Genomic DNA, 48,497 nt, shown 5'->3' with positions numbered 1-48,497 from the left:
TCGCCGCGGTCGGGCGAGCGGTGTCGACGGCGTAGTTGTTGGAGTCGGTCGTGCCGGTTCCGGCGTTGCCGGCGGCGTCGGCGACGCCTGTGTTGGCGAGGGTGATGACGTTGGTGGTGTCGGTGATGTCCGCGGTAGGGGTGAGGGTCGCGGTCCAGGTGATCCCGCCATCGGCCGAGGAGACGGCGCTGAGGGTTCCATTGGCGATGGTCAGGTCGGCGTTGGTGAAGCCGGTGACCGCCTCGGAGAAGGTGATGGTCACCCCCGAAGTCTCGCCCGCCGCCAGGGCGGTGTCGGCCACGGCGATCGCCGCGGTCGGGCGAGCGGTGTCGACGGCGTAGTTGTTGGAGTCGGTCGTGCCCACACCCGGCGTGCCGATGCTGTCCGTGACACCGGTGTTGTCGACCGTGATGACGTTGGTGGTGTCGGTGATCGCCGCGGTCGGCGTCAGTGTGGCGGTCCAGGTGATCCCGCCGTCGGCCGAGGACACCGCGCTGAGGGTTCCGTTGGCCACCGTTAGGTCGGCGTTGGTGAAGTCGAGTACGGCTTCCGAGAAGGTGAAGGTGACCAGGGATGTCTCCCCGGCAGCCAGAGCCGCGTCAGATACAAGGACGTTCACCGTGGGAGTCGCCATAAGCCTACCTTTATCTCTACTCTATGGGCTCCAGCTCCGAACGGCCGATACACCGGATACATTGGAAGCCTAGAGCGACGTTGTGAATTGCCGAGCACAATCCCGGCTTAGGCCGGAGCCTTACAACAACAGCGTGTCGCGAAAGGCGTTACTGACCCGTGAAGATGCGGGGACGTGAGGCGTGCCGGGACAGGATGCCGCAGGGCAAGCGGGGCTAAGCGAATCGGCCGTGATGGGGCGGCGCTTCTGTTGCGGGGAGTACGGTCCTCACGAAGGTATTAATCAGGTAAGTCCAGCGCGTCGGCTGGCAAGCGGAGCATCCTGCCAATTGGCGGTTAGTTTTAGCACAGCCTGCCCCGCAACGCCCCCTTCGAGACCTAGTTGTAGCGGCGCGCAATAGTGAACGGCTCGACGCGAGATACAAGGCGTGTTTCGACGCATATTAGCTGAGACGTCTGTGCCTACTCGGCGCACATTGTGTGAGACTGAAACCACAATGGTTGAGACCGACGCGCGCTATTTGAGACCGACGCACGGTCGATGAGACGCTTCAGAGCGGCAGGCCCGCGGCGCGCATCTCCTCCATCAACTCCGTCGAGCGGGCGGGATCGAGCCCGCCGCGGAACAACTGCCGGATCTCTGCCGGCTTGGCGTCGAACAATTCCGCGAGAGACTTGAGATCGTAGCCGTGCCGCGTCAACTGCGGCTCTAGATCGTCGGCGCGGCGCGACAAGACGGTCTCGACGATCGCCTTGTCGATCGGCTTCACGCCAGCCTCGAAACCGGCCTCGAACACCCGCACCAGCGAACTGCTGAGCTGCAACGGCGTCTTCAGACGCACCGCAAGCAAAGTGGCGGCTTCCTCTGTGATGACGTCTTCAGGTTGGGCGTCGGAGTGGAGGGAACTCTTGAGGGTCCAGTCGAGAAAGTCACGCTGCCGTTCGCGCAACCCTCCGAACTCGAAAACAGTCGTCCGGTCGCCGACCTCTTCCATGCTGGGCCGCCGCAGGTCATTTTTGAGCTTGGGGTGGCCGACCAGAACGACGGAGAGTTGTCCGCCGCCTTCCACGACGAGTTCGATGAGACGTTTGAGCGCGGTCAGCGTCTTGGGGTGCAAGGCGTGGGCGTCGTCGATGAATAGGGCCACTGGCTTCTTGGCCTTGCGAAACAGTTCCTGAAGGTCGCGCTCACGTCGTTCACTCTGGCGGGAAATGACGACGGCCTTGTCCGACGACAGATCGTAGAACAGTGCGGAGATCAGCAGGGGAACCGTGATCTTCACCTTGTCCACCGTCAGGGACCTGGAGACGATGACCCGCCCTTCACGCTCAAGTTCGGTCCGAAGCTGACGCGATAGCACCGTCTTGCCGGACCCGATGACGGCGGTGAGCGCGATCAGCCGACCGCTCATGATCGCTGTGCGCAGGTCGCGCGAGATCTGAGCGTGGTGATCAGTCTCGAAGAATTCGACATCGACCGGCGATCGTTCGAGGCCGTAATATTCCATCACTTCGGTCAGCATCCGTAGAGCCCTCCTCGGCGCCCTTGGGGAAATCGCTCGCGTATCGCCGCCAAAATCTCCGGCCTAGCCAGCGTCCGGCGAAGCAGGTCATCGACAAAGCGGCGGTCGTCATCGGACAGCTTGGCCAGCGGGAAGCGCACTTCGTCAGCGATGGCCCGCCGGGCCGCCAGAACGCTCGGAAAGGCCAACTCGTGGAAGGGGTCGGGGTCGCGGAACGGTCTGGATGGAAGCGCGGCCGAATCCTGTTGAACGCCGATCATCACCACATCGTCTTCGCCGCTCAGCGCCGAACGCGGGAGCTTGAGCTGCGCCGCCAGCTCTCCGACCTTGTCGGCGCGAACCTCGCGACGACCCTTGCGATGTTTTCGATAGCGATGAAGGGGGATCGGGCCACCGACCGGGGTGTAGGGTCCGAAGCGCTCCTCGCCCTGTTCGACGAATAGCTCCTGATCGAAGAGGCCCCACCAGACGACAACGGTCTCGCCCGCCAGGTCAGGATCGACCTCATAGGTGACGCCGGCCACCGTGATCCGGCAGTCGATGCCGACCGCGCGTCGTTCGGGTTCACGGGCGAAGGTGCAAAACCGCTCCCAAGCGCACATCTGGCGCACGCCATCGGGCGGCAGATTGCCGAGCCAGTCATGAAGGCGGCTGTGCGGCTCGGATCGATGATCGCCGCTGTTGTAGGTGGCGATATAGCGGGCGAGCCAGCGGTTGGCCTCTTCCTCGGTTTCGGGCTGATGGAAGTGATAAAGCGTTTCGTGGGCGTCCTTCACGGTCCTGAACGGCCGCTCGACCTTGCCCTTGGCCCGGGCTGTGGTCCGCCGGCCATCGCTACCGGCTGGCATGTGGATTATCGCCTCGATGTTGAGGCTCTCCATCACGCGCTGAAACACCCCGGATTTCGCGACCGGGCCATTGTCGAGATAGAGCGTCGTGGGGACGCCCTGGAATGGATTGGCCTCGTCCGGCTTGGCCGACATGGCGTTGAACAAGAAACGCAGCGCCGATTCAGCGTCCTCGCCATAGACACAACGATATTCCTGATAGGCGACGCCGGAGCGGTCATCGACCACGCTGAACAACATCAGCGTCGGCGCGCCGTTCCGATCAGGATCGATCCAGGGCGGGACGGCGAGTTGCTTCAGCTCCGAAGGGCTCATGTCGAAATGCCACAACGCGTTCGACTGCTCGGCTTGAAACCGCACTGCTGGCGGCGGCCGGGTCATCCGCTCGTTGTCGTAGCCGAGGCGACGCATGTGACGGTTGATGGTCGAAGCGGTCAGCTTGCCAGGTGGAAGCTTCTGCAGGCCGTCCGGGGTCTCGACCCCATGCTTCTCTAGTAATTCGAGAATGCGGACCGTTGAGAGATGTCGCCCTTTTCGGTTGGTGGTTCGCACCTTCATCGCCGCGATGATCTCGCACCAACCTTCGACTTCGGCGCCCGACAAGACCCGCGGCCGGCCACGGTCGGCGCGATGTGCATGGCGGGGATGGCCGCCCCCACGGAGCAGACGATACAGCGTAGCCCGGCTGACGCCGTAGAGCGTGCCGGTGGAGAGCAAGAGTTGCTGACGATCAGGGTGTTTGGCCGGCAAGGCGGCCAGACGCCGACGGAGCATCACCAGCGCCTCAACGGGGACGCTGGTGCTCGGCGCCATCAGCCAGCCACTTGAAGCTGGCGCGGCCGAACTGCCGCTGGCGCATCGAGTAGGGCCTGGCCCGCCGCCTTGGGCGTTCCATCGCCGTTGACGTAAACATAGAGGGTCGTGGTGGTCAGACCCAGGCGGCGGGCCACCTCCGTGGCTTTGGCCTCGCGGTCAGCCATCGCCGCCATGGCCATCATCAACGTCGCCCGGTCCATCTTGCGAGGTCGGCCGCCCATACGTCCCCTGGCCCGCGCTGCGGCCAGGCCTGCGTTGGTCCGTTCTGAGATCAGCTCGCGCTCAAACTCGGCGAAGGCCGCAAAGATGCCGAACGCCAAGCGGCCGTTGGCCGTCGTCGTATCGATCTGCGCGCCAGCTCCGGCGATGACCTTCAGGCCCACCCCGCGCGTCCGCAACTCATCGACAGTGTTGACCAGGTGGCGGAGATCTCGGCCGAGCCGGTCGAGTTTCCAGAGCACCAAGGTATTGCCAGGCTGGAGCGCCTTGAGGCAGGCCGCCAGTCCCGGCCGATCATCACGCCGGCCGGAGGCCAAATCCTCATAGATGCGGTCAGGTTCGACGCCGGCTGCGGCCATGGCGTCACGCTGCGGCGCCAACGTCTGGCTCCCGTCGGCTTTGGACACGCGAACGTAACCCACCAGCACCCGGCCGCTCCGTCAGAAAAGACAGATCGGAGGGTGCAAGCTTGCGATCATTTCCGCAACGGGTTTTCTGGTGGCGCAGGATCACTCCTGGGCCAATTGCGGCGACCGTCAGGAAACCGGCCGTTTTCCTGGGGGGTGACGCGGGCGAGCCCATTGGCGTGATTAGCGTCTCAATGACGTCTCTGGTTTCGCGCGGCGCTGAAAGGCCAGGGCAATTGTTGCTGCGATTTCGTTGAGCTGCGCGAGGAACTGTTCGCCTGGAACTCCATGGTCCTGCACGAGGTGCATTTCGAAGGCTCGGCGAACGTGGCGCGCCGGTCGCACCGCTCGCGAGCGCCATCGAACGTGACTTCGGAAGCCACGATAGCTGGGCGGCGGAGTTCGCCGGCATGGGCAAGGCGCTCGGCGGCGGTTCCGGCTGGGTTCTGCTGGCCTGGAGCGAGCGCGACCAGCGGCTTGTCCATCAGTGGGCCTCCGACCACACCCAAATCGCCGATGGCCGGCCGCTGCTTGCTTTGGACATGTACGAGCACGCCTATCACATGGACTACGGGGAGCTCACGTCGACGCCTACATGAAGGCGTTCTCCTGGGGAGGCGACAACGCGCGCTTCGCCCGCGCCGTCGCCTGATACGCATCGATGTCGAATCGTGAGCGGCTGTGGCCCTGACGGGCTGCGCGGCGCCAATTGGACGAGCAGGCCCTTCCAATCGCGCTTGCAAGGCGGTAGCTATCGCCCACCGGGCCATCGCGGATCGCCCGGTTAGACGGCCCGGTCGTCCAAGATCCGCTCCTTGGAGCGTGCGCGTAAGGCGCGCGCAGGGGAGCGTGTGCCTTGGATTTCGGTTTGTGCGTCGAGCCCGCGTGGGCTTCTTTTTTCCTAGCAAGCGAACGTCACCGCGAAAGCCGGGTCGGTCCGCCTTGCTTGGGCGATTTCGCGAGCCATCCTTCAGCGCGGCCACGCAATCGCGCGTGCGATCTGAGCCACAGCGGAGTGATGGCATGACCGCGTCTGCCGAACTCGATATGGCTGCCGAGCCGCAGCCGCCGGCGCTGAGCTATCCGCAGCTGTTCTTACGCTTCCTGCGATTCGGGCTGATGGCCTGGGGCGGGCCGGTGGCCCAGATCGCGATGCTACGGAAGGAACTGGTCGAGGAGGAACGCTGGATTTCCAGCGCGCGCTTCAATCGCCTGCTCGCTGTCATGCAGGTTCTCCCTGGGCCAGAGGCCCATGAGCTCTGTGTTCACCTTGGCATGCGCGCCAAGGGCCGGCTCGGAGGCATGCTCGCGGGGCTGGCGTTCATGCTTCCCGGCTTCCTGCTGATGTTCGCCTTGTCCTGGCTCTACTTCGCGATGGACATCCAGTCGTCTGCGCTCGGCGCCGCCTTCCTCGGCGTGCAGGTGGGCGTCGTCGCCATGATCGTGCGAGCGGTGCACCGGATCGGCGAACATGTGCTGAACGACCGGTGGCTCTGGGGCCTGGCCCTCGGCGTCGGGTTGGCATCGCTCCTAGGCGCGAGCTTTTGGGTCGTGCTGCCCATCGCCGGGGTGGTCTATGCGCTTGCTGCATCGGGTCGGCAATCTCTGGCGCTCGTGTGCGCGTTCATCGGGGTCGCCCTAGCGACCGCCGTCATCTGGTGGTCGCCGGGCGTTCAACCGGGCGATGTGCAAGCCGTCGGCGCATCGGCTGGTCCGGTGGCTCTCTTCCTCTCCGGTCTCAAAGCCGGGTTGCTGACGTTCGGCGGAGCGTACACGGCCATCCCGTTTCTCCGGAACGACGCGGTGGGGCGGGGTTGGATGACCGACGGTCAGTTCCTCGACGGTCTGGCGCTCTCGGGCATCCTGCCGGCGCCGTTGATCATCTTCTCCACCTTCGTGGGCTACGTCGGCGGCGGCCCGATTGGCGCCCTAGCCATGACCGCCGGGATTTTCCTGCCCGCCTTTGCGTTCTCGCTGATCCTCTACGATCGTCTGGAAGCCGTCCTGGAGGTCAAGCAGCTGCACGCGCTCCTGGAGGGCGTCGCTGCCGGCGTGGTGGGCCTGATCGCCGCAACGACGCTGCAGCTCGGGCAGGCGACGGCGGAACGGGTCCCGGTGCTCTGGCCAGCCCTGGTCATCTTTGCTGGCGCGCTTGCCATCCTTTATCTTTGGAAGAGCAAGCTCAACATCGTGGCCGTGATCTTCGCCGCCGGGGCGGCGGGCTGGTTCGCCTATGGGTGAGCAAAGCCCCCCCGCGGGGTCAGACGCCAGTCTGGACGCCCACGTCCCCATAGCCGGCCCAACAAGTTGTTGACTGTCGAAACCGTGTTGATGAGCCGCAGCGCACGGGCGCTGCGGCGAACGAGGAGAATATCTATGAAGCGAATTACGCTGACGCTGACGCTCGTCGCCGGCGCCTTTTTTGGCCAAGCCGCGAGCGCGGCCCCTGACTGGGCCGCCGTGGGCCGCGCACTGGGCAAAGAGGGCGCTGTGCAGCCCGGCGGAGTCTATCGAGTCGGGATGCCGCGGACCGATCTCAAGGTGACCCTGGACGGGGTGCCGATCAGGCCTGCGCTGGCGCTCGGATCCTGGCTTGCGTTCCAGGACATGGGCGACCACGCCATGGTCATGGGCGACCTGGTTCTCACGCACGAGGAGGTGAACCCGGTCATGAAGGTTCTCGTCGAAAACGGCCTCGAAGTGACCGCGCTCCACAACCACCTTCTGCGGTCCTCGCCGGCCACGATGTACATGCACGTAGGTGGTCACGGAGATCCGGTGAAGCTTGCCGCGGCGCTGCAGAAGGCGATCACGCAAAGCAAGACCCCGATGGGGGCGGCATCCACGGTCGCGCCCGCTACGCCCGCTCCCGCGATCGACACGGCCGGCCTTGACCGCACGCTGGGCTACAAGGGCAAGGCCACGGGCGGCATCTACCAGTTCAGTGTTCCGCGCGCGGAGCCGGTTCGGGAAGCCGGCGCTGTGGTGCCCGAAGCCATGGGCTCGGCCACGGTCATCAACTTCCAGCCCACCGGCGGCGGCAAGGCCGCCATCACCGGTGACTTCGTCCTGACGTCCGACGAAGTGAACCCGGTGATCCGGGCGCTTCGGGCGAACGGCATAGAGGTCACCGCGCTCCACAACCACATGCTGGACGACGAGCCGCGACTGTTCTTCATGCATTTCTGGGCGAACGACGACGCGCTGATGCTCGGGCGCGGGCTTCGGTCGGCGCTGGATCACGTCAAGGCCGCCAAGCCATGAGGACCTGGGCCGGCATGGCGGCGACGGCGGTCTTGGCCGCCGCGCTCTCCAGCGGAGTGACTTGGGCCGTGGCGGGCAAGGATCGTGAGCCGACAGCGTTGCAGGGGGTAGGCCCGAACGGGCCACCGCTCACCATGACTGTGGCGGGGCTCCAGGCCGTTTGCGAGGTCAATGGCTCAGACCCTCGGAGCTGGTGCGCCGGCTACCTCATGGCCGCCGCCGACACGCTGCAGGCTTTCGGCGCAGGAGGGCACAAGGCCGGGACCTGTGCTGTCTCCTACCGGGTGGAGGATCTGGCGCCCCTCTACACGGGATGGGCGCGCCGATCCCCGCAGGCTGCGGATCTGCCGATGCTCGCCGGGGTCAGTCTGGCATTCCGCGAAGCCTGGCCCTGCCCCTAAGGCTTCACGGGGACACTCGGACAAGGCGCTACGTCTCTTGCAAAGGCGCTCGCCCCGGCGTTTACGTGCGTTTCGAGGTGATACTCGTTCCGACCGATCCAGTTCAGATATCCGGCGCGCAGCGGTCGTCGGATTGCGGAGGATCGTCGCACACGCCATGGCGATCACCCGCAATGCCTCCCGCTCTGAGACGCGTCTCACCGACCGTGGGTCGGTCTCAAATAGTGCGCGTCGGTCTCAATCATTGTGATCTCAGTCTCACACAATGTGCGCCCCGGAGCGGCGAACGTCTCAGCTAATGTGCGTCGAAAGGCGTCATGAATCTCGCGTCGAGCCGTTCACTATTGCGCGTCCCTACACCTAGTAGTCGGCGCGCGATCAACGGGACCGCGCGCGCCCCAACAGCACCCCGCGTGAGTGTAGCTCGGCCGTATGGCTCGGTCAGCCTCTGACTGTCGGGGCATTGGGAACCGGGACAGTTGCGAGAGAGGCTAAGGGGCTTCGCCCCTCGCGCCGGCAAGAGCCGCGCCGGGGTTTCCCCAACCTTCCTCCCCGCGGTCGTGCAGGCCGGGTGATCCCCCTCCCCGGCCCGGCTCCTGCCTCTGCTACCCCCAGCCTCGCCGGCGGGCAGGGGCGATGCGCGACGCATCAGCCCCAAGGAGACCGGCAATGTTCCAATCTGACGACGAGCGCGCGGCCGAAACGGCGCGCCTGAACGACCTCGCCAGGACCGACCCGCAACGGGTTAACGCCGCCTGGTTCACGACGCACGGCGTGGCCGCGCTGGTGGGCGACGATCCAGACCGGCGGCGTGAGCTGCTGGAGGCCGTGGCGAGCTTCGACGACTTCAGCGAGGGCAATGACACTTACGGGGAGCGGGACTTCGGAGCCTTCAGCTTGTGGGGCGGGCGTCTGTTCTGGAAAATCGACTACTTCCACCCCGAGCGGGAAGAACACTCGCCGCTGAAGTGGAGCGCGGAACTGACCCGCCGCGTACTGACCATCATGCTCGCCTCTGAATACTGAGCCCGAGAGTAGGCCAGAAACCCACGGGGACCGGCGGACGGATCGGCTCCCCAAAAAGCAAGAGCCGACCGCCGGAGCCGCCTACCACTTGGAAGGCGGCGCGCCCGGTGGGGTTCTGGACGGCCCGGCCTGGGATCAGGTGTTCCAGCTGGTCGCCGCCGCCGGCAGGGTCGGGGCGGCCCCGGGGCCCCTCCAGTTTGGACGTACAAACTCCCACAATTTTAAGGCGCAAAACATCATTATCTTCTAGCCTCGGAAAACATAATGACGTATTCTTCGGGTGTCGGGGTTTTAGGAACCTGAAGGAGCATTCAATGAACCGGATCACCCTTGTCGGCCATGTCGGCGGCGACGTCGAAATCCGCACCACGAACGAAGGCGCCAAGGTGGCGTCATTCTCCGTCGCCACTAATGACGGCTATCGCAACAGCGCAGGCGAATGGGTCGATCAGGCGACCTGGCACCGCGTTGTCGCCTTCTCCGAAGGTCTTGTGGAGATGCTGGAGCGCAACGCCAAGAAGGGCCGCACCGTCGCCCTTTCCGGGCGGATGACCTACCGAAAGTGGCGCAAGGAGGGCGAGGCGACCGACCGGACCCAGGCCGAGGTGGTCCTGGACCGTAACGCCGAGATCGAGTTCCACAGCCCGCTCGCTGACTAACCCCCAGGCGGCGGCGCCCCGTCGGGCGCCGCCTCTCCCCTCTCAAGACAGGGAGCCGCAGCCATGCGGAGAACCTTCGAGGGCCTGCGGGTGGACCCGGCCGGCGGCCCGACCTTCAACATCTACGAGCGAGGCAGAACCGGCCGCTGGGTGCTGGTCGACAGCTTCGACAGCCGCGTGCGGGTACGCCGTCTGGTCTTCCGTCCGAAGGCGGCGCGGCCATGATGGCCCGCGATCCCCTCCCCGCCCGCCGCGCCGTCGCCGTCCTCCTGCGCGAGATCGACGAGGCCGCCCTTTACCGGCGCGCCGACGACGAGGAGTTTCTGGCCGCCGCCGCCGAGGCCCGCGACCTGATGGCCAACGCCGCGCCCCTGCTGGAGACCGTCCAGCAGATCGAGGCGCTCGCGCTGGGTTTTTTCGCCGACCCTGCGGCCGAACCGCATCCGGAGCGGCTGGTGGCCGACATCTACATCCTGCTCCGGATCGCCCTGGACCCCATGGAGGGAGTGACCGAGCAATGACCGACGCGCTCACCGAACGGCAGATGGAGGCCGTCGAACTGATCCTGGCGGCTGCGCTGCGCTCACCGGCTATGGCCGACGAGGCGACGCGCGAGGCCCTCGACTTCGCCCGACCGCTCTTGGAGACGGCCCCTGCCCTCTCCGCCTTCGTCTCCGGCCTCGCCCTGCAGATCGCCCGCACGGGAGCCGACCAGACCCCCCACGGCCGCGCGCTGGCGCGCTCTGCGGGCGAGCTGATCCAGCTCGCCCGGCCCGCCTGACGCCGGGCGGCCGTCCCCCCGGCGCTTGACCGCGCCGCGCGCCGCGCCGAAGCTCGATCCCAGGAGCTGCGTTCCGCCCTGGCGGAGGCCGGGATCGCACCTCGCTGAGCCCCCTCGAGAACGACTGGCGTTCTGACGTTTTCGGAGTTATATGTATAACTCAGATAACTGGAGGCCGCCGTGCGCGTCTCAACCGCCGACTTCATCAAGAACTATAGCTCGCTCGCCGACCGCGCCCTGGCCGAGCCGGTGACTATCACCAAGCACGGTCGCGACCGGCTGGTGATGGTGTCGGCCGCCGAGTACGAGCGGCTGAAGCGGCGCGATCGCCAGGTGTTCCAGTCGGCCGATTTGTCCGACCGGGTTCTGGAGGCCATCGCCCAAGCCCAGGTCCCCTCCGAGTTCGCGCACCTCGACAACGAGCTTGAAGACTGGAAGTCGTGAGCTGGCCCGAGCCTCGGCCAGGTCTTGTCGTCCGTTACTCCTACCTCTGGCAGCGCGAGCACGCCGCCGGCCGTGAGGAGGGCGTCAAGGATCGTCCCTGTGCGATCATCGTGGCGATCGACGACGAGGACGGCGGAACGGCCGTCTATGTCCTGCCGATCACCCACACGCCCCCCGACGATCCCGAAGACGCCGTGGAGCTCCCGCCCACGACCAAGGCGCGCCTTGGCCTGGACAGCGAGCGCTCGTGGATCGTGGTCAGCGAAGGCAACAGCTTCATGTGGCCGGGGCCCGACCTTCGGCCGACGCCCGGTCAGGGCATCGAGTCGGCCGCCTACGGCATGTTGCCGCCCGGGCTCTTCGCCCAGGTGAAGGACCGCTTCTTCGCCCGCGTGCGGGCTCGGCGCGCCGGCCTGGTCAAGCGGACCGAGTAGCCCGCCTTCCTCGCTGACGTCTGACGGCGTAAAACATTATTATGTTCTAGACGCTAAAACATCATGATGTATTCTGGGCGGGTAGATGGAGTTCCCCCAGATGACGGGTTCCAAGTCCCCCTCCCCTGCTTCCACCCTTCCGGTGTCGCGTCGCGGGTTCCTGGCCGCCGCTTCGGCGGCGCCCGCCCTTCAGGGCGGCGCGCCAGGTCCGCGCAGCGTCGCGGCCCGAGCCCAGGCATGGAACACCAACCGCGATATGGCCGACCAGCTGAACCGGCGCTGGCAAACTCTCGAGACCGACCTGCAGCGCCGGACCCGGTCGCTGGCCTATGTGTCCGCCGCCGCCCGCGGCGACGTTGGCGCCCAGGAAATGCGCGCCATCGACGCGAGGCTGCCGGCGCTGTTCGCTACCGACGAGGCCATGGGCGAGGAGATCGCCGCCCTGCCCTGCCGCACGTTGGCCGATGCGCTCGCCAAGCTGCAGATGGTGCTTCGGCTGACGGCCCCGTACGATTCCGAAGGGCCCTCCTGGTCCTTGCTCAACGGCGCCTATGAGGACCTGCAGCGGATCCTCGGGCCGGTGGCGCGCAGCCGCTAGCGGTGTCTTGAGCGCCGGGCGCCTGGCCGCCTGATGAACCTTGAAGAATGGAAGAGCTAAGGGGCTTCGCCCCTCGCGCGCGTGGGGTGAAGTCTCCGCTGCGCTCCGACCGTCCGAGGGGGTCTCCCCAACTTTCCCTCGCTTCGCTCAGTGCAGGCCGGGTGATCCCCCTCCCCCTCGGCCGCCCCCCACTTGCTACCCCCAGCCTCGCCGGCGGGCAGGGGTGATGCGCAAGGGCATCACCCTGACCCAATGGAGCTAAGACCATGACTTTCCGTGAAATCCCCCTGAACAAGCTGGTTCTCTCGCCGCGCAACATGCGCCAAGGCGAGGTGTTCGTTGACGATCTGGTGGCCAACATCGGCGCCACCAAGACCGTCCTCCAAAACCTGCGCGTCACCGAGCAGCGCGACGAGGCGGGCAAGCCGACCGGGCTCTTTGAAGTCCACGTCGGCGGGCGGCGCTGGCGGGCGCTGAACGTGCTGGCGCAGCGCAAGGCGATCAAGCGCACCTTCCCGGTCCCGTGCGCCCTCTGCGACGACGAGGCCAGCGCCCTTGAGGAAAGCATTGCGGAGAACAACGTCCGCGTGCCGCCCCATCCCGCCGACCAGTTCGCGGCCTTCCACGCGCTCAGCCAGACCGGCAAGACAGTGTCGGAGATCGCCGAACGGTTCTCGGTCTCGCCGCGCATCGTGGAGCGGCGCTTGAAGCTGGCGACCGTCTCCCCTCGCCTCATGGCGCTATTCCGCCAGCACGAATTGACCCTGGACCATATGGCGGCCTTCACCCTCAACGACGATCACGCGGCGCAGGAAGCGGCTTACTTCGAATACCCGACACACAGCCGCCAGCCGTGGGACGTCAAGCGCCGGATGGTCGGCGGTGCGATCAATTCGGAGAACAACCCGCTCGCCCAGCTGGTCGGGCTGGACGCCTACCGCGCAGCGGGCGGCGTGGTCAGCCAGGACCTCTTCGCCCAGGCGGACGATGTCGGGTTCATTACCGACGTGGCGCTGTTGGAGACGCTGGCGACGGAGAAGCTGGAAGCCGAGGCCGAGGCGATCCGCGCCGAGGGCTGGGCTTGGGTCGAGGTGGCCCTGGCCTTCGACTATTCCATGTCGCAGCAGTATGGCCGCGCCTACCCTACCCCGCTTCCGCTCAGCGATGAAGCCCAGGCCGAAATCCAGGCGCTGAGCGAGGAATACGAACGCCTTGAAGCGGAAGGCGAGGGCGAGACGGACGAGGGGGCCGAGCGCGTGAACGAGATCGAGGAGCGGCTATCCGTCCTCGAAAGCTCAGGCGGCGAGCACTACAGCGGCGAAGTGAAGGCGATCAGCGGCGTCTTTGTCACCGTGGCCCACGACGGAAGCCTGCGCATCGAGCGCGGGTGCGCCAAGCCGGGGGCGGACACCAAGGCCCTGCGCAAACTCGAAGGCCAGGGTGACGGCAGTGCTGAACGGGGCAACCCCTATCCCACCAAGGAGCGAGCCAAGAAGGCGGCAGGCGCCCTGCCCGACAAGCTGGTGCTGGACCTGTCGGCCCATCGCACAGCGGCGATCCGGGCGAGCCTTCTGACCCGTCCCGACGTGGCCCTGGTGGCGGTCACCCATGCGCTCCTCGTGCAGGCCCACTATGGCTGCGTTACCTACGACAAGCCGCACACCTTCGAGCAGACTTCGGACACCCTGACCAACCATCCGCAGCGCCATTGCGAAGGGTTCGCCACCTCCAAGGCAGGCGAGGCGCTGAACTCGGCGCGTGGGCGGATGGGCCTGCTGCTGCCGACCAGCAGCCGGGCGCTTTGGCCCTTCCTTCTGGAGCGCAGCCAGGAGCAGCTTCTAGAGCTTCTGGCCTATGCGTCGTCGCAACTGGTCAACGGCTTGAAGTTCCCCAACGACTGGCCCGACAGCGCCCGGCTGCAAGCGGCCGATGCGCTCGTCTTCGCCCTAGACCTCAACATGGCCGACTGGTGGGAGGCGACGGCGGAAAGCTTCTTCTCGCGCGTCTCCAAGCCCACCATCCTGGCGGCGGTCGCGGAGGTGTCCACGACCCAAGCCGCCGACAACATCGCCGGGTTCAAGAAGGCGGCCCTGGCGGAAGAGGCCGAGAAGCGGACGGCGGGCAAGGGGTGGCTGCCCGAGATGCTGCGGCCGGTCATCGCCCTGCCCGAGCTTGTGGCTGAAGAGCCGGAAGACAAGCAAGCCGAGGATCAGGCGCCATGGGAGGATGACCACGAGCCCGTGATCCTTGACGACGCCGAGGCCGAGCACCCCATGGCCGCCGAATAGTCGCAACCGGGCCGGGGCGTGCGCGCTCCGGCCCCCCCCTGCTCCGTCCGGGCGGTTTGTACGTCCAAACTCTGGCCGAAGCGGCGCGGCCCTGCGGGCCGCAAGACTTTGCTTTGCGAGCTAAGGGGCCTCGCCCCTCGCGCCCGTGGGGTGAAGTCTTCGACCGTTGGCGGGGGTGTCCCCGACCTTCCTCCCTCCGGTTGTGCAGGCCGGGCGATCCCCCTCCCCCGCCAGCGCCCCCCGCTTGCTACCCCCGGCTCATTGGCGCCGGCCTAGCCGGGGTTGGCGGCGAGCCAACCCCTTATAAACAAAGGCAAAGAAAACATCATTATCTTATGGATCAAAAAACATCATGATGTATTCTCTTGCCTAGAGACGGAGCCGAGACCATGACCCAAGCCCGAACCTACAAGGCCAGCAAGGCCAAGGCGACCAAGACCGGCAAGGCCAAGCCCGCAGCGGCGCCCGAGCGGTTCGACGTTCACCAGCATGTCACCGACAAGATCGTGGCGGCGCTGGAAGCCGGAACCCGGCCATGGGAACAGCCGTGGCGCTCGGGAGGCGGGAGTCTTCGCCCGCTGCGTTTCAACGGCGAGCCCTATCGCGGCGTCAATGTGCTGATGCTGTGGGTGGCGGCGCAGGAACGCGGCTTCGCCTCCCCCTACTGGATGACCTTTCAACAGGCGCTCGAGCTGGGCGCGGCGGTGCGTAAGGGCGAGCGCGGGACCAAGGTCGTGAAGGCCGGTCAGAGCGTGTTCGCCAACGACAAGGGAGAGGCGGTGGACGTCGGCGGCGATGACGACGGCAAGGTGCGGCGCTGGCTGAAGGCCTACACCGTGTTCAACGTCGACCAGATCGACGGGCTTCCGGAGCGCTACCAGGTCAAGGAAGTGACGCCTGCCCCGATGCCTGAGCGGATCGCATCGGCCGACCGGTTCTTCGCCAGCATCCCGGCTCGCGTACATCACGGAGGCGACCGCGCCTTCTACCGGATCAGCACCGACGACATCCACATGCCCGCGTTCGAACTCTTCAGCGACGCAGAGCACCACGCCGCCACCCTGGCCCATGAGCTGATCCACTGGACCCGCCATTCCTCGCGGCTCGACCGGGATTTCGGGCGCAAGGTCGCGGGGGACGAAGGGTATGCGAAGGAGGAATGCGTGGCCGAGCTGGGCGCGGCGTTCGTTGGCGCCATCCTTGGCCTTCGTCCCTCCCATATCGAAGACCACGCGGCCTATATCGCCTCCTGGCTGAAGGTGCTGAAGGACGACAAGCGGTTCATCTTCACGGCCGCCGGCCACGCCCAGCGCGCCGCTGACCTCTTGGAAAGCTACCAGGACGCCGCGTCCCAACAGCCCGACCCTGTCGAGGTGGCCGCGTAAGCGGCCCCTCCCCTCCCCGCTCCGGAGTCCCGTCATGCTGGTCGTGATCCTTGTTTTCGCCGCCTTCGCCCTCGTTGGGCACATCCGCTCGCCCAGGCGCAGCGAAGGCGATTGGCTGCTGTGGCGGCAAAATCAGGAGGGCCGCAGCGATGACGGCTGAAACATCATTACGTTTTGGCTATGCTGAACCCGTCCGCCCCCCCACCTGAGTCGGGCGGGGCGGACGGGTTCAGCGGGGAACGAGCGTGGACGAGGACGACTCCGGCGAGACGATGATGAGCTTGAAGGTCCCGACCCGGTTGCGGGAGGAGATCCGCGCCAAGGCGGGGAAGGAAGGCGTGACGCTGCGCGTCATCGTCCTGCGGGCCTTGAAGGCGGCCGGTTTCGAGGTGGACGAGGCGGAGCTGGCGGACCGCAGGCCAGCCCATTCGGGCAGGAGAAAGGGATCGTGAGGACGATCGTCGTCAACAACCAGAAAGGCGGCGTCGGCAAGACCATGCTGGCAGTGCATCTGGCGTGGTTCCTGGCCGAGGACCGGGCGGCGCGGGTGCTGTTCATCGACTTGGACCCGCAGGGCAACGCCACCTACACCCTCTCGGCCGAGCGCAGCGGCGGACAGAGCAGCGCCTTGTTCTTCGGGCCCGACCTCAAGATCGAAGCCCTGCCCGGCATTACCGTGCTTCGCGCCGACGAGAAGCTGCATGGGGTGGACCAGAGCCTCAACGTCTCCGTGCCGGCGATGGCCAAGCGTTTCGCAGCGCTGCGCGACGAATTCGACTACTGCGTCATCGACACCCCGCCGACCTGGGGGGGACGCAACTTCGCGGCCCTGCTGGTGACCGACTACGTGATTTCGCCCATCGACTTGGAGGACTACTCGCTGCAAGGCGTGGGGTCGCTGCGCAAGCAGGTGAAACTCGTCGAGGATCAGGCGCGCGGCGGCAAGCGCATCGGGTTCCTGGGGCTCCTGCCCTCGCGGCTGGTCAGCAATTCGCCGCGTCAGCGGGAGAACCTGAAAACCCTGATCAGCCAGGGCGGAACCTCGCTGATGTTCGAGGGCGTGATCACCCAGCGGCAGGGCTACGCCGAGGCTTTGAGCCTGAAGGCGCCCGTCTGGACTATCAAGAAATCCGCGGCTCAGGACGCCGCCCGCGAGTTGCGGGCGGTCCTGGCCACCATCAAGGACCGCATGGCGGCCCCTATCGCCGCCTAGAGGAAGAACGCCATGGCAGAGACCAATTTCGCCGCCCTGATCGGCGGGCTGGTGGAGGACTCGGGCGAGCCGGAGGGCGCGCGCCTGAAGGACCTGGCGTTGAGCGAGCTCTACGAGGACCCCACCAATCCGCGTACCAGCTTCGACAAGCGCGAGATCGAGGAGATGGCGGCCTCGATGCGCAAGCACAACGTGCTCCAGCCGATCACGGTCCGCCCCAAGGACGAGAAGGGCTATATGATCCGGTTCGGGGCGCGGCGCTTCCGCGCCGCACAGCTTGCCGGGCTCGACAAGATTCCGGCGATCATCACGACGAGCGACGCCAGCGAAGCCGATATCCTTGCCGCCCAGGTGATCGAGAACGATCAGCGCGAAGGCCTCAACACGGCCGAGATGGCCGCAGCCGTGGCGCGCCTCTTGGGCCTGGGGCTCAGCCAGGCGGAGATCGCCGAGCGCCTGGGGCGGCCCAAGGATCAGGTGTCGATGTATGCGGCGGTCAAGAACATGCCGCAAATGCTGCAGAACCTCGCTCCGAAGCTGGGCGTGCGGACGCTCTATGAACTGTCGACGGCCTGGAAACGCGACGCCAAGCGGACCGAGGCCCTGGTCAGCGCAAAGGGGCCAGAGATCACGACGGCGGAGGCCCGCGCGCTGGCGGCCGAGCTGAAGGCCCCAAAGGCGGCCCAGGCAGGCAGCAAGACCTCCCCGTCGCCCTCGCCCGCGAAGGGGCGGTCTGAGCCGTCCAGCAGCGCCAGCAAGGCCGAGGGCGCACGCGGAAGTTTGGACATACAAACTCGCGGCGCCGACGCTGTGCCGAAGTCTTCGGCTAAGGGGACGGCAGCGAGGCTCGCAGGGTTTGACGTGAAGATCGGCAAGCGACCAGGGCGCCTTTTGCTGGACGCCGGCCCCGATCCGGAAACGGTGTTGATCGCCTTTGACGATGGCGGCAGCATAGAGCCGACGCCGGTCAGCACTGTGCGGCTGGTGAGGTCACGGAGCGACTAGTTGGACGCACGCGGCATTGGTGGCGCGATCCTTCGCGGAGCCCTGGCGACGGTTCGCCACGTGGTCTTTTTCGTCATGCTTTTCTGCCGACCGTTCGTGAAGTTCCTGCTTCGCGCCTACATGTTCATGGTCGCGGTGTTCTTCGTCATCGCCTATTTCCTGAAGCCCGACGTTCCCACGGCTACCTATTGGGTGAACGGCGTGGCCTTCTTCGTTGCCGCGTTGCTGAGCTGGAAATACGACACGTTGTTGATGTGGCTGACGCCGGACGGGCGCCGGCTTTATCTCGACGTCTAGAGCTCCGGGTCCTCGCTCACCAAAAGATCCATAAGCTCGGCGCGCGTGTCGCGGAGGTTTTCAATCGTCGCTTCGATGGCCGCGAGCCGTTTGCGTCGACGCGCCAGCTCTTCTGGGGCGGCGTGGTCGGATACCGGCTCTGAGATTCGATCGATGAAGGTATGGATTTCGCCCGTGGTGAAGCCAAGGTCCACCAGGTGGCCTATGCGGCGGGCGACGGCGGCGGCCTCTGGTGGGTAGTCCCGACTGCCGTTGTCGGTGCGGGCGGCGCCGATCAGTCCCTCGCGTTCGTAGTGGCGCACTTGGCGGGTGGTCAGCTTGGCGCGGCGGGCCAGTTCGCTAATATGCATGGCGGTCGTCTCCGGCTCGGCCCTTGCCCGTATTGGCAGGGTCCTCAGTGGGAGGCAGGGTGCAGGCCCCGCCCTGCACCCCTGCCCGCCGGCGAGGCTGGGGGTAGCAAGGGGGGCGCGGCCGGGGGGGAGGGGGATCACCCGGCCTGCACGACCGAAGGGAGGAAGGTCGGGGATACCCCCCCGGCCGGTCGGAGCGCAGCGGAGACTTTACGCCCCGTGCGCGAGGGGCGAAGCCCCTTAGCTTATCCCATGCATGTCTCAACTTCAGGGTTCTGGTTCCGGACTCTGCAAACGACAGCTGCAACGTAGAGACCTGAGAACGGTTCGCAACCCGTGTTCGGCGGAGCGGGATAGTTACAGCTACGGTGTGGCGATCCTGCGACTCGTGCGATGGTGTGTTGTGATGGGATGAGTCTGTAGGGGTGTGAGGGCAGGATAGGCTTTGCGCCGGCATATTTATAAATTACGCTCCGCTCATGGCCATGTTCGCCTTCCAGCTCCCCGACGCTCTGGCCGCCCGCTTCGATGCGATCGCAGGCGGCGGGCGCTCCAAGCGCTTGCGTGAGCTGGTCGCCCAAGCGGTGGGAGAGGGGGCTCCAAGCTCCGAGCCTTCCACCCGCGGGCAGTCCGTGAAGTTGACCGTCCGCCTGAAGCCCGACGACCAGGCGGCGCTCGACAAGGCGGCCGAGGCCGATGGCCTCAAGCGCACGGAATGGGTGCTGGCCTTGCTGCGCCGACGACTGTTTGGCCGGCCGCGTTTTGCCCGGCGCGAGGAGTTGGCCTTCTACGCCGTGCAGGAGGAGTTGCGGCGGATCGGTGTTAACCTCAACCAGATCACCCGCGCCCTGAACACGGCCGTAATGCCCGGCAGCGTGCTGGAGGCGGAGATCGCCCAGCTCGAAGCTTTCCGGGACGAGATCCGCGCCCACGTTCGGGGCCTGAAGGGCGCCTTCCGTGGCAATCTCGATTACTGGGAGGGCGAGGCGTGAGCGACTTTCGCACAGTGCGCGGCTTCGACGGGCTGTGGCGGCCGCCCGCAGGCGGCCGGAAGATCCTGCTCAAGGAGCCGGTCATTTCCGCACCCGCAAAGCGGGGATCGGGGGGCGGCGACGCCAAGGCGCGCCTGGCCCGGGTGGTGCAAAAGGCGCCGGAGGTGATGGTCAAGATCACGGGCCGGACCAAGGACGGTGAGCACCTGGGCGCGCACCTCGACTATATTTCGCGGAAGGGCGAGCTCGATCTGGAGCAGTCGGACGGAGCGCTGATCCATGGCCGCGCGTCTGTGCGCGAGCTGGCGGATGACTGGTCGGAGGTGGGGGAGGGGGACAGCCGCCGACGCGCTAACAGCAACATGTCGGTGTCGGTCGTGCTTTCCATGCCGGTCGGGACTGATCCGGACCGGATGACGGACGCTGTCCGCGCGTTTGCCCGGGCGGAATTCGGCGACACCTTCCCGTATGTGTTCGCCTTCCATCAGGACGCCAAGGGCGAGCAGCCGCACATCCACCTAAGCGTTCGGGCTCTGGGGGTGAATGGCGAGCGCCTGAACCCGCGCAAGGCTGACCTCGCCGACTGGCGGGAGCGCTTTGCACGCGAGCTGCGTGGACGCGGGATCGACGCCGAGGCGACGCCCAGGCGGTCGCGGGGGATCACACAGAAGCCCGAGCGGACGCCGGTTCGCAAGGCGCGCGAGCGGTTCGAGCGGACCGGGCAAGACGAGCCCCGCGTGTTGCGCGAGGCGCGGCGAGAGGCCGAGGCCCTAGCCCTCGGCGGGGCGAAGCCCCAGCCATGGGACGAGCAGATGCGCCGGCGGCAAAGTGAGGTGCGGACAACCTACCGGCAGGCGGCGAAGGTGCTGTCGGCGTCGTCCGATCCTCGCGACAAAGCCCTGGCGCGCGACGTGGAGGCGTTCGTGAAAGCGATGCCGGCGCCTGTCAGCCGAAAGGTCGCGATGGCGCGCGGGTTGGCCCAAGAGGCCCAGCGCGGGCGGGTCCGGCCCGAGGGCGCGCCGGAGCGTCCAGGCCCTGAGAAGGGCCGCGGTCGCAGCCGCTAGTTTGGATGTACAAACTCGGAGCTTCGCTACAGCTGGCCGATCCGGCATGAGCCGTCACCCGGCATAGAAGAGCAGGGTGGGGGATGGTCTTTCGGGAGCGCGGCGGCGCACGACCATTTCGCGGCGCACGCGCCGAACTAGGTCTTCGGCCAACTCCAGGGCGTTATGCCGGCCGACGAGGCCGGGGCGCCGCGCCAGGGCCTCGGGAACGGCGTGGCGGCGAGCATAGGGCGCCACGTCAACGAGGAACCATTCCATGGGCCGGCCGAGAGCGAGGCCGAGTCGCTGAGCGGCGAAGCCGGCCTTGATCAGGTCGTGACGGTGGGCCCGGCGGTTGTGTTCATCGGTGCAGCCGTTGGCAAGGAGGTAGGCCTTCAATATCAGCTCCAGGCCCCAGCAGATGTGCGAGAGCACCAGTTCATCGCCGAAGTTCCGGCTGCGGGCGAGGCGGGCCGTGGTGATGAAATTGGCGGCGAATAAGAATGGCGCGAGCCTGTGGTCACGACCCATCGCGGGACTCCTGCGCGGCCGATCGGATCAGATCAGCGAAGAAGTTGCGCTTGACGCTGGGCAGGCTGCGCCAAGACTGCAAAAGGGCGATGGCGCGTGGATCCCCGGCCAGGTCCTCGGCGATCGGATCGGCAGGACTGGCGGCGCTCATCGGCAGGCCTTCTACGTCGACGAAGAAATAGTTGATCGGCACCCCTAGAAAGATCGCGGCCTCCGCGAGCTTGGAGGCGGAGACCCGATTGGAGCCGCGCTCGTACTTCTGAACCTGCTGGAAGCTGGAGAGCCCGATGCCTTCGGCAAGCGCGCCCTGGCTGAGTTTGCGGGCCTTGCGAGCCATGCGAAGGCGACGGCCGACCGCCATGTCGTAGGGGTGGGGCTGACGCGAGTTTGTATGAACAAACTCCCCCTCCGGCGGCCCAACAGGCCGCAATGGACTGCGCATTAACGGCCTCGCGTACGCTCTGGGCCGGCCTTGTTCACTTCCGGCTGGGCGAGGCGGGACGCTTCTGCGGCCGGCCCGCGCTCTGCACTCTGTCGCTCTTTAGCGGCTTCCGGCTCGCGGATTGCGGCGGGCATGAAGCGCCCGCCCTTTTCGATGTGGCCGGCGATCTTTTCCCTGGCCCCGGCGATGAGGCGTTCCTGAACGGCGGGGTCAGGGTGGCGGTGCTTCACGACCGCCGCCACGACGGCCAGCCGACTTTGTGCTTCGCGCAAGGCCGGGTCACGGGCGGCTTCGGCCAGCGTCGCGACCCTGAAGCGTTCGGCTTCAATGGTCCAGCGGTTGCGCGGCACCTGGCGCTGCTGAAGGCTGAGCTCGCCGGTGGCCTTGTCCTTGACTTCGAAAGTCCGGCTGACCTTTTCGACGCCATCGCGTCGCAAGGTGATCTCGTCGCCTATCTGGGCGCCGGAGCGCTCCAGGGCGGCCGGCAAGCCGACGCCCCAAACCTCGACCTGGCGGCCATTGGCCTGCTCTACCCTAACAAAGGGCGTCAGCTCCTGGCCTGAGCGGTGCTTGTAAGGGGCTTCGCCACTCTCCGAGAGTTTGCCGGTCACACCCTTGTCGTAGTCGACGCGCTCGGCCTTCGCGGCGCTCCCTCCAGTTGTTTCGCGGCTGGAGCAGTCGCCTTGCTCTGGCGTCTGGGCCCTATCCTTGGCCGGGACGAGCGCGTTGACGTCCCGCGCGTCCTGATGGCGCGCAAGCTCCTGAAGGTCGCGTTCCGCGGGTTTGTAGCCGCGCACCTCCAGGCCCGCTATGCGGGCTTCGAGCCAGACGGCGCGGCGGAAATCGGCTTCGCCACGGACTTCAATGGCCTTCCAACCCCGATGCTCGGCAATGGCGACCAGGTCCTTGACGACATCGGGGTTATTGTCGCGGGCGACGAGCTTACCGCCGGCGTCCCGGAACGCGGGTTCCTGCCCCTTGGCATCGGTGAAGAAGCGCACTTCGGGCGAGAACTGCGGCTCCTCAGCATAATAGCGACGCTTGATAGCGTCGGGGACGTCGCCGCGTTCGACGGAGAACCGTTCGGGCTCGTTTTCGTTGGCGGGCCTGGCTTGGCCCGGCAGGGGCGCGGGGTCCTGCGCCGGGCTGGGCGAACCGGCGGCGGCCGGCGGCTCTGGGCTGCGCTCCAGGACTGGAGAGACCGTATTCTCGCTGTCGTCCCGTTCGCCATTTTCACGGCGCTTGCGGGCTTCAGGCGCCGGCGAGGGCGCCGCGGTCACGGGCGGGGAGGGGGCCGGCATGGGCTCGGCGCCGGAGTCGTTCTCGTCGGCCATGGTGGGCCTCCTTTACGTTCAGCGGTCGATGGCTTCGGTCTCGAGCAGGAGGCCCGAATTGATGTAGCGGTCGATCCAGTCTTCGGACTGTTCTTCGGAGGCCCCGGCGGGGAGGTCGTCGAGATCGACGGAGTCCAGCTCCAGGGAGATGGCCTTAAGGCTCAGAGCGGTTTCACCGGCCGCTTCGCTCTCGGTGAGGGGGCGCTGAACGACACGGGCGTGGATTTCCGCGACCGTCCTGTTCAGCGATGCGAGATCGGCCGCCATCATGTCCAGGCGGCTGGACTCGTCCGCGCCGCCGTTCCCCGCGGCCGGTAGGTCGGGCAGGGCGGGGATCGCTGGCGGCGGCAGGACGCGCTTGGTGAAGTCCGGATTTTTGTAGAAGTAGATTTTGCTGCCCTTGATCGGCGCGATGCCGCCGCGCAGGACGATGAGGGCGTCCGTGCTCATTTGGATCAGCTCTTGGGGGAGCATCAGCGCCCGACGCTGTTCCGACGCCGTGGTGGTGAATTTGCCGCCGCCCAGGAAGGTGGGGCGGCTCTTCGAGCGGCCCTCGTAGGTGTAGTAGCCGAGGCGTTCGGAGAGGTCCTGGGCGACCTTGAGTTCCTTGGGCGTGAAGACGACTTCGACGCCGCAGTTGGTCATGATCTCCTCTGCGACGTCAGGCCCATATTCCGCCCGCAGCTGGGACGGGCTTTGGATGACCGGTAGGAGGCGCAGCCCATAGCCGGCGACGTAGGAGAAGCCTTTGGCGATGACCGAGGCATGGCCGATGCGGGCGAACTCATCGAGGAGAACGAGCAGCTGCAGGGGATGGCGCTCGGCCGACGGCAGCTCGCGGGTGTTGAGGTCCACCAGCTGCTGAAAGAACAGATTATAGAGGGGCGCCACGCGCGCCATGTTGTCGGGCGTGACGCCGAGATAGATCGAGGTGCGCCGAGTGCGCAGCTCGCGCAGGTCGAAGTCGCTGGCGCTGGTGGCCGCGTCCACCCTCGGATTGAGCCAGAGGTTCATGCGCGACGTGATCGTCTGTTTGATCGAGGCGAAGGTGTTGTCCGACGCGGAGCAGAAGTCGTTCAGGGCGTTGACGCAGCCGCGCGATAGGGGTGCGGGGCCTTTGGCCCGCGCGTCGATCAGGGCGGGGAACTTCGCCTTCGGACTGCCCGACGTCAGCTGGCGATAGATCTCGCCAATGGTGAAGGGCAGGTCGGGGGTGGCCGCCACATAGGCGCCGACGCCGACGAAGCCGGTCCGGGCGGCTTCCGACCAGAAGGGGTCGCCCTTGTCGGGGGCCGGGAAGAGCATGGTGGCGAGCTTCTGCAGCTCGTCGAGGGTTTGGATCGCGTCCCTGCGGTCGATCCAGCCCAAGGGATTGTAGCGCGCGGTCCGCCCCTCGGGATCGAGCGGATCGAACATCACGACTTTCTGGCCATGCGCCGCCCGAAATCCGGCGGTCGCCTCCCAATTTTCTTTCTTGATGTCGAGCACCACGACGGAATCGGGCCAGTTCAGAAGGTTCGGGATGACAACGCCGACCCCCTTGCCGGTGCGTGTCGGCGCATAGAGCATCACGTGCTCATTGCCGCCGAAGGTCAGATATCGGGCCCCCTTGCAGCCCAAGATGATGCCCTTCTTCGCCCGCAAGCCCTCGCGCGAGATCTCTCCTTCGCCCGCCCAGCGCGCGGCGCCGTGCAGCGGCCGGCGGACCCGCAACGCGGCCAAGACGCCGATCGCCAGGATGAAGACGCCCGAGCCGAGGGCGGCGATCTTGCTCCAGAGCTGGACCTGCGGGTGGTCCCGGTAGGTCCACAGCCATTTCGGTACAGCGACAAAATCGACGTTGGCGTTGAGGCGGCCGAGGCCGATCAAGGTGACGATCATCGTCAGGACCGCCCACAGCGCCAGCAGCAGGAAGGTGACCGCGGCGATGATGCCGGCCTTACCAGCCGGCGTGGCGCTTGCGAAGCGGGTCATAGTAAAGCTCCGTCATTCGAAAGCGGCCGTCGACCTTCTTCATCTGGACGACGACGTCGACCAGCAGGTGGAGCAGGCTGCGAATGTCCTCGCGGCCGAGGTCGCGGCCTCCTTCGGATTCCTTCACGAGGAGAGTCAGTTGTTCGAAGGCGAGGACGGCGGAATCGGCGTGAACCGTCGTGATCGAGCCGGGGTGGCCTGAGTTTACGTTGCGCAGGTAGAAGAACGCCGTGCCGTCCCGAAGCTCCTGCAGCAGGATCCGGTCTGGACGCATGCGCAGGGCGCTTTCCAGCAGGTGTTTGGCGCCCACCTTGGCGAGCCCTTGCTGGTCCTTGGAATAGATCAGGTGGACGACGTTGCGGTGCGGCACCGTCAGCTCGCGCGTGTCTTCGATGGTCAGCAGGCGCTCATGATCGGGAATGAGCTGGATCAGACCCTTGGAAAAGGTGGTCTTCCCCGATCCGGTGGCGCCGCTGATGAGGATGTTCTTCCTCGAGTGCACGGCCAGACGGAAAAAGGCTGGCCAGTCGCCCGCGTCACGCAGGCGCAGTAGCTCTTGCTCGTCGTCGGCCAAGTCCTCCGACGCCACCTTGGCCTCGTCGAACAGCCCGGCCTTGGTGAAGTCATCCATGCCGAAAGTGACGCTCGACGGCTTGCGGATGGTGATCGAGACGCAGTCGGCCGGCACGGCCGGCGGAAGGACGATCTGGCAGCGTTCCCCTTGCGGGAGCACGGTCGAGCAGATCGGCGTCTCGCCGTTCACGTCCTGACGGGTGAAGGCGGCCGCTGCATTGGCGAGGGTCGCGAGCCAGGCCGGCGTGAGCTCCGGCAGCTCGTGCCAGCGCCAGCCGCCTGGCCCTTCCACGCCGGCCTCGCCGGCGCGGTTGATGACCAGCTCCGTCACGTCGGCCGGCTCCAGCAGGCGCTGGATCGGCTGCAGGTAATGGACGAGGACGGAACTGTCGGCGTTCATCGCGCCCGCACTCCGTAAACGTCGGAGAAGTCGAAGTCCTGGGCGACCATAATCCCCACGTCCTCACCCTGGTTCTTACGGAGGATGGGCGGCAGGTTGATGGAGTTCTGCAGGGCTATGCCGGCCACGTCGGAGGGCACGCGGGCGGTGTTGTGATAGTCGCGGCCATTGCCTTGGGTCGCGACATAGACTCCGTCGTCGACCAGGGAGAGCAGCAGCGCCCCGCCGAACCGTTCGAAGAAGCGGTTGTCGAGATCGCCGCTGAAGCCGGAGCGGCCGAGGGAGTCTGAAGCGGGGGAGGCCAGGTCGATCGCGACGCCCCGTGGCGTCACGGCGCGGGTCCAAAGCACGAATAGCCGGCGCTGGCCGCGTTGCATGCCTCCCCGGTATTCGCCCAGGACCTTCGTGCCCTTCTCCAGCAGCACAACGCGGCCGTTGTCGGAGAACACATCGCGCGGGATGATGCAGCTGGTGTAGCCCGGCAGGGACGAGTCCATGGCCGTCTGCAGGACGCACGGTATCTGCGTGCCGGCGAGGATCATATAGCTGCGGTCGCCGAGCACCGTTGCCCGCGCGGTGTTAATCGCCGAGCCGCGCCGCAGGCTCTCCAACTCGGTCGGCTGGCGTGGGGCCGCGCCCTGGCCCTGCATACTGGCCAGGGTCGCCGCGCCATAAGCCGAGGCGGCCTGTCCCCCGGACCCGCCAGAGCTGGCGCTATAGGCCATGACCGGAGACCGGCGGGAGAGATCCGCGAGGCTTTCGCGGCGCTGGCCAGAGGTCCCGGCCAGCGGCGCCCCTCCGGCATAGGCGGTGGGAGCCGGCACGACTTGGCCCGCGGCGAGGGGCTGACCCGTGAGAGGATCGACCGGGGCGCCGCCCGCCGTAGGCGCGGCCGGCAGGGGCGGGGGCGGGACCTTCGCGACCTGGTCATAGCTCACGACCTGCCGGGCAGGATTCTTCGGTTCCTCCTTCTTTCCGGCGTCACCCCGATCCCATGTCAGGACCAAGAGAAGAGCTGCGCCTCCGACCATGGCGGCAATGCCGCCGATCTTGGCTTGGTTGGAGCTGAAGCGGCCGGCAACCGGGGAAATGCCCCGTTCGCCTGGCACACCTTCAGCACGGTCGGCGTCTCGGTATTGAGGCGGGACGTTGGACTCGTCTAGCGCGCGCCGGCGCATGAACGGATCGTCAGCTCCGGCCTCGTCGCGGCGCAAATCCTCGGCGGGGCGTTCGGGGCGGCCGGAGGTGTCGTGGGTGTCGCTCATGATTACTGCCCCGGGCTGCGGGTTGTACGTTCGACGGTGGGCGATGCGGTGCTGGTCCCGTGGTTCACGCCGTAGGGCTGAACCGCCTCGTTGAAGATGCAGAGCACTTCGCGGCCCCGGCGCAGGACGAGCTTCGGCGCCACGGTGTGGATGACCACGAACTCGTCGCGAACATCGAAAGGCACCTGGCTTTCGGAGCCGTCCGGATTGACCGTGAAGAAGCTCGGAAGCTCCTGGTTGCCCGGGAAGCGCAGGACCGTGAATTGGCCGTTGTCGGAGACCTCGGACGGCTGCAGCCGAGAGGAGCCCTGCACGGTGTAGTTCAGGTTCCTTGGGCCTTCGACCACGGCGTGGTCGAGCATCAGGCCGGTCCTGGCTGTCTCGATCGCCCCGGCCTGGCGGGCGAGGATCAGCGCGAGGGCGGCCTTCTCATCCTCTGGATAGCGGAAGCGGACCTGGAAATAGGTGTCCGGCGTGCTGGCGGTGATCGGTCCTGAGCGGATGCCCAGCTCGAAGGTGTAGTTTCGCAGCTCCGATCCCTTGCGGGTGGTGACGATCAGGTTGGTGGCGGTCCCCTTTTCCCGAGGCTTGATGAAGAGGATGTTGGTCTCTGCAGCGACCTCCCAGGACACTGTGTCCCCCAGCGCCACGTGCTGGATCTCCTCGCCGGGCCCGAAGATGATCTGTGTGGCGGTCCGGAAGGTCCCCACGATCCGCACGACCTGGCGCGGGTCATAGTTGACCTCTTTCACGCGCGGGTCGGCTTGACCGGGCTTGGGGACGTCAACGGCGGCGGCTGGCGAAGCGGCCGCGGCCAGCACCGCGAAGGCGGCGGCAGCGAGCAGCTTCTGCATCATTGGGAAATCTCCGGATCGGCCCGGTAGCTCTGAATCTGGAAGCCGAGCGGGTTTCGCAGGCGGTCCGATTCCAGCATGGGGGCCTTGGTGTAGGTGAAGGTCAGGGTGGCGATCCAATCGTTGGACTGGACCTCCTGCGCCTTGCGCACCGTCCTCGTGAACCGGACGTTTGCAACCTTGGAGTTGATGAAGGTGATGTTGCGGATCGCGACCGTGGCGACGCCGTCCGGCCCAAGGGTCGCTTGCGGGCCGGTCGGGTTTGTGGAGCGGTAGGCATCTGCCCAGCGCTGCTGTTCCTCCGGCGTCGACATGATCGACACGAACCGGAAATTCTCTTCGGCCGCGGGCGGCAAGTAGCCTTCCCGCGCCCTGACGTACTGGCCGAGGAAATACTTGCTGACCGCCTCGTTGTAGGTGACGTCCCGAGAGCCCTTGAGGCCGGTCATGACGTCAACGGCGCCGGTTGACTGGTTTACCCGCACCACGAACGGTTCAACGGTCTTCAGAGGCGCCAGCGAGGCCACCGCGACGATCGACGCGAGGGCCAATCCGCTGGCGACGGCCGCGACGGTCCATGCCAGGCGCCTCGAGCGGTCGGCCGCCTTGACCCTGTCCTGGTCCCAGCGCCGGGCCTCCTCGAAATACGCTTTGAGTTCGTCTGCTGGCACACCGCTCATCCTCGCGTCTCCTGCGCGCAGCTCGGGTAGTTCGGCTGCGTTAGCGCCGAGACTTGGCGAACCTTCGGAGCCGCTCGCGCGGGCGCGCTGGTCGGGGTTTTAGGCGCCACGGCCGGCACGGCGGGCGCGGGCCTGGGCGGCGTCGCAAAGGACGACTTAGCCGGTTTTCCGTTTGGGCCTGGCGCGGGGGGAGGGGGAACAGGAGCGGTGACGCCCGGCACCGGCGAGCCTGGCAGGATCGATCCATAGATGTTGACTGGCCGGCGGTTTGAGCCGTTGCAGGATTTGGGCTTGGCGCCGCTGGTCGTAGAGCAGGCGACCAGAGCGAACGCGCAGGCCGTCAAGGTCAGAGTACGCAACACGTGGCGGTCTCCTGAAGGGCGAAGGGAAGGGGTCATCGGCGGGGATGACCGTTGGCGCTGGCGGTGGGCGATCGGTTCGGGCGGACGGAGCCGCCGCCGCCACGGGGCCCGGCACCACTAGCTGGAACTCCATTCGGCCGCTGGCCGCCGACAGCTCCGCGCGCTGCGTTGGCAAAATCGCCGATGCCGGCAGCGGCCCCGCCGGCGATGCCGGCCGCTATGTTGGGGGTTTGAAGGAAGAAGATCGCGCCGAGGGCGCAGAGCGCGATGAACAGAAGCCCGGCCGCGTTCGGATCGGCTTGACCGTCGATGTTCCCCCACTGCCCTTCCACAAGGGAGAGGATGATTTGAATTACGGTGATGATCAGCGCGAAGAGAACGAGATAGTTCACGCCCTGCTTCAGCCATCCGTAGAAAAACTGCCTTGAGGCGTCGAAGACCAGGCAAGCTATGAAAATCGGCCCGAGTGCGACCAGCACAGCCAAGGCCACCTTGGCCAGCATCACGATCCCAAAGCCGAGCGCGGCGGTAAGTGCAGTCACCACCCAAACGACTGCGCCGGTTACGTATGGGCCCGGATCGGTGAGGGTCGCGCTGTTGAAGATCTTCGTTGCGAGATAACCGCCTCGATTGAAAAAGCTGTCGAAAGCGCCGCCGACGCTTGGTGCCGCGCTTCCGCTGATCGCTTGAGCCAGCCAGTTGGGAAGATCGTTGAAGAGTGGGCCGGTGACGTAAGTGTTGTAGGCGACCGTTGTCGCTACCGCATAGATGAAGCACAGCTTCACCAGTCTCAGGACGCCATCCATGATGGGCTCTGTGATGCGGCCGGCCATCACAGAATATGCCCAGAGGACGATGTAGACGATCAGCGCCAAACGCAGCGGTCCCGAGACTTGAGAGATCACGTTGCTGAGGCCGTCGTTTAGAACAGCCATCAGCCGCGCGTCGACGTAGTCATAAGACGGCTGAAAGATGGATGCTGGCATGGTGCTTACGGGCTAGAAGCCACTCCTGTAGTCTTGCATCGTCTTGGCGCGAGCGGCCTTCTCGTTCGCGAACTGCGCGTTCTTGCACTCCTCGCCTCGGTGAGAGCCATGGCGGCAATCGGCCACGACTTCCGCGCGTTCGTCCGTATGCTCTTCGAAATAGGACGCTGAACGAGGTTCCGGCTGGCACGCGCCGAGCGCCAGGCTGAGGGCGAGAGACAGCGGCAGGAGAGGGCTCCTCATTGGAACCCCGACCGGTAGTCATCCATCGTCTGTCGGTTCATTGCTGCCCGAGCTTCGCGGTCGCGTTGCTCCGCAAGTCGCCGCTCGGCTTCCTGCATCATGGCAAGACCCTGAAGCTGCATCTGGTCGTTACTGATGAGGGCCTGTTCAGCAGATATCCGCGCCTGGAGGTCCATGACCTCTTTGGCACTCTTGGCATTGTTCAGCGCCAGGCGGAGCTCATCCAGACCGGCTTGCCGCTCCCCGGCCGTTTTGTAGGCACTTTCCCCGAGGGCAACGTCGCGCGCGGCCCTGTCGCCGGACTTGATTAGGGAGTCTTGATAAAACTGTTCAGCGGTGGAGAGGCCGCTGGTAACGGGCGTAAATAGGCGGTTCGCGTCGCGGATGGACGTCGCCCGCGTGCCGATGGATCCGAGGTTCGATAGTGTTCCGTTCAGCAGGCGTGACGTGTCCTGGACCTCGGCGGGGAGATAGCGTCGCAGCGCCGGGGTATTTAGGACGCCGGCGAGGCTGTTGACGTTGGTGAGTTTGTTGAAGCCGTCATAAAGCTCCTGACCCTGACGGATCATATCGGTGCCTTGCTGGACCTGAGTTTGTAACTCGCGAATCTGGTCGGCCGCGCCCTTCAACTGATTGAGCATGTGCGCGTAAGCGCCGGGATCGGTCACGGTCATCTGTGCGTTCGCCGGCGCCGCGGCCGCGAACATGAGGCCGGCCGCAGCCGCCCCGAGGAGTCGGGTTCTCATAGGTTTCTCCGTCGCTCTTGGTGGAAGACAGGCCCCCAAACGGCCGGGTCATCGCCATGCTGGGCCCGGATGCGGTCCAGCAGCTCGACGGTCTCCGCCCGGCCGGACAGAACCGCCAATTCGTCATCGAGGCCGTTGAGGTTCAGCTCCACGACCACGGAATTGTGCCCTTGCTTCACCAGGAACATCCGCGACTCCGGCGACAGCTCCTCGCGGATCAGCCGGAATTCTTCGCGGGTGAGGCCGAAGCCATCGACATAGTCGCGGGCCTGGCCGTAGGGGTTCGGCAAGAAGATCTTGGTGGGGCATTGCTCCAAGATCGTGTGTGAGATCTCGGAGCGCAGAACGTCGGCGGGGCTCTGCGTGCCGAACACCATGAAGGCGTTCTTCTTCCGGTAGGTTTTCAGCCCGTCCTGGGCGAGGCCGCGGAAGCTGTCGTCGCCAAGGGCCTTCCAGAACTCGTCGATGTCGACGACGAGGCGGCGGCCGTCCACCAGGCCTTCGAGCCGGTGGAAGAGGTACATCATGATCGGCGTGCGAACTTCCGGGTTGTCCAGGAAGTCGGTCATATCGAAGCCGAGCAGCCGGTCCTCGAGCGACACCTGGTCGGTGTCGTTGTCGAGGACCCAGCCGAGCGCTCCGGCGCGGGTCCACTTCTCCAGACGGGCGCCAATGCCTTCGGCGTCCCGCTGGCCGAGCAGCTGGCGGAGCGCCATCAAGGAGCGCTGATGCGGCGCCATCGGCTGCAGGGCCGCGATTCCGTCGGAGATCAGTCGCTCCTCTTGCACTGAAAGTTGGCGGTCGGGCGGTGTCACCAGCTTGCGGACCAGCTGGGCAAGGAACACGAGGTTCCCGGGCGTATATTCCAGAGCCTTGAAGGGGGCGAAGCCAGTCGGCTCCCCGTTCTTCAGGGTCAGGTACGTGCCGCCCGAGGCGCGCACGAAGATTTCCGCCCCACGGTCTTTGTCGATGAAGACTTGCTGGGCGCCGAACTTCTCCAGCTGCGCCAGCATGAAGTTCTGAACGACCGTCTTCCCCGAGCCGGAGGGGCCGCAGATGAAGGTGTGGCCGAGGTCGCCCGAGTGGAAGTTGAAGTAGAACGGCGACATGGCCGAGGTGCGCAGCAGGGCCACGGCCGGCCCCCAATGGTTCCCGTGCGGCCGCCCCGACGGATAGGTGTGGAAGGGCGATAGCGCCGCGAAATTGCGGGAGTTGATCGCTGCCGGCCGGCTTCGCTTTCCGAAGTTACCTGGGAACTGCGACCAGAAGGCCGCCTCCAGCGCCAAGTCCTCCCGCGCCACCACGAGCCCTGAATCGGCGAGGGTGGCGCGCGCCGCCGACATGTTGTCGGCCAGCTCCTTTGTGGAGGCGCCGTAGACCAGCATGGAGAACTGGTGCTCGCCCATCACAAAGCGATTGCTCACCAGGTCGTCGATCGCCTCGTCAAGGCCGTCGACCTGGGAGGAGGCACGGTCGTTGGCCTTGATGAGCTGGTTCTGCTTGCGCTCCATGATGGAGCGAGCGGAGGCCTTGGAGAGGAAGGCGAACGACTGCGTGGCCACGAAGGGGTATTTCGCCCGCAGGAGGCCGTCCCATAGGCCCGGGCGGGTGGTGGCGGGATATTCCTTGATGCCGAAGATGCCGGCGAATTTCTCCTCGCCCGGCTCCCGGATCTCCAGGGCTTCGCGGCCGAAGATCACCCGGCAAGTGTAGAGCGCGTGGCCGAGGTGGCCCCGCACGAGGGGGATGCGCTGCGTGCGCCCCGTGAGCACTAGGTGCAGCAGCTCCATGGGCTCGGAGAACGACAAGCCGTTGTGTTCATAGAGGCCGAGCGGCCGCACGCCGTAGCGGGAGAGGTACTGCAGGAGGTCGCGGCCCTTGTCCTCCAAAGCCCGGATGGACTCCTCGTCCACTTCGAGGCCGGCTTTGCTGCGGGCCTTGAGGCGGCTGAAGAAGGCTGCGGCGCGCTCGCCAGGGTCACGGCCCGGGTGCATGACGAGCGTCACATAGAGGTCATTGGTGAAGAGGCGCGTGCCTGTGACGCGCTTGCGGTATTCCGCATCGAGGCGGCGAGCGAATTCCGAGCGAAACTTGCCGTCCGGATATTCCCGCTCCGCGCGGCGGACGATGTGAGTCCAGATGGCCAGCCGCTCATCGGCGATGTTGCGCCAGGCATTATTGAGCTTGGCGTGCCAGTCGTTGAGGTCGCGCACGTCCGCGGTCTCGAACGAGGCCCCGTCCAGCTTGAAGCAGATCATCAAGGCCCGGCTGTCGAGCGCCACGACGTAGTCGGAGACGTGCCGCGCATAGGGCAGGTTCGCCCGCGGCTCGGTCTCTCGCCTGAGGACCATGGAAGACGCACGCGCCGGCGGCGCGGTGCGCTGGGCCGCAGCCTTAGCCATCGACAAGATCCTTGTTGCTGTAGCGCCGTAGAACCTTCAGCGGCGTGTGAGAGCTTCCGCCCCACCAGCTGCGGTTCCGGGCCCGGCCCTTCGTCTCGAACCACATGAAGAGGACGCGGAAGGCGTTGTGGTCGTGCTTGACGATGGCGCGGAAGATGAAGTGCAGAGCCACGCCCAGGCTCAGATAGAGCAGGCTGTGCCCCACCAGGTACACGAAGCCCGTGACGATGACGTTCATCCCCATCGCTTCTACGGGGACGCCCAGCACCATGGCCGGCCTCGTGCAGGCCAGAAACAGCGTGTCCTCGGTGATCCGTTCGTCGTCATCCATGATGATCGACTCCGCCCACCTAAGCGGCCGCCCCCCCGGGAGCCGCCAGGCGAGCCGAGGGGGCTGCTAGGCCCCGCCTCCGGTCAGGAGGTTCACGATCTCCGCCGCGCCGAACACCACGACGATGCCGATGACAACGATCGCCATGCGTCGGAAGTCGAAGAGGCCGAACATGGCCATGATGCCCAGGATCACCACGGCGATTACCGCCAGGAGTCGGGCCGTGTTGCCGGTCAGGATGTCGAGGACGTTCTGCAGCAGCCCTTCGACGTTCTGGGCGGCCGCCGGCTCGACCAGGCCGAGGGTGAGGACGATGACTGCAAACGCGACTGCGCCGACCCGCTGCGCGGTGGTGATGCGCGCGCCCGTCGTCGGTCTAGTGATGGCTTGTGAGCTCATCATGAGGGGGAGGCTCCTGCTTCTCAGTTTCGAGAATTATCGGGCCGTAGTAGTGGTACGCGTCCCGACAGTGGGCGACCGCAGCAGACAAGTGTTTGTACCGCTTCGGTTTTGAAGAGCCGTAGACGGAGACCAGATGCTCTCCGCTCTTCCAGCTCAACGTGACGTGCATGGTCCATGCACTGTCGGCCGCCTCAACGATCCGGACGCCGACAATCCTGCCGCTCTTGGGCCGCAGGCTCGTCAGCATTCGTTCCCGGATCGTGCCCTCGGGCATACGCCACTCCCCAAACTCACAAGGGGTCCAGCATACGTCGCCGAAGCGGCCGTGGTCACGTTTGACTTGGGAGAAGGCGATCAAACTGCTCACCTTCCGAACACAATGACTTTGGAGGCGCCGGCGCGTCCGAAGACGTCCCAACTGGGCGTCTGGGGTTGGGGGGGCGCAGCACTGGCCAGGTTTGTGCTGGCCAGGTTTTCAGTTGCAACTTCCTGCGCCAGCTGCGCGAGGGCCGGATCGACCGGCCTTGCGGGGTAGGCGCCACCCAGAGCGGTCACGAGCTGGCCAGCGGCGGCTTCGATCTTGGCCACATAGCCGTTGGCGAACCCGCGGCGGTGATCGCCGGTGTTGTAGGCCGAAAAGGCCATGCGGAGCGCCTGCTGCTGTGGCGCGATCCGCGCGGCGCTGACGTAGTTCCCCTCCAGGACGCGCGCCGCGCCCGCCAGGTTGCGGCAGGCGTCGAAGGCATCGGCCACGCTCATGCCGAGCCAGCTCAGATTCCTGCTGTTGATCTGGCCGAGCCCGAGATCGACGCTGCGGCCCTGACGGATCAGGACCTCCGCCGTGCGGATCGCCTCTTCCCGCGTCCGGGCCGGCGGCGGATCGGCCGCGCCGTTCACGTTTATGGCGAGCGGGTTGAAGCTGCTTTCGACCTGGACGACGCTCAGCAAGGTTTCCGGCGCGACGGTGGGCGCGCACTGCTGGGCGAGGGCCAGGGCGGCGGCGAACTCCAGCACCATCAGCAGGCCCCACCCGCGCGAGGCGACACCGCTTGTTCGAACACAGGCCGAAAAGCCTTGTCCCGCAAGGGCCTGGAACGCGTAACGGTCCTACTGAACTGCAATCGTGACGCGAACGCCATCGCACATCGCGCAGCGTGTGCCGCGCGTCCCAAACTAGCTACTGTTGCGGAAAATGTCGTATTTTCCTACAAATACGACAGTAACCCCGAGACGATTCGCTAGGCAACTGCTATTTTGGGGGGAGCGGGCGGAAAGCCCGACTCAACCCTGCGGCGCGCGGCTTTCTCGTGCAAGCGTAGCCGTACGTATTTCTAGAAAGTGTCATTTGCCATGAAACGAGGGACCCTCACCTTTCCTGCAACAAGGCCCTCGACGGACTCGGAATCACCCGGCATGGTGCGCGTGTGGAGGTGTCCACACGTCCACCCGAATGCTTACCGGAGAGGTCTTATGAGCCGCGCCCCTGAGGCGGCCCGCCTGCGCCACGCCGGGGCCGAAGCGCCGCCCGCCCGGGCCCGCTCCGGAAAGGCGATGATCGCCGGCTACTTCTCGCGGGATCTCGCGCGCGCGGTGAAGCTCCTGGCCGCCGAGCGGGGTGTCACTGTCCAGGCGTTGGTCGGCGAGGGCCTAGACCATGTTCTGAAGGAGGCGGGGAAGTCGCCGCTAGGTGAGCGATGAGCGCCCGAACAGACCCGCATCCGATCAGGGATTTCTTCATCTCGGACTTGGTCGACTACGCGCCCAAGGACAGCGCCGAGATGATGGAGCGACCGTTCTTCTCGATCTCCAAACGCAAGCGCAACAAGCCGATCCACTATGAGAGCCCCGACGGCAAACTGTGGATCCGCGTCAACGCCAACCCTACGCACGGCATGGCGACCATTTGGGACGCCGATATCCTCATCTGGTGCATCTCGCGGATCATGGCCCAGAAGGACGCGGGCAAGAATGAATTGCGCCCGGTGATCCACACCACGCCCTATGAGTTGCTGCGCGGCATCGCCCGCAGCACGGGCGGACAGGACTATACCGAGCTCATGAAGGCAATCCGGCGGCTGCGGACCACGGAAGTGGAGACCAATATCCGCGCCGGGAAGCGCAAGTACACCGCCTTCCACTATCTCGGCGACATCGAGGGTGAGGGTGACGGGCCGGACGATCCCGAACAGCTAAAGACCCTGACGCTGCGCGTGCCCGACTGGCTATTGGAGGGCATCATGGTCGGCCACGTGCTGACGCTGGACCGCGAATATTTCCTGCTCACGGGCGGGATCGAGCGGGCGATCTACCGGGTTGCGCGCAAGCACGCCGGCAGCCAGCCCAAAGGCTGGGTCTGCAAAATCTCCACGCTGCACGCCAAGACCGGCAGCGAGTCCCCCGCCAAGAAGTTCGCCTTCCGGGTCCGGGAAATGTGCAAGGCCGATCAATTGCCCCGCTACGCTATGAAGGACGCCCGGACGCAGGATGGCAGCGCCGCGGTCCTCTTCATCGACAGGGCCTTCCTGAACGAGGAAACCAAGGAGCGCCGCTCGGCGGACGCTGGCCAGCGTCATCGGGAGGACGGCCGCGCGGCCTGGATTGACGCCGCCCGCGATCCCCGCGAGTTCGACGGCGCCTGGTCGGCGTGGATCGAGCAGGGCTTCGCCCCGGCCGACTTCGCCGGCGCGTGCGGCGACAAGCGCGCGATCATGCCGAGTTGAGGTGTCGGGGTAACAGGAACCGCTGGCGCCCCGTCGTACGCGCCTGACTACGTTTGTCGGGGTTTTAGGAACCGCGGGCGATGCTTGAGTCTCTAAGTAAGGATCGATTCGATCCGATTCGGCGAGTCCCCTGGCGGATAAGTGGCCAAAACGGACGGTCTTGCGTGGCGGAAGCTCTATCGGGGTTTCAGGAACCGGGTCGGGGCTTTCAATCGCCATCGCCTGTCGGGGTTTTAGGAACCGCGGACCATCCGCTGGGCGCCGGCCAAGCCTCGGGGTATCAGGAACCTCTCCCCTCGGGGTTTTGGGAACCGCTCGTCTCGGGGTATCGGGAACCCCGACTCACGGGGTTTTCGGAACCGCCATTCGTGGTAACAGGAACCGACTCACGGGGTTTAAGGAACCGGCCGGGCCAAAAACCTGTGAAGTTCCAATCGTTAGCGAGCTTATCCACAGCCCTTAACGCCTTAACTTCATTATCTAACAGAATCTCTTCTAACGCAGCGGCGTCCGAAACGAAGGCCAAGACGCCGCCTCTTGGGGGCTTCGCCCCCGCCGGCTCGCTTCGCCGCTTCGCGGCTACGCCCCGGGCGCTTACGCGCCCTCCCACCCGGCATCCCCCATTCGGCGTCGGGCTCCGCCCGACAACTTATTCTTTAAAGTCGCAGGATGCGATGACCATCGAACCGGACAACGGTCTGCGCGGCCGCCAGCCTCGGAAGGGGCTTTTCGGGAAAAGCCTCGCGTTTTCGGCAGAGAATCCCAGGAACCGGCGGGCGGCTGCATCGGCGCCGAACCCGGGGTTTTCGTAGGGATGATGCGGTTCCTACGATTTTGGCGTCCGCGGCTCAGCCTCAACACGGGTCTCTTCGTCGTTTTCGGCGCGGTCGCTCTGGCCCTCGCCGGGCCGCGGGTGACGGCCGGGTTTCGCAGCTCGCCGCCGCCGCTCCCGCGACTCCAACCTGTGGTCGGGCCCACCACCCGCATCGTCGACGGGGACACTTTTTGGATCGGCCGCGAGAAAATCCGGCTCTGGGGGATCGACGCGCCTGAGGCCACCACGCCCAACGGTCCGATCGCCGCCCGCTACCTCGCCCAGGTCATTGGGAATCACCGCCTCACTTGCCGCCAGGCCGGGCCGCCCTCCTATGACCGCCTCGTCGCGCGGTGCGTGGACCCGTGGAATCGGGATATCGCGGAAGTGATGGTGGGCGCCGGCTGGGCTCTAGACTGGCCGGAATTCTCGAAGGGCCATTATCGGTCGGCGCAAGATCGCGCGGCGGCGCTGCATGCCGGGGCCCACGCCCAGTCCGCGCCGCTCTGGCGCTAGTCTCGCCAGCCTTTGTAGGCCAAGCCCTGCAAAGGACTAGGCCCGCGCCAATGAGCAGGTGAGCCCCGCAAGGGAGGCGGAGCGGCCGCAGCGCAGCGAGGCACGGGCCCTCGCTCAGAAAGGATGGCCGTCAGGCCGCCACTCGAAAACGCTCCGACCGAACGCTCGAGAACAGCGCGTCGACGTCGCGGTCCGGCGTGAGCCAGTTCGCCCATTCGTCGGGCTCGAGGATGACAGGCGCGCGGGTGTGGTAGTCGCCCAGCCATCCAGCCATCCAGCCATCCAGCCGACGGGCCGGTCAAAATCGTGAAGCTAACGACGTCGCCGGCGTCGGACGTCGGGCAGCGGTCCCAAAGTCCGGCGAACCAGATCGGGCGGCCGTCGGCGCGAGCGAAGCGATGCTTCGTCTTGCCGCCCTCCGGGCCCGTCCACTCGTACCAGGCGTTCGCCGGCACGATGCACCTACGCTTGGCGAAGGCCTCCGCGAAGGTGGAGGACCGTTTGGCGCCGGGGTCGAAGTTCTCGGTCTTGCAGTTGAAGGTGGTCAGCTTGAATCCGTCGCCGGCGCCCTTGGCGCTGTCCTTCAGGGGCTTTCCACCGCGCCAGAACGGCACGAGGCCCCACCCCATCTTTTCAAGGATCCAGCCTTCGCCGTCGAGACGCGCAGTGAGCTGCGGCGTGGTCGGGCGGACGTCGATGTTAGCTTCGAGATTGACAGGCGGCGTCGTGACCTTCGCAAAGGCCGCGAGCTGGTCGTGGATTTCCGCCCAGGTCAGATGAGAGGTGTCGAAACGGCCGCACATGCTCAGAGAGTGGCGCTTGTACACGTCAAAGCGCAATATCGGTGGATTCAATGCCCCGACCGCGTGGCGGTCGGGGCTGGAACTGGCGAAGGCTGTGTAGGGGGATCGCCCTCGCCCACTTCAGCTAAGCACGCCAGGCGAGCGATACAAGACAGGACGCATCGGCACTAGGGACTGCTAGATCGTTCCCGAAACTCCTAAGTTTCGGGACGGCAAACGTGGCGCTGCTAAGACAAGGAGTGGCGACGTCCCGAAAATCAGTCTCAAAATGATTGACTTTTGAGAGAACATTCGGGACGGTCGGGCATGTTCATCGGCTATGCCCGCGTCTCGACTGACGATCAGGATCTCGCGCTTCAGCGCGCCGCCCTTAAGGAGGCCGGCTGTAAGCGGCTTTTCGAGGAGAAGGTCTCCGGAGCCACCCGCGGGCGAGTTGAGCTCGATCGGATGTTCGAGCAGCTGCGCGACGGGGACGTGGTCGTGGTGGCGCGGCTCGACCGGCTGGCCAGGTCCACCCGCGACCTGCTGGGGATCGCCGAGGAGATCGCCGAGCTTGGGGCAGGGTTGCGTTCGCTAGGGGAGCCGTGGGCTGACACGACGTCTCCGGCCGGCAAAATGATCCTGACCGTGTTCGCGGGCATCGCGGAGTTCGAGCGCAGCTTGATCCTTCAGCGCACGGGGGCGGGCCGAGTCGCCGCGCAGGCGAGGGGAGTGCGGTTCGGCCGACCGCCCGCGATTACGGACGAGCATTGGGCGCACTATGGGCCGCTACTGCGAGGTGGCGCGATGACGGTTCCGGCCGCGGCCAAGTTGATCGGTTGCGGGCGAGCGACTTTGTACCGGCGGCTCGCGGCCGAGGAGACGATTTGAAATGTCCGATTGGACCTTCCCATCTGCCGGCCGCACGGACTCGGCCTTTTATCGCGAGCAGGCCGAGAAGGTGGAGCGCCAAGCCATGGAGATTAGCTTCGAGTACGAGCGCGAGTCGACACGCTGGACCGGTGAGCCCGAACCGGAGGCGCAGGGGAATCCGCCGCCGCGCCCAGCATCAGCCAAAAAGGCCGCATGAGGGACTCCTCTTGAGAGAACAAGGGATGACGCGGAAGCGCCGACGGCCGGGCAAGCCGACCGCCGGCGCCCTCGCTTAGCGCACCCAAGGGGATCGGGGCGCGGGGGCGATCACGGTCAGCCGGCGGAGCCGCTCTTGGGCGTCGGGGGGGCATGATCATGCATCATGGTCATGCACTTCTCTCGCATGGCCTGATCGCCCTTCATCATCGGACAGTCGCAGTCGGGCATGGATGCGGCTTGGGCCGCGGGCGGCCGAGCGGCTGGCGCCATGCTGTAGTTTCCGCCCTTGCCGTAAGGCTGGGCGGAGGCGGCGCTCGCGGTCGCGGCGAGACCGAGGGCCAGCGCCGCTGCGGTCAGAGGAATACGATAGGTCATGGGAACACTCCCGATTGGGATCGATCATCATGGCCGGACGGAGTCCGGCCGGGTTCTGGACACAAGGCGCCGCCCGCAGGCGAGCAGCGCCGGGTTCAGGTGATCGGTCTGGGAGGTCGTTCGAGGCGTCCGGGGTCGTGGGGCGTCAAGGACGCCATCCGCCCGGGCGCGGGCGCGAAGTGATCAGCCTTAAGAAGGCTGACGGGCGGCGTGCTGGGGAGGGCCGCCGTCACGCCGCACATGGCGATGCACGCGAGAAGGCAGCTCATCCCGTCATGTTTCGAGGGGGGCGCGTCCTGGGCGGGATCGCAGCAAGGGTCGGCCTCGCCGTTGGCGTGATCCATCCCCGGCATGTCGGCCATCGGCATGCTCATCATCGCGTCGCCATGTCCCTGGCAGGTCGCCTGGGCCGCCGTGGCGGACACCGGGCTGGCAAGGAGGCCAATCACGGCCAGAAGGGCGAGCAGGAAGCGCATCGCCCGGGAGCCTAGCGCTACAGCGACCGTTGTCACTTGGTTTCGCGATGCTGTGTCCTGCGGGCGCGCCATGGGATTCACATCGCCGCCGGCGGCGCGAGCGTGCCGAACCAGGCCACTAGCGCGACGACCCCGAGAGCGGCGGCGGTCTCCAGCGCGACACTGCGGCGGAGATCCGCAAGCGCCGCGCCATGCCGCGATGGTTCGTCCAAGGCCAGAGCCAGTGCGGGCGTCAGCCGGAAGCGGTTCGCGGCCGCCAGGCCGAGCATGCCCACGAACAAGAGGAGTTTGAGGCTCAAGAGCCGCCCATAAGGGGTGGTCCAGAGGCCGTCGATCCGGTCCACCCCGACCAAGAACCAGCTGTTGGCGAGTCCGGTCGCTACTAGGACCGCCACCAGTAGCGTGCCGATCCCCGAAAAGCCCTGCAGCGCCCGGTGCAGGGCGACCACCCCTGCCGGCGTGGGGCTGCGGGTGCGCAGGATCAGTGCGAAGGCCGCGAGCGCGCCGACCCAGATGGCACCTGCCCAGCTGTGAAGGATGTCGGAGACAAGGTGGATGACGCCGCCTGGTCCCTCCGTCGCTGCGCCATGACCCATCCAGGCGAAGGTCGCGGTCGCGACAGTTCCGAGCGCGGCCGCGACGATCCAGCTGGCTTGCGCTGGCCTCAGCATCACGGCGAGGATCGTGGCCAGGAGGGCGACGCCCGCCCTAAGGACGCCCGCCTTGCCGAGGTCCATGCTCGTCATCACGGCGCCGAGCGCCTCGGGTTTGAGCCCCTCCGCCATCGATCCAGCCAGCACGCTGGCCTGGGCGGCGATCCAGAGCAGCGTCGCGAGCGCCAGCAGCGCGCTCCCGCTCGCCAGGAGCCTGCGGGTCCAGGGCGCCTCCGCGGCCGAGCCGGGACCCTTGGAGGGGAGCGCATAGAGAAAGAAGAGCGATGATCCCATGAGGACCATCGCTCCCGCATACTGCATCAGCCTGAGGGCGATGACCGCCAGCTCGAGCACGTCAGCCGACCTTGAAGGTCACTTCGCCGTTCATCTTGTGGCCGTCGGCCGACGCCGCGGACCACACGATCTTGTAGGCGCCCTTCGTCAGCGCGCTCTGGGGCGTGCCGGTGATGCTCTTGCCGTCCTTGGAGACGGTCGTCTTCACCGGCACCTTCATGCCGCCATGTTCCGGCATGGTGAGCTCGAGCTTGGAGAAGGCCGGCACAAGCTTTTCGTTGAAGGTCAGGGTGATGACCTTCGGCGCCACCGCCACGGCGGCGTTGGTCGCCGGATTGGAACTCACGAGATGGGCATGCGCCCAAGCCGGGCTGGAAACGACGAGGGCGGTTGCTCCCGCAAGGGCGGCAAGTCCGAAAAGGCAAGTCTTCATAGGGGGTCTCCCGACAAGGTGTCTGTGAACGTCTACGCATCTCGGCGCGCCGACCCCTCAAACTAGCTGCCGCGCCTGTACTGGGCTTGAACGAGGGTTCCCCACTTGAAAGGCGAGGCGCCTCCTCTCACCGAAGGGCGACTCGCCCCGTCCTTGCCAGCGGTTGGGCCGTGAAGGGCGCATATTGCGCGCGCAGGACAAGTCAGGGCTGGGCGTCTCACGCCATAAGGGGTACGGGGGTATCCTATGGCCCATACGACGAACAACAAAGAGCAGCTCTTGGCCCGAGTCCGGCGCATCGCGGGCCAAGTCGCCGCGATCGAGAGGGCCATCGCTGACGAAGCGGGCTGTTCGACGATCCTGCATCAGGCTGCCGGCGTGCGCGGGGCGGTCAACGGGCTGATGGACGAGCTGATCGAGGACCAAGTCCGCGAACACGTGGCCCGGCCCGACCTAACGGATGCGGATCGAGCCTCCGGCGCCGAAGAACTGATCGCAGTCGTGCGCCGATACGCAAAATAGGAAGAGCCGCCTTGAATCTGTCAGCCTCGGACGAGGCCTTGTCCCACGACCACGTCTTCCTCGGCGAACGGCACGATGAAAATGCCCGACGCACGCTGTGGGTCGTGGCCCTAACCGCCGTGATGATGGTTGGCGAGATCATCGCCGGCAGTGTCTTCAACTCGATGGCCCTGCTCGCCGACGGCTTCCACATGGCGACCCACGCGGGCGCTCTGGCGGTCGCGGCGGCGGCTTACGCCTACGCTCGCCGACACGCGCGAAACCGACGCTTCAGCTTTGGTACAGGCAAGGTCGGCGATTTGGCCGGCTTCGCCTCTGCGCTTGTGCTCGCCATGATCGCGCTCGCGATCGGTGTCGAATCCGTCGTTCGCCTTCTCAACCCGCAGCCCGTCAGCTTCGGCGAGGCCACGCTCGTGGCCGTGGTGGGCCTCGCCGTGAACGTCGCGAGCGCCTTTCTCCTGTCGGGGGGCACGATCATCATCATGGCCACGCTCATGTTCACGAGCATCCCGACCAGGGTGATCACCACGGCCACTCCTCTGATCGGGCGCATGCGCATCACGACAACAATCTCCGCGCCGCCTTCGTGCACGTCCTTGCCGACGCGCTGACCTCGGTGCTGGCGATCGCGGCGTTGGTCGCCGGGCGGTATCTGGGCTGGGTTTGGCTCGACCCTGTGATGGGCATCGTCGGCGCGATCGTGATCTCAGTCTGGGCCTGGAACCTGATGCGCGACACGGCCGCCGTGCTGCTCGACACTTCTGATCCTCACCTGGAGAGCGAAGTGCGGCAGGAGGTTGAAGGGCTCGGGGACGCCAAGATCACGGATTTGCATGTTTGGCGCATCGGGCCTGGCGCCCACGCGGCTATTGTCAGCTTCACTGGGGGCGCCTCAGCCGCCGACGTGCGCCAACGTCTGCGCGCGGTGCATGAACTGGCGCACGTTACTCTCGAGCCCGGGTGAATTCGACGGCACGACGACGTTTGAGAAGGACTAAACACGCGCGTCAGAGCTGCGCGCCCGTCTTAGTTTGGTGCTCGCTCACAACGAATAACATATTGATATTATTGATTAATTTCCGATAGGATAACTTAGGCGCGGGTGCATTTACCGGCGTGAGAGGCAGGCGCTGTGGACGAGTTGCCGGTGGCCACGGCTTAGGTGGGGGAAGTCTCCCCCTGAGCCGAAGCCGCGTGCCGCGTCTCCGTCTACCCCCTCTCTCATGTCCATTTGTCAAGCTGGAGGGCACGATGAAGCGCCCGGCGGATGGGCCGAGCGCTGTCGTTGAAGTCCATGCGCAGGGTCGGAGGCGGGGCTCAAGACGACGGTAGATCAGACACTCATGCGCGGGTTGGCTACCGCAGGACCGCGGTGTTCGTCTCGGAGCTTGCTCTGTCAGCGGGCGGGCGTCGGTTCGATGACCGGCCACACGAAGGGGTCGAGAGATCTCCTTACCGGCCCCGCCCCCGATACTGCGTATGGACGAGATGTGAAGCGCTGGTCTGGGCTCGCCCGGATCAGCCCGCTGCTGGAGCGGCGACGCGCTGGCCGATGGCCCAGATGAAGCCGACCAGCTCGCGCGCGATGGCGGTGATCACCACGTTCTTGGGCTTGCCCGTCGCCGCCAGCCGGCGATAGCGATCGTGCAGTCGCAGCTGCGCCTTCCACGCGATCCTCACGATCTCCAGCTCGACGCCCTCCTGCCGGCGCTGGATCTCCTGACCGATGCGAGGAGGCTTGGCGTAGGTCCACGCGCTCTCGACAAGCAAGCGGCGGGCCCGGGGATTCCCCGCCTTGGTGATGCCGCGCCGGCGGATCTTCGCGCCGCTCGAGTGCTCGGCGGGGACGAGGCCGAGGTAGGCCATCAGCTTGCGCGGCGTGGTGAAGCGGGCGAGATCGCCGATCTCGGCGACGATGGTGGCGGCCGTGATCATCGCGACGCCGCGCATAGCCTGCAGGGCGATCACCAGCGGCGCCATCGACCAGCTCGGGATGATCCCTTCGATCTGCTTCACGAGCCGATCGTGCCGCGCGTCGGCTTCCTGGATCGCCAGGATGTACTCCTGCATCGTGATCTGCTGAGCAGGATGCTCGAGCTTCACAGCGCCAGTAGGACGCCGCCCAGGCGCTGCGGCCGCCATAGCGATAGCCTTGCCGCAGCAGGAAGCTGGAGAGCGCCTGGCGGGCCCTGTTCCGCCAGTACATGGCCGCCTCCCGGGCGCGGACAAGGTCACGAACCGCCTCGTGGCTCGCGTCCGGCACCCAGACCGTGGTCAGTTCGCCGGCGCGATGCATCTTCGCCAGCATGGTGGCGTCGCGCTTGTCGGTCTTGATGTGGTCGCCGGGCCGCGACGGGATCAGCGACGGCGCGATCACCAGGCATTCGTAGCCGGCGTCGGTCAGCTCGCGCGCCAAGCCGTAGCCGCACGAGCCCGCCTCGTAACAGAACGTCAGCCGAGCGCCGGGATGCTTGCTCTGCATCCGCTTCCCCAGGTCCGCCATGGCGCCCGGCCGATGCGGCACGGAGCCCTGGAACCTGACCTCGTTCGACCGGCCGTCCGGCGCTACTGCCACGGCGATCGTCGCCTTGTGCACGTCCAATCCGACAAAGATGACTTGCTGATCCACCGATCCTCTCCTGCGCCAGGCTCGCGCCAGCCGCGCTGGCGCTCCGCGAACGGTCGCACAGCGTTGCGACCCGCGATGCCTGTGGACATCAGGTCAGCGGGGACACCCCCAGGCTGTGCAGAAACTCGCTTCGCCCACCCGTTCGCTGCGCTTGTTTGAGACCTGCCGAACCCGTCAGCCTCTGCTGATCATCCTCTCGTGCCCACCGCATGGATGATATTGAACGCGAGGACCGATAGCGCCGCTTCGGCCTTCACTTTCCGGAGCCCGCGAGTGAGGAATCTGCCCCCGCCGGACATTCGTTTGATGGTGCCGAGGGGGTGCTCAACGGTGCATCGCCTGATCCGCATCAGGCCCGGATCAGCGTAGATGCGCCTTTCCATCCTATCCAGCGCGCCTTGATCTATGAGCCGATGGATGGTCCGCTGGGCGCCCGGCGTGCATCGGCTCTTCAGCTGACAATCCTTGCACGCGGAAGTCCGATATCTGATCGCGCGGTTGCGCGTGTGCTTGCCGGACGGACTAGGTTCTGTTGACGAAGTGCCTGACCCAAAGTCGGGCGGAGGCGACGAGGATGAAGCCGATGTAGCTGTCGGCGGTCTTGTCGTATCGGGTGGCCAGTCTGCGGCTGTGCTTGAGCTTTGAGAAGCACCGCTCGACGAGATTTCGCAGGGCGTAGAGGTGGCCGTCGATGACGGGCTGGAGCTTGCGATTGCGTTTGGGCGGGATGACGGCGGCGATCCCGCGCTCCTCCAGGTCGGCCAGGATGGCGTCGGCGTCGTAGCCCTTGTCACCGAGCAGGACCTTGGGCTCGGGTCCAGGCTCGGCCATGACCGGGGCGTAGCCCTTGACGTCGGAGACCTCGCCGCCGGTGAGGACCACTGCGACCGGCAGGCCCAGGCCGTTGGTCCTCAGATGGATCTTGGTCGAGAAGCCACCGCGCGAGCGGCCAAGACCTTCGCCCTGAGCGCCCGCTTTTTTTGGGCGCCGGCGGCATGCTGGTGGGCGCGCACGATGGTCGAGTCGATCATCTGGACGCTGTCCTGGCCCTCGCCGCTCTCGTTGAGAGCCGCCAGCAGGACGTCCCACACGCCCGACAACGTCCAACGTCGGAACTGCCGGTAGACCGAGCTCCACTTGCCGAAATGGTCGTGCAGGTCACGCCAGGGCGAGCCCGTCCGCGCGATCCAGAACACCCCGTCCAGCACCAGGCGATGATCCCTCGGACGCCGACCGCGCCGCGGACCAGCCTCGATCACGAACGGCGCGAAGAACCCCCACTCCTCATCCGACATCAAGCCGCGAACCAAGACCGCCCTCCGCAAAGAGCAGCCTTGAATCAGCGATCAGATGATTTGGGAATCCACTTCGTCAACACGACCTAAGGGTCTCACCAGCTGGACATCGGATGGTGTCGCTTTCGTCGTCGTAGACGAACTGCGTTGGCCGGAAGTGTTCCGTGTTCATCGCTCCTCGCTTGATCGGCGCCGATAAAGGTCCCGAACGCAGGCCCGTTCCAGATGGCGCGATGAGCGGACCTGGTTGAGATAGCCCCAGATGTAGAGCCGGAGCATGTCGTCAGGAAAATATCCGGGGCGGCCCGTGGCCGCCGCGACCGTGCGGCCGAATCCGAGCTCAGTGAGGTCCAGGCTAGCGACGAACGCATCTACGACACGCACGAGCGCATCGGGCGCGACATAGTCGTCTACACAGGCCGGGAGCAGGCTGACCTGGCCGCGATCTGTTCCTTGGATGAAGCTCACGGACACCTCGGCGCAACAGCTCTTTGAGGTGTAGATTCTAAGAGTGTTCGGCCTCGCGCCACAGCGTTTGTCGCAGCCCCGAACTACGAGGGCGCGAGGACCACGACCATACGCGGAACATCCAAGCTTCCAAGAAGCGTGGCTCTCGGTCGCCACGGCCGAGTTGGCTAGGTCCGGAGTGAGATCGCGAACCGCCCCACAGGCCGAGCCCGGAAGAACGGGAACTGGACGCTGCGAAGCGCCAACTAGGCGCCCACAATCCAACCGTCGGTCAAGGCTGAGAACTGCACGCCTTGCAGCACCATCTGGCCGCCGCCGGTCAGGGTGAGGACCGTGTCGCCACCCACCTGGGCCACCGAGTATTCCGCGCCCGGATCCAGATGCACGCGATCGCCTTCCGCCGCGTCGAAGTCGATGACAAGGTCCAGCCCGGCCGCGCCGAAAGTGTGGAACAGGTCGGCTCCGTCCCCCCCCGACACCGTGTCGTTCCCGAGGTCGCCGGAGATGAAGTCGTCCCCGTCCCCCCCAAACGCTTGGTCGTCGCCTTGGCCACCGCGGACACTATCGTTCCCGAGGTCACCAAACACTAGGTCAGCGCCCGCATTACCCTGGACCAGATCGCCATCCTTGCCGCCTCGCACGACGTCATCGCCGAGGTCACCATAGATCGTGTCCGATCCGACATTGCCCTGAACGAGATCATTACCCTTGCCACCCAGAACGATGTCTGAACCCGCGCCGCCCGAAAGGGTGTCGGCTCCGACGTTGCCTTGAACAAAGTCATTGGAAAGGCCGCCGGTCACCTGATCATCGCCTCCGCCCGCAGAGATACTGCCTCCGGTATCCGCGATCGTGATGACATCGGCCGCCTCTGTGGGCGTTCCGGGTTGCGGCGGGGGCGGCGGGGGCGGCGGTGGTGGCGGCGGCGGCACCGTGGTGTCGACGGCGTAGTTGTTGGAGTCGGTCGTGCCGGTTCCGGCGTTGCCGGCGGCGTCGGCGACGCCTGTGTTGGCGAGGGTGATGACGTTGGTGGTGTCGGTGATGTCCGCGGTAGGGGTGAGGGTCGCGGTCCAGGTGATCCCGCCATCGGCCGAGGAGACGGCGCTGAGGGTTCCATTGGCGATGGTCAGGTCGGCGTTGGTGAAGCCGGTGACCGCCTCGGAGAAGGTGATGGTCACCCCCGAAGTCTCGCCCGCCGCCAGGGCGGTGTCGGCCACGGCGATCGCCGCGGTCGGGCGAGCGGTGTCGACGGCGTAGTTGTTGGAGTCGGTCGTGCC

General features: G+C 66.1%; 56 protein-coding genes and 4 pseudogenes. 29 read left to right on the top strand and 31 right to left on the bottom strand.

Features of this window, described 5'->3' with window-relative positions:
* From ACODSY_RS24585 to ACODSY_RS24570, 4 genes are all read right to left on the bottom strand, one after another.
* Positions 1-634 (bottom strand): Ig-like domain-containing protein (locus ACODSY_RS24585; protein WP_488954536.1); only part of this gene is annotated, 634 nt, incomplete at its 3' end.
* 550 nt (positions 635-1,184) lie between these two features.
* The gene (locus tag ACODSY_RS24580) at positions 1,185-2,156 is read right to left on the bottom strand and encodes an ExeA family protein (RefSeq protein WP_101711777.1); all 972 of its coding nucleotides are present in this window, start codon (positions 2,154-2,156) and stop codon (positions 1,185-1,187) included.
* The gene (locus tag ACODSY_RS24575; RefSeq protein WP_137803287.1) at positions 2,150-3,817 is read right to left on the bottom strand and encodes a DDE-type integrase/transposase/recombinase; all 1,668 of its coding nucleotides are present in this window, start codon (positions 3,815-3,817) and stop codon (positions 2,150-2,152) included. Before ACODSY_RS24575 ends, ACODSY_RS24580 begins: the two co-directional genes overlap by 7 nt.
* Positions 3,817-4,467, bottom strand: coding sequence for a recombinase family protein (locus tag ACODSY_RS24570; RefSeq protein ID WP_101711775.1), 651 nt, complete (start codon positions 4,465-4,467; stop codon positions 3,817-3,819). The genes ACODSY_RS24575 and ACODSY_RS24570 overlap by 1 nt, the downstream gene beginning before the upstream one ends.
* A 257-nt stretch (positions 4,468-4,724) precedes the next feature.
* On the opposite strand from ACODSY_RS24570, the gene ACODSY_RS24565 reads away from it, so the two are divergent.
* The 19 genes from ACODSY_RS24565 to ACODSY_RS24475 all read left to right on the top strand — a co-directional run bounded on the left by ACODSY_RS24565 (position 4,725) and on the right by ACODSY_RS24475 (position 18,241).
* A complete protein-coding gene (locus tag ACODSY_RS24565) occupies positions 4,725-5,045 on the top strand; it encodes a Fe-Mn family superoxide dismutase (protein ID WP_205686844.1) in 321 nt (106 codons plus the stop codon).
* Between the two features lie 424 nt (positions 5,046-5,469).
* Positions 5,470-6,687, top strand: a complete 1,218-nt coding sequence (gene chrA, locus ACODSY_RS24560) for a chromate efflux transporter (protein WP_171012804.1) — start codon at positions 5,470-5,472, stop codon at positions 6,685-6,687.
* A gap of 66 nt (positions 6,688-6,753) precedes the next feature.
* A complete protein-coding gene (locus tag ACODSY_RS24555) occupies positions 6,754-7,710 on the top strand; it encodes a DUF1259 domain-containing protein (RefSeq protein WP_488954535.1) in 957 nt (318 codons plus the stop codon).
* Between the two features lie 209 nt (positions 7,711-7,919).
* Complete coding sequence (locus ACODSY_RS24550) at positions 7,920-8,111, top strand: hypothetical protein (protein ID WP_137803289.1); 192 nt, start codon at positions 7,920-7,922, stop codon at positions 8,109-8,111.
* A 669-nt stretch (positions 8,112-8,780) separates the two neighbouring features.
* The gene (locus ACODSY_RS24545; protein ID WP_488954534.1) at positions 8,781-9,137 is read left to right on the top strand and encodes a DUF3768 domain-containing protein; all 357 of its coding nucleotides are present in this window, start codon (positions 8,781-8,783) and stop codon (positions 9,135-9,137) included.
* A gap of 314 nt (positions 9,138-9,451) precedes the next feature.
* The gene (locus ACODSY_RS24540) at positions 9,452-9,796 is read left to right on the top strand and encodes a single-stranded DNA-binding protein (protein WP_488954533.1); all 345 of its coding nucleotides are present in this window, start codon (positions 9,452-9,454) and stop codon (positions 9,794-9,796) included.
* Positions 9,797-9,859: 63 nt separating this feature from the next.
* A complete protein-coding gene (locus ACODSY_RS24535; protein WP_488954532.1) occupies positions 9,860-10,021 on the top strand; it encodes a hypothetical protein in 162 nt (53 codons plus the stop codon).
* Positions 10,021-10,317 (top strand): hypothetical protein, encoded by a 297-nt coding sequence (locus tag ACODSY_RS24530; RefSeq protein ID WP_488954531.1) that lies wholly within the window; start codon positions 10,021-10,023, stop codon positions 10,315-10,317. Before ACODSY_RS24535 ends, ACODSY_RS24530 begins: the two co-directional genes overlap by 1 nt.
* Positions 10,314-10,577, top strand: a complete 264-nt coding sequence (locus tag ACODSY_RS24525; RefSeq protein WP_488954530.1) for a hypothetical protein — start codon at positions 10,314-10,316, stop codon at positions 10,575-10,577. The genes ACODSY_RS24530 and ACODSY_RS24525 overlap by 4 nt, the downstream gene beginning before the upstream one ends.
* A 180-nt stretch (positions 10,578-10,757) precedes the next feature.
* Positions 10,758-11,021 carry a type II toxin-antitoxin system Phd/YefM family antitoxin gene (locus tag ACODSY_RS24520; RefSeq protein WP_488954529.1) on the top strand — a complete coding sequence of 88 codons (264 nt, stop codon included), beginning with the start codon at positions 10,758-10,760 and terminating at the stop codon, positions 11,019-11,021.
* A complete protein-coding gene (locus tag ACODSY_RS24515; protein ID WP_488954528.1) occupies positions 11,018-11,455 on the top strand; it encodes a growth inhibitor PemK in 438 nt (145 codons plus the stop codon). Before ACODSY_RS24520 ends, ACODSY_RS24515 begins: the two co-directional genes overlap by 4 nt.
* Before the next feature lie 100 nt (positions 11,456-11,555).
* Positions 11,556-12,053: a hypothetical protein gene (locus tag ACODSY_RS24510; protein WP_488954527.1), complete on the top strand. Its 498-nt coding sequence runs from the start codon at positions 11,556-11,558 to the stop codon at positions 12,051-12,053.
* Positions 12,054-12,319: 266 nt separating this feature from the next.
* A complete protein-coding gene (locus ACODSY_RS24505; RefSeq protein WP_488954526.1) occupies positions 12,320-14,341 on the top strand; it encodes a ParB/RepB/Spo0J family partition protein in 2,022 nt (673 codons plus the stop codon).
* A gap of 389 nt (positions 14,342-14,730) precedes the next feature.
* Complete coding sequence (locus ACODSY_RS24500; protein ID WP_488954525.1) at positions 14,731-15,726, top strand: ArdC family protein; 996 nt, start codon at positions 14,731-14,733, stop codon at positions 15,724-15,726.
* Positions 15,727-15,760: 34 nt separating this feature from the next.
* Positions 15,761-15,886: a hypothetical protein gene (locus ACODSY_RS24495; protein ID WP_488954524.1), complete on the top strand. Its 126-nt coding sequence runs from the start codon at positions 15,761-15,763 to the stop codon at positions 15,884-15,886.
* Positions 15,887-15,971: 85 nt separating this feature from the next.
* Positions 15,972-16,178: a hypothetical protein gene (locus ACODSY_RS24490; RefSeq protein ID WP_488954523.1), complete on the top strand. Its 207-nt coding sequence runs from the start codon at positions 15,972-15,974 to the stop codon at positions 16,176-16,178.
* Positions 16,175-16,939: a ParA family protein gene (locus ACODSY_RS24485; RefSeq protein WP_488954522.1), complete on the top strand. Its 765-nt coding sequence runs from the start codon at positions 16,175-16,177 to the stop codon at positions 16,937-16,939. Before ACODSY_RS24490 ends, ACODSY_RS24485 begins: the two co-directional genes overlap by 4 nt.
* A 12-nt stretch (positions 16,940-16,951) precedes the next feature.
* Positions 16,952-17,944 carry a ParB/RepB/Spo0J family partition protein gene (locus ACODSY_RS24480; RefSeq protein WP_488954521.1) on the top strand — a complete coding sequence of 331 codons (993 nt, stop codon included), beginning with the start codon at positions 16,952-16,954 and terminating at the stop codon, positions 17,942-17,944.
* Positions 17,945-18,241 carry a hypothetical protein gene (locus ACODSY_RS24475; protein ID WP_488954520.1) on the top strand — a complete coding sequence of 99 codons (297 nt, stop codon included), beginning with the start codon at positions 17,945-17,947 and terminating at the stop codon, positions 18,239-18,241. It abuts the gene before it with no gap.
* Here ACODSY_RS24475 and ACODSY_RS24470 read toward each other — a convergent pair.
* Complete coding sequence (locus ACODSY_RS24470) at positions 18,238-18,591, bottom strand: MerR family transcriptional regulator (protein ID WP_488954519.1); 354 nt, start codon at positions 18,589-18,591, stop codon at positions 18,238-18,240. The two genes, ACODSY_RS24475 and ACODSY_RS24470, sit on opposite strands and share 4 nt — an antisense overlap.
* A 479-nt stretch (positions 18,592-19,070) precedes the next feature.
* Between ACODSY_RS24470 and mobC the strand changes: the two genes are divergently transcribed.
* Complete coding sequence (gene mobC, locus ACODSY_RS24465; protein WP_488954518.1) at positions 19,071-19,583, top strand: plasmid mobilization relaxosome protein MobC; 513 nt, start codon at positions 19,071-19,073, stop codon at positions 19,581-19,583.
* A gap of 14 nt (positions 19,584-19,597) precedes the next feature.
* Positions 19,598-20,647 carry a relaxase/mobilization nuclease domain-containing protein gene (locus ACODSY_RS24460; RefSeq protein ID WP_488954517.1) on the top strand — a complete coding sequence of 350 codons (1,050 nt, stop codon included), beginning with the start codon at positions 19,598-19,600 and terminating at the stop codon, positions 20,645-20,647.
* Between the two features lie 54 nt (positions 20,648-20,701).
* Here the strand turns inward: ACODSY_RS24460 and ACODSY_RS24455 are convergent, their stop codons facing one another.
* From ACODSY_RS24455 to ACODSY_RS24380, 16 genes are all read right to left on the bottom strand, one after another.
* Complete coding sequence (locus ACODSY_RS24455; RefSeq protein ID WP_488954516.1) at positions 20,702-21,157, bottom strand: hypothetical protein; 456 nt, start codon at positions 21,155-21,157, stop codon at positions 20,702-20,704.
* Complete coding sequence (locus tag ACODSY_RS24450) at positions 21,147-21,518, bottom strand: helix-turn-helix domain-containing protein (RefSeq protein ID WP_488954537.1); 372 nt, start codon at positions 21,516-21,518, stop codon at positions 21,147-21,149. Before ACODSY_RS24450 ends, ACODSY_RS24455 begins: the two co-directional genes overlap by 11 nt.
* Positions 21,519-21,598: 80 nt before the next feature.
* A complete protein-coding gene (locus ACODSY_RS24445; protein WP_488954515.1) occupies positions 21,599-22,933 on the bottom strand; it encodes an LPD7 domain-containing protein in 1,335 nt (444 codons plus the stop codon).
* A gap of 18 nt (positions 22,934-22,951) precedes the next feature.
* The gene (locus ACODSY_RS24440) at positions 22,952-24,907 is read right to left on the bottom strand and encodes a type IV secretory system conjugative DNA transfer family protein (RefSeq protein WP_488954514.1); all 1,956 of its coding nucleotides are present in this window, start codon (positions 24,905-24,907) and stop codon (positions 22,952-22,954) included.
* Positions 24,873-25,880, bottom strand: a complete 1,008-nt coding sequence (gene virB11 / locus ACODSY_RS24435) for a P-type DNA transfer ATPase VirB11 (RefSeq protein WP_488954513.1) — start codon at positions 25,878-25,880, stop codon at positions 24,873-24,875. Before virB11 ends, ACODSY_RS24440 begins: the two co-directional genes overlap by 35 nt.
* Positions 25,877-27,145, bottom strand: coding sequence for a type IV secretion system protein VirB10 (virB10, locus tag ACODSY_RS24430; RefSeq protein WP_488954512.1), 1,269 nt, complete (start codon positions 27,143-27,145; stop codon positions 25,877-25,879). The genes virB11 and virB10 overlap by 4 nt, the downstream gene beginning before the upstream one ends.
* A 2-nt stretch (positions 27,146-27,147) precedes the next feature.
* Positions 27,148-28,002, bottom strand: a complete 855-nt coding sequence (virB9, locus tag ACODSY_RS24425) for a P-type conjugative transfer protein VirB9 (RefSeq protein WP_488954511.1) — start codon at positions 28,000-28,002, stop codon at positions 27,148-27,150.
* The gene (locus tag ACODSY_RS24420; RefSeq protein WP_488954510.1) at positions 27,999-28,679 is read right to left on the bottom strand and encodes a VirB8 family type IV secretion system protein; all 681 of its coding nucleotides are present in this window, start codon (positions 28,677-28,679) and stop codon (positions 27,999-28,001) included. The genes virB9 and ACODSY_RS24420 overlap by 4 nt, the downstream gene beginning before the upstream one ends.
* A gap of 394 nt (positions 28,680-29,073) precedes the next feature.
* On the bottom strand, positions 29,074-30,027 hold the full coding sequence (locus ACODSY_RS24415) for a TrbL/VirB6 family protein (RefSeq protein ID WP_488954509.1): 954 nt from the start codon (positions 30,025-30,027) through the stop codon (positions 29,074-29,076).
* A 12-nt stretch (positions 30,028-30,039) separates the two neighbouring features.
* Positions 30,040-30,270, bottom strand: coding sequence for an EexN family lipoprotein (locus tag ACODSY_RS24410; RefSeq protein ID WP_488954508.1), 231 nt, complete (start codon positions 30,268-30,270; stop codon positions 30,040-30,042).
* Entirely contained in the window at positions 30,267-31,016 is a 750-nt protein-coding gene (locus ACODSY_RS24405; protein ID WP_488954507.1) for a TrbJ/VirB5 family protein, read from the bottom strand. The genes ACODSY_RS24410 and ACODSY_RS24405 overlap by 4 nt, the downstream gene beginning before the upstream one ends.
* The gene (locus ACODSY_RS24400) at positions 31,013-33,418 is read right to left on the bottom strand and encodes a VirB4 family type IV secretion/conjugal transfer ATPase (RefSeq protein WP_488954506.1); all 2,406 of its coding nucleotides are present in this window, start codon (positions 33,416-33,418) and stop codon (positions 31,013-31,015) included. Before ACODSY_RS24400 ends, ACODSY_RS24405 begins: the two co-directional genes overlap by 4 nt.
* Positions 33,411-33,749, bottom strand: coding sequence for a VirB3 family type IV secretion system protein (locus ACODSY_RS24395; protein ID WP_488954505.1), 339 nt, complete (start codon positions 33,747-33,749; stop codon positions 33,411-33,413). The genes ACODSY_RS24400 and ACODSY_RS24395 overlap by 8 nt, the downstream gene beginning before the upstream one ends.
* 66 nt (positions 33,750-33,815) lie before the next feature.
* Positions 33,816-34,151 (bottom strand): TrbC/VirB2 family type IV secretion system protein, encoded by a 336-nt coding sequence (locus ACODSY_RS24390; RefSeq protein ID WP_488954504.1) that lies wholly within the window; start codon positions 34,149-34,151, stop codon positions 33,816-33,818.
* Positions 34,126-34,425 (bottom strand): hypothetical protein, encoded by a 300-nt coding sequence (locus ACODSY_RS24385; RefSeq protein ID WP_488954503.1) that lies wholly within the window; start codon positions 34,423-34,425, stop codon positions 34,126-34,128. Before ACODSY_RS24385 ends, ACODSY_RS24390 begins: the two co-directional genes overlap by 26 nt.
* Before the next feature lie 89 nt (positions 34,426-34,514).
* Positions 34,515-35,168 carry a lytic transglycosylase domain-containing protein gene (locus ACODSY_RS24380; protein WP_488954502.1) on the bottom strand — a complete coding sequence of 218 codons (654 nt, stop codon included), beginning with the start codon at positions 35,166-35,168 and terminating at the stop codon, positions 34,515-34,517.
* 453 nt (positions 35,169-35,621) lie between these two features.
* Here ACODSY_RS24380 and ACODSY_RS24375 point away from each other — a divergent pair, with 453 nt between their 5' ends.
* The 3 genes from ACODSY_RS24375 (at position 35,622) to ACODSY_RS24365 (ending at position 38,201) form a co-directional block, all read left to right on the top strand.
* On the top strand, positions 35,622-35,849 hold the full coding sequence (locus ACODSY_RS24375) for a ribbon-helix-helix domain-containing protein (protein WP_488954501.1): 228 nt from the start codon (positions 35,622-35,624) through the stop codon (positions 35,847-35,849).
* The gene (locus ACODSY_RS24370) at positions 35,846-36,871 is read left to right on the top strand and encodes a replication initiator protein A (protein ID WP_488954500.1); all 1,026 of its coding nucleotides are present in this window, start codon (positions 35,846-35,848) and stop codon (positions 36,869-36,871) included. Before ACODSY_RS24375 ends, ACODSY_RS24370 begins: the two co-directional genes overlap by 4 nt.
* Before the next feature lie 814 nt (positions 36,872-37,685).
* Positions 37,686-38,201 carry a thermonuclease family protein gene (locus tag ACODSY_RS24365; RefSeq protein WP_488954499.1) on the top strand — a complete coding sequence of 172 codons (516 nt, stop codon included), beginning with the start codon at positions 37,686-37,688 and terminating at the stop codon, positions 38,199-38,201.
* Here ACODSY_RS24365 and ACODSY_RS24360 read toward each other — a convergent pair.
* Positions 38,198-39,028, bottom strand: a complete 831-nt coding sequence (locus ACODSY_RS24360; RefSeq protein WP_488954498.1) for an SOS response-associated peptidase — start codon at positions 39,026-39,028, stop codon at positions 38,198-38,200. The two genes, ACODSY_RS24365 and ACODSY_RS24360, sit on opposite strands and share 4 nt — an antisense overlap.
* 282 nt (positions 39,029-39,310) lie before the next feature.
* Between ACODSY_RS24360 and ACODSY_RS24355 the strand changes: the two genes are divergently transcribed.
* Positions 39,311-39,874, top strand: a complete 564-nt coding sequence (locus ACODSY_RS24355) for a recombinase family protein (protein WP_488954497.1) — start codon at positions 39,311-39,313, stop codon at positions 39,872-39,874.
* Position 39,875: 1 nt separating this feature from the next.
* Positions 39,876-40,073: a hypothetical protein gene (locus ACODSY_RS24350; protein ID WP_488954496.1), complete on the top strand. Its 198-nt coding sequence runs from the start codon at positions 39,876-39,878 to the stop codon at positions 40,071-40,073.
* Between the two features lie 116 nt (positions 40,074-40,189).
* Here ACODSY_RS24350 and ACODSY_RS24345 read toward each other — a convergent pair whose 3' ends face one another.
* The 4 genes from ACODSY_RS24345 to copC all read right to left on the bottom strand — a co-directional run bounded on the left by ACODSY_RS24345 (position 40,190) and on the right by copC (position 42,306).
* Positions 40,190-40,450: a hypothetical protein gene (locus ACODSY_RS24345; protein WP_488954495.1), complete on the bottom strand. Its 261-nt coding sequence runs from the start codon at positions 40,448-40,450 to the stop codon at positions 40,190-40,192.
* A gap of 95 nt (positions 40,451-40,545) precedes the next feature.
* The gene (locus tag ACODSY_RS24340; RefSeq protein WP_488954494.1) at positions 40,546-40,926 is read right to left on the bottom strand and encodes a hypothetical protein; all 381 of its coding nucleotides are present in this window, start codon (positions 40,924-40,926) and stop codon (positions 40,546-40,548) included.
* A gap of 77 nt (positions 40,927-41,003) precedes the next feature.
* On the bottom strand, positions 41,004-41,933 hold the full coding sequence (gene copD, locus ACODSY_RS24335; protein ID WP_488954493.1) for a copper homeostasis membrane protein CopD: 930 nt from the start codon (positions 41,931-41,933) through the stop codon (positions 41,004-41,006).
* 1 nt (position 41,934) lies between these two features.
* On the bottom strand, positions 41,935-42,306 hold the full coding sequence (gene copC, locus ACODSY_RS24330) for a copper homeostasis periplasmic binding protein CopC (RefSeq protein WP_488954492.1): 372 nt from the start codon (positions 42,304-42,306) through the stop codon (positions 41,935-41,937).
* A 246-nt stretch (positions 42,307-42,552) separates the two neighbouring features.
* Here copC and ACODSY_RS24325 point away from each other — a divergent pair, with 246 nt between their 5' ends.
* From ACODSY_RS24325 to ACODSY_RS24315, 3 genes are read left to right on the top strand one after another with little or no spacing between them, the layout of a single operon-like run.
* The gene (locus tag ACODSY_RS24325; RefSeq protein WP_488954491.1) at positions 42,553-42,828 is read left to right on the top strand and encodes a metal/formaldehyde-sensitive transcriptional repressor; all 276 of its coding nucleotides are present in this window, start codon (positions 42,553-42,555) and stop codon (positions 42,826-42,828) included.
* An 11-nt stretch (positions 42,829-42,839) separates the two neighbouring features.
* The gene (locus ACODSY_RS24320; protein ID WP_488954490.1) at positions 42,840-43,439 is read left to right on the top strand and encodes a cation diffusion facilitator family transporter; all 600 of its coding nucleotides are present in this window, start codon (positions 42,840-42,842) and stop codon (positions 43,437-43,439) included.
* Positions 43,415-43,792, top strand: coding sequence for a cation diffusion facilitator family transporter (locus ACODSY_RS24315; protein ID WP_488954489.1), 378 nt, complete (start codon positions 43,415-43,417; stop codon positions 43,790-43,792). The genes ACODSY_RS24320 and ACODSY_RS24315 overlap by 25 nt, the downstream gene beginning before the upstream one ends.
* Before the next feature lie 554 nt (positions 43,793-44,346).
* Here ACODSY_RS24315 and ACODSY_RS24310 read toward each other — a convergent pair.
* From ACODSY_RS24310 to ACODSY_RS24290, 5 genes and pseudogenes are all read right to left on the bottom strand, one after another.
* Positions 44,347-45,457 (bottom strand): annotated as a pseudogene (locus tag ACODSY_RS24310) (IS110 family RNA-guided transposase).
* A 188-nt stretch (positions 45,458-45,645) separates the two neighbouring features.
* Positions 45,646-45,966 (bottom strand): annotated as a pseudogene (locus ACODSY_RS24305) (transposase); the annotation flags it as partial.
* Positions 45,967-45,979: 13 nt separating this feature from the next.
* Positions 45,980-46,752: pseudogene (locus tag ACODSY_RS24300) on the bottom strand (IS5 family transposase).
* Between the two features lie 198 nt (positions 46,753-46,950).
* Positions 46,951-47,220 (bottom strand): annotated as a pseudogene (locus ACODSY_RS24295) (transposase); the annotation flags it as partial.
* 245 nt (positions 47,221-47,465) lie between these two features.
* On the bottom strand, positions 47,466-48,497 hold a 1,032-nt coding region (locus ACODSY_RS24290), incomplete at its 5' end, for an Ig-like domain-containing protein (protein WP_488954488.1).

Source organism: Phenylobacterium sp. FG114 (genome assembly GCF_057809855.1).
Note: the sequence above shows the minus strand (reverse complement) of the source record. Positions and strands in the feature narration are given on the sequence as shown.

Excerpts from the sequence above, each read along its gene's own strand:
- ACODSY_RS24580 (WP_101711777.1), bottom strand. The coding sequence starts at position 2,156 with ATGCTGACCGAAGTGATGGAATATTACGGCCTCGAACGATCGCCGGTC.
- ACODSY_RS24575 (WP_137803287.1), bottom strand. The coding sequence starts at position 3,817 with ATGGCGCCGAGCACCAGCGTCCCCGTTGAGGCGCTGGTGATGCTCCGT.
- chrA (WP_171012804.1), top strand. The coding sequence starts at position 5,470 with ATGACCGCGTCTGCCGAACTCGATATGGCTGCCGAGCCGCAGCCGCCG.
- ACODSY_RS24550 (WP_137803289.1), top strand. The coding sequence starts at position 7,920 with ATGGCCGCCGCCGACACGCTGCAGGCTTTCGGCGCAGGAGGGCACAAG.
- ACODSY_RS24545 (WP_488954534.1), top strand. The coding sequence starts at position 8,781 with ATGTTCCAATCTGACGACGAGCGCGCGGCCGAAACGGCGCGCCTGAAC.
- ACODSY_RS24540 (WP_488954533.1), top strand. The coding sequence starts at position 9,452 with ATGAACCGGATCACCCTTGTCGGCCATGTCGGCGGCGACGTCGAAATC.
- ACODSY_RS24535 (WP_488954532.1), top strand. The coding sequence starts at position 9,860 with ATGCGGAGAACCTTCGAGGGCCTGCGGGTGGACCCGGCCGGCGGCCCG.
- ACODSY_RS24530 (WP_488954531.1), top strand. The coding sequence starts at position 10,021 with ATGGCCCGCGATCCCCTCCCCGCCCGCCGCGCCGTCGCCGTCCTCCTG.
- ACODSY_RS24525 (WP_488954530.1), top strand. The coding sequence starts at position 10,314 with ATGACCGACGCGCTCACCGAACGGCAGATGGAGGCCGTCGAACTGATC.
- ACODSY_RS24510 (WP_488954527.1), top strand. The coding sequence starts at position 11,556 with ATGACGGGTTCCAAGTCCCCCTCCCCTGCTTCCACCCTTCCGGTGTCG.
- ACODSY_RS24505 (WP_488954526.1), top strand. The coding sequence starts at position 12,320 with ATGACTTTCCGTGAAATCCCCCTGAACAAGCTGGTTCTCTCGCCGCGC.
- ACODSY_RS24500 (WP_488954525.1), top strand. The coding sequence starts at position 14,731 with ATGACCCAAGCCCGAACCTACAAGGCCAGCAAGGCCAAGGCGACCAAG.
- ACODSY_RS24495 (WP_488954524.1), top strand. The coding sequence starts at position 15,761 with ATGCTGGTCGTGATCCTTGTTTTCGCCGCCTTCGCCCTCGTTGGGCAC.
- ACODSY_RS24480 (WP_488954521.1), top strand. The coding sequence starts at position 16,952 with ATGGCAGAGACCAATTTCGCCGCCCTGATCGGCGGGCTGGTGGAGGAC.
- ACODSY_RS24470 (WP_488954519.1), bottom strand. The coding sequence starts at position 18,591 with ATGCATATTAGCGAACTGGCCCGCCGCGCCAAGCTGACCACCCGCCAA.
- mobC (WP_488954518.1), top strand. The coding sequence starts at position 19,071 with ATGGCCATGTTCGCCTTCCAGCTCCCCGACGCTCTGGCCGCCCGCTTC.
- ACODSY_RS24455 (WP_488954516.1), bottom strand. The coding sequence starts at position 21,157 with ATGGGTCGTGACCACAGGCTCGCGCCATTCTTATTCGCCGCCAATTTC.
- ACODSY_RS24450 (WP_488954537.1), bottom strand. The coding sequence starts at position 21,518 with ATGGCGGTCGGCCGTCGCCTTCGCATGGCTCGCAAGGCCCGCAAACTC.
- ACODSY_RS24445 (WP_488954515.1), bottom strand. The coding sequence starts at position 22,933 with ATGGCCGACGAGAACGACTCCGGCGCCGAGCCCATGCCGGCCCCCTCC.
- ACODSY_RS24440 (WP_488954514.1), bottom strand. The coding sequence starts at position 24,907 with ATGACCCGCTTCGCAAGCGCCACGCCGGCTGGTAAGGCCGGCATCATC.
- virB11 (WP_488954513.1), bottom strand. The coding sequence starts at position 25,880 with ATGAACGCCGACAGTTCCGTCCTCGTCCATTACCTGCAGCCGATCCAG.
- virB10 (WP_488954512.1), bottom strand. The coding sequence starts at position 27,145 with ATGAGCGACACCCACGACACCTCCGGCCGCCCCGAACGCCCCGCCGAG.
- virB9 (WP_488954511.1), bottom strand. The coding sequence starts at position 28,002 with ATGATGCAGAAGCTGCTCGCTGCCGCCGCCTTCGCGGTGCTGGCCGCG.
- ACODSY_RS24420 (WP_488954510.1), bottom strand. The coding sequence starts at position 28,679 with ATGAGCGGTGTGCCAGCAGACGAACTCAAAGCGTATTTCGAGGAGGCC.
- ACODSY_RS24415 (WP_488954509.1), bottom strand. The coding sequence starts at position 30,027 with ATGCCAGCATCCATCTTTCAGCCGTCTTATGACTACGTCGACGCGCGG.
- ACODSY_RS24410 (WP_488954508.1), bottom strand. The coding sequence starts at position 30,270 with ATGAGGAGCCCTCTCCTGCCGCTGTCTCTCGCCCTCAGCCTGGCGCTC.
- ACODSY_RS24405 (WP_488954507.1), bottom strand. The coding sequence starts at position 31,016 with ATGAGAACCCGACTCCTCGGGGCGGCTGCGGCCGGCCTCATGTTCGCG.
- ACODSY_RS24400 (WP_488954506.1), bottom strand. The coding sequence starts at position 33,418 with ATGGCTAAGGCTGCGGCCCAGCGCACCGCGCCGCCGGCGCGTGCGTCT.
- ACODSY_RS24395 (WP_488954505.1), bottom strand. The coding sequence starts at position 33,749 with ATGGATGACGACGAACGGATCACCGAGGACACGCTGTTTCTGGCCTGC.
- ACODSY_RS24390 (WP_488954504.1), bottom strand. The coding sequence starts at position 34,151 with ATGATGAGCTCACAAGCCATCACTAGACCGACGACGGGCGCGCGCATC.
- ACODSY_RS24385 (WP_488954503.1), bottom strand. The coding sequence starts at position 34,425 with ATGCCCGAGGGCACGATCCGGGAACGAATGCTGACGAGCCTGCGGCCC.
- ACODSY_RS24380 (WP_488954502.1), bottom strand. The coding sequence starts at position 35,168 with ATGGTGCTGGAGTTCGCCGCCGCCCTGGCCCTCGCCCAGCAGTGCGCG.
- ACODSY_RS24375 (WP_488954501.1), top strand. The coding sequence starts at position 35,622 with ATGAGCCGCGCCCCTGAGGCGGCCCGCCTGCGCCACGCCGGGGCCGAA.
- ACODSY_RS24370 (WP_488954500.1), top strand. The coding sequence starts at position 35,846 with ATGAGCGCCCGAACAGACCCGCATCCGATCAGGGATTTCTTCATCTCG.
- ACODSY_RS24365 (WP_488954499.1), top strand. The coding sequence starts at position 37,686 with ATGATGCGGTTCCTACGATTTTGGCGTCCGCGGCTCAGCCTCAACACG.
- ACODSY_RS24355 (WP_488954497.1), top strand. The coding sequence starts at position 39,311 with ATGTTCATCGGCTATGCCCGCGTCTCGACTGACGATCAGGATCTCGCG.
- ACODSY_RS24350 (WP_488954496.1), top strand. The coding sequence starts at position 39,876 with ATGTCCGATTGGACCTTCCCATCTGCCGGCCGCACGGACTCGGCCTTT.
- ACODSY_RS24345 (WP_488954495.1), bottom strand. The coding sequence starts at position 40,450 with ATGACCTATCGTATTCCTCTGACCGCAGCGGCGCTGGCCCTCGGTCTC.
- ACODSY_RS24340 (WP_488954494.1), bottom strand. The coding sequence starts at position 40,926 with ATGCGCTTCCTGCTCGCCCTTCTGGCCGTGATTGGCCTCCTTGCCAGC.
- copC (WP_488954492.1), bottom strand. The coding sequence starts at position 42,306 with ATGAAGACTTGCCTTTTCGGACTTGCCGCCCTTGCGGGAGCAACCGCC.
- ACODSY_RS24325 (WP_488954491.1), top strand. The coding sequence starts at position 42,553 with ATGGCCCATACGACGAACAACAAAGAGCAGCTCTTGGCCCGAGTCCGG.